Source organism: Arthrobacter sp. M2012083, from assembly GCF_000281065.1.
Lineage (GTDB): Bacteria > Actinomycetota > Actinomycetes > Actinomycetales > Micrococcaceae > Arthrobacter.
On record NZ_AKKK01000038.1, the window covers coordinates 1 to 57,025 of the forward strand.

General features: G+C 61.9%; 55 protein-coding genes and 1 tRNA gene (1 of these 56 cut by a window edge). 31 read left to right on the top strand and 25 right to left on the bottom strand.

Annotated features, from left to right (window positions below; genetic code table 11):
* Window positions 1–296 precede the first annotated feature (296 nt).
* Genes A477_RS23875 through A477_RS0115610 form a run of 3 tightly spaced genes read left to right on the top strand, consistent with a single transcriptional unit; the run spans window position 297 to window position 3,001 of the window.
* Window positions 297–428 (top strand): hypothetical protein, encoded by a 132-nt coding sequence (locus A477_RS23875; protein ID WP_017199879.1) that lies wholly within the window; start codon window positions 297–299, stop codon window positions 426–428.
* Window positions 425–1,450, top strand: a complete 1,026-nt coding sequence (locus A477_RS0115605) for an agmatine deiminase family protein (protein WP_017199880.1) — start codon at window positions 425–427, stop codon at window positions 1,448–1,450. The genes A477_RS23875 and A477_RS0115605 overlap by 4 nt, the downstream gene beginning before the upstream one ends.
* A gap of 12 nt (window positions 1,451–1,462) precedes the next feature.
* Window positions 1,463–3,001 (top strand): APC family permease, encoded by a 1,539-nt coding sequence (locus A477_RS0115610; RefSeq protein ID WP_017199881.1) that lies wholly within the window; start codon window positions 1,463–1,465, stop codon window positions 2,999–3,001.
* A gap of 126 nt (window positions 3,002–3,127) precedes the next feature.
* Here A477_RS0115610 and A477_RS0115615 read toward each other — a convergent pair whose 3' ends face one another.
* From A477_RS0115615 to A477_RS0115665, 11 genes are all read right to left on the bottom strand, one after another.
* Entirely contained in the window at window positions 3,128–3,673 is a 546-nt protein-coding gene (locus A477_RS0115615) for an AMIN-like domain-containing (lipo)protein (RefSeq protein ID WP_026005676.1), read from the bottom strand.
* A gap of 215 nt (window positions 3,674–3,888) precedes the next feature.
* Window positions 3,889–4,191, bottom strand: coding sequence for a DUF4193 domain-containing protein (locus A477_RS0115620; protein WP_017199882.1), 303 nt, complete (start codon window positions 4,189–4,191; stop codon window positions 3,889–3,891).
* A 126-nt stretch (window positions 4,192–4,317) separates the two neighbouring features.
* On the bottom strand, window positions 4,318–4,533 hold the full coding sequence (locus tag A477_RS0115625; protein WP_017199883.1) for a hypothetical protein: 216 nt from the start codon (window positions 4,531–4,533) through the stop codon (window positions 4,318–4,320).
* 77 nt (window positions 4,534–4,610) lie between these two features.
* Entirely contained in the window at window positions 4,611–5,831 is a 1,221-nt protein-coding gene (lhgD, locus tag A477_RS0115630; protein ID WP_017199884.1) for an L-2-hydroxyglutarate dehydrogenase, read from the bottom strand.
* A 127-nt stretch (window positions 5,832–5,958) separates the two neighbouring features.
* On the bottom strand, window positions 5,959–6,456 hold the full coding sequence (locus A477_RS0115635) for a DUF805 domain-containing protein (RefSeq protein WP_017199885.1): 498 nt from the start codon (window positions 6,454–6,456) through the stop codon (window positions 5,959–5,961).
* A gap of 181 nt (window positions 6,457–6,637) precedes the next feature.
* A complete protein-coding gene (menE, locus tag A477_RS0115640) occupies window positions 6,638–8,188 on the bottom strand; it encodes an o-succinylbenzoate--CoA ligase (protein ID WP_017199886.1) in 1,551 nt (516 codons plus the stop codon).
* Window positions 8,189–8,200: 12 nt separating this feature from the next.
* Entirely contained in the window at window positions 8,201–9,526 is a 1,326-nt protein-coding gene (locus tag A477_RS0115645; RefSeq protein WP_017199887.1) for an MFS transporter, read from the bottom strand.
* 55 nt (window positions 9,527–9,581) lie between these two features.
* Window positions 9,582–10,037, bottom strand: a complete 456-nt coding sequence (locus tag A477_RS0115650; protein WP_017199888.1) for a MaoC family dehydratase — start codon at window positions 10,035–10,037, stop codon at window positions 9,582–9,584.
* Between the two features lie 33 nt (window positions 10,038–10,070).
* The gene (locus tag A477_RS0115655; RefSeq protein ID WP_026005677.1) at window positions 10,071–11,288 is read right to left on the bottom strand and encodes an acyl-CoA dehydrogenase family protein; all 1,218 of its coding nucleotides are present in this window, start codon (window positions 11,286–11,288) and stop codon (window positions 10,071–10,073) included.
* A gap of 1 nt (window position 11,289) precedes the next feature.
* Window positions 11,290–12,180 carry a 4-hydroxyphenyl-beta-ketoacyl-CoA hydrolase gene (locus A477_RS0115660; protein WP_017199890.1) on the bottom strand — a complete coding sequence of 297 codons (891 nt, stop codon included), beginning with the start codon at window positions 12,178–12,180 and terminating at the stop codon, window positions 11,290–11,292.
* 2 nt (window positions 12,181–12,182) lie between these two features.
* On the bottom strand, window positions 12,183–13,151 hold the full coding sequence (locus tag A477_RS0115665) for an SDR family NAD(P)-dependent oxidoreductase (RefSeq protein WP_026005678.1): 969 nt from the start codon (window positions 13,149–13,151) through the stop codon (window positions 12,183–12,185).
* Window positions 13,152–13,290: 139 nt separating this feature from the next.
* On the opposite strand from A477_RS0115665, the gene A477_RS0115670 reads away from it, so the two are divergent.
* From A477_RS0115670 to A477_RS0115680, 3 genes are all read left to right on the top strand, one after another.
* Complete coding sequence (locus tag A477_RS0115670) at window positions 13,291–13,749, top strand: MarR family winged helix-turn-helix transcriptional regulator (protein WP_017199892.1); 459 nt, start codon at window positions 13,291–13,293, stop codon at window positions 13,747–13,749.
* Window positions 13,750–13,854: 105 nt separating this feature from the next.
* Complete coding sequence (locus A477_RS0115675) at window positions 13,855–14,073, top strand: hypothetical protein (RefSeq protein ID WP_017199893.1); 219 nt, start codon at window positions 13,855–13,857, stop codon at window positions 14,071–14,073.
* 55 nt (window positions 14,074–14,128) lie between these two features.
* Entirely contained in the window at window positions 14,129–14,860 is a 732-nt protein-coding gene (locus tag A477_RS0115680) for a DUF72 domain-containing protein (protein ID WP_017199894.1), read from the top strand.
* Between the two features lie 5 nt (window positions 14,861–14,865).
* Here the strand turns inward: A477_RS0115680 and A477_RS0115685 are convergent, their stop codons facing one another.
* Window positions 14,866–15,327 carry a GatB/YqeY domain-containing protein gene (locus A477_RS0115685; RefSeq protein WP_017199895.1) on the bottom strand — a complete coding sequence of 154 codons (462 nt, stop codon included), beginning with the start codon at window positions 15,325–15,327 and terminating at the stop codon, window positions 14,866–14,868.
* A gap of 259 nt (window positions 15,328–15,586) precedes the next feature.
* On the opposite strand from A477_RS0115685, the gene A477_RS23025 reads away from it, so the two are divergent.
* Window positions 15,587–15,871 carry a DUF3040 domain-containing protein gene (locus A477_RS23025; RefSeq protein WP_083848054.1) on the top strand — a complete coding sequence of 95 codons (285 nt, stop codon included), beginning with the start codon at window positions 15,587–15,589 and terminating at the stop codon, window positions 15,869–15,871.
* On the opposite strand, the gene A477_RS0115695 is transcribed toward A477_RS23025, so the two are convergent.
* Window positions 15,857–17,152, bottom strand: coding sequence for an NAD(P)/FAD-dependent oxidoreductase (locus tag A477_RS0115695; protein ID WP_017199897.1), 1,296 nt, complete (start codon window positions 17,150–17,152; stop codon window positions 15,857–15,859). The genes A477_RS23025 and A477_RS0115695 overlap by 15 nt on opposite strands.
* A gap of 124 nt (window positions 17,153–17,276) precedes the next feature.
* Here A477_RS0115695 and A477_RS0115700 point away from each other — a divergent pair, with 124 nt between their 5' ends.
* Genes A477_RS0115700 through A477_RS22410 form a run of 3 tightly spaced genes read left to right on the top strand, consistent with a single transcriptional unit; the run spans window position 17,277 to window position 19,488 of the window.
* Complete coding sequence (locus A477_RS0115700) at window positions 17,277–18,062, top strand: histidine phosphatase family protein (protein WP_017199898.1); 786 nt, start codon at window positions 17,277–17,279, stop codon at window positions 18,060–18,062.
* Entirely contained in the window at window positions 18,046–18,963 is a 918-nt protein-coding gene (locus tag A477_RS0115705) for an NAD(P)H-hydrate dehydratase (RefSeq protein WP_017199899.1), read from the top strand. Before A477_RS0115700 ends, A477_RS0115705 begins: the two co-directional genes overlap by 17 nt.
* Window positions 18,964–19,020: 57 nt before the next feature.
* A complete protein-coding gene (locus A477_RS22410) occupies window positions 19,021–19,488 on the top strand; it encodes a hypothetical protein (RefSeq protein ID WP_017199900.1) in 468 nt (155 codons plus the stop codon).
* Here A477_RS22410 and A477_RS0115715 read toward each other — a convergent pair.
* Window positions 19,485–21,149 carry a RecQ family ATP-dependent DNA helicase gene (locus A477_RS0115715; protein WP_026005679.1) on the bottom strand — a complete coding sequence of 555 codons (1,665 nt, stop codon included), beginning with the start codon at window positions 21,147–21,149 and terminating at the stop codon, window positions 19,485–19,487. The genes A477_RS22410 and A477_RS0115715 overlap by 4 nt on opposite strands.
* Window positions 21,150–21,276: 127 nt before the next feature.
* A complete protein-coding gene (locus tag A477_RS0115720) occupies window positions 21,277–21,897 on the bottom strand; it encodes a dihydrofolate reductase family protein (protein ID WP_026005680.1) in 621 nt (206 codons plus the stop codon).
* Between the two features lie 103 nt (window positions 21,898–22,000).
* Here A477_RS0115720 and A477_RS23330 point away from each other — a divergent pair, with 103 nt between their 5' ends.
* Entirely contained in the window at window positions 22,001–22,234 is a 234-nt protein-coding gene (locus tag A477_RS23330; RefSeq protein WP_157367106.1) for a hypothetical protein, read from the top strand.
* A gap of 15 nt (window positions 22,235–22,249) precedes the next feature.
* On the opposite strand, the gene A477_RS0115725 is transcribed toward A477_RS23330, so the two are convergent.
* Window positions 22,250–23,812 (bottom strand): glycoside hydrolase family 32 protein, encoded by a 1,563-nt coding sequence (locus A477_RS0115725; RefSeq protein ID WP_017199903.1) that lies wholly within the window; start codon window positions 23,810–23,812, stop codon window positions 22,250–22,252.
* 329 nt (window positions 23,813–24,141) lie between these two features.
* On the opposite strand from A477_RS0115725, the gene A477_RS0115730 reads away from it, so the two are divergent.
* From A477_RS0115730 to A477_RS0115775, 10 genes are all read left to right on the top strand, one after another.
* Window positions 24,142–25,578: a family 43 glycosylhydrolase gene (locus tag A477_RS0115730; RefSeq protein ID WP_017199904.1), complete on the top strand. Its 1,437-nt coding sequence runs from the start codon at window positions 24,142–24,144 to the stop codon at window positions 25,576–25,578.
* A gap of 47 nt (window positions 25,579–25,625) precedes the next feature.
* Window positions 25,626–26,963 carry an ABC transporter substrate-binding protein gene (locus tag A477_RS0115735; RefSeq protein ID WP_017199905.1) on the top strand — a complete coding sequence of 446 codons (1,338 nt, stop codon included), beginning with the start codon at window positions 25,626–25,628 and terminating at the stop codon, window positions 26,961–26,963.
* Between the two features lie 45 nt (window positions 26,964–27,008).
* Complete coding sequence (locus tag A477_RS0115740; RefSeq protein ID WP_011773682.1) at window positions 27,009–27,890, top strand: carbohydrate ABC transporter permease; 882 nt, start codon at window positions 27,009–27,011, stop codon at window positions 27,888–27,890.
* Complete coding sequence (locus tag A477_RS0115745; RefSeq protein WP_017199906.1) at window positions 27,887–28,789, top strand: carbohydrate ABC transporter permease; 903 nt, start codon at window positions 27,887–27,889, stop codon at window positions 28,787–28,789. The genes A477_RS0115740 and A477_RS0115745 overlap by 4 nt, the downstream gene beginning before the upstream one ends.
* Before the next feature lie 38 nt (window positions 28,790–28,827).
* Window positions 28,828–29,907, top strand: coding sequence for a LacI family DNA-binding transcriptional regulator (locus tag A477_RS0115750; protein WP_020372830.1), 1,080 nt, complete (start codon window positions 28,828–28,830; stop codon window positions 29,905–29,907).
* Between the two features lie 191 nt (window positions 29,908–30,098).
* The gene (locus A477_RS0115755) at window positions 30,099–30,713 is read left to right on the top strand and encodes a DedA family protein (protein WP_237715809.1); all 615 of its coding nucleotides are present in this window, start codon (window positions 30,099–30,101) and stop codon (window positions 30,711–30,713) included.
* 53 nt (window positions 30,714–30,766) lie between these two features.
* A complete protein-coding gene (locus A477_RS0115760) occupies window positions 30,767–31,261 on the top strand; it encodes a DUF2306 domain-containing protein (protein WP_017199908.1) in 495 nt (164 codons plus the stop codon).
* Window positions 31,262–31,526: 265 nt separating this feature from the next.
* Complete coding sequence (locus tag A477_RS0115765) at window positions 31,527–32,573, top strand: homoserine dehydrogenase (protein WP_017199909.1); 1,047 nt, start codon at window positions 31,527–31,529, stop codon at window positions 32,571–32,573.
* Window positions 32,566–33,981 (top strand): aldehyde dehydrogenase family protein, encoded by a 1,416-nt coding sequence (locus A477_RS0115770; protein ID WP_017199910.1) that lies wholly within the window; start codon window positions 32,566–32,568, stop codon window positions 33,979–33,981. The genes A477_RS0115765 and A477_RS0115770 overlap by 8 nt, the downstream gene beginning before the upstream one ends.
* The gene (locus A477_RS0115775) at window positions 33,978–35,354 is read left to right on the top strand and encodes an aspartate ammonia-lyase (RefSeq protein ID WP_017199911.1); all 1,377 of its coding nucleotides are present in this window, start codon (window positions 33,978–33,980) and stop codon (window positions 35,352–35,354) included. Before A477_RS0115770 ends, A477_RS0115775 begins: the two co-directional genes overlap by 4 nt.
* A 91-nt stretch (window positions 35,355–35,445) precedes the next feature.
* On the opposite strand, the gene A477_RS0115780 is transcribed toward A477_RS0115775, so the two are convergent.
* The gene (locus A477_RS0115780; RefSeq protein ID WP_017199912.1) at window positions 35,446–35,901 is read right to left on the bottom strand and encodes an Lrp/AsnC family transcriptional regulator; all 456 of its coding nucleotides are present in this window, start codon (window positions 35,899–35,901) and stop codon (window positions 35,446–35,448) included.
* 519 nt (window positions 35,902–36,420) lie between these two features.
* On the opposite strand from A477_RS0115780, the gene A477_RS0115785 reads away from it, so the two are divergent.
* From A477_RS0115785 to A477_RS0115795, 3 genes are all read left to right on the top strand, one after another.
* Window positions 36,421–36,690 carry an SHOCT domain-containing protein gene (locus tag A477_RS0115785; protein ID WP_026005683.1) on the top strand — a complete coding sequence of 90 codons (270 nt, stop codon included), beginning with the start codon at window positions 36,421–36,423 and terminating at the stop codon, window positions 36,688–36,690.
* A 267-nt stretch (window positions 36,691–36,957) separates the two neighbouring features.
* On the top strand, window positions 36,958–37,881 hold the full coding sequence (locus A477_RS0115790) for an ABC transporter ATP-binding protein (RefSeq protein WP_017199914.1): 924 nt from the start codon (window positions 36,958–36,960) through the stop codon (window positions 37,879–37,881).
* On the top strand, window positions 37,881–39,500 hold the full coding sequence (locus tag A477_RS0115795) for an ABC transporter permease (RefSeq protein WP_017199915.1): 1,620 nt from the start codon (window positions 37,881–37,883) through the stop codon (window positions 39,498–39,500). Before A477_RS0115790 ends, A477_RS0115795 begins: the two co-directional genes overlap by 1 nt.
* A 128-nt stretch (window positions 39,501–39,628) precedes the next feature.
* Here A477_RS0115795 and A477_RS23750 read toward each other — a convergent pair whose 3' ends face one another.
* On the bottom strand, window positions 39,629–40,900 hold the full coding sequence (locus A477_RS23750; protein WP_017199916.1) for an MFS transporter: 1,272 nt from the start codon (window positions 40,898–40,900) through the stop codon (window positions 39,629–39,631).
* Complete coding sequence (locus A477_RS0115805; RefSeq protein ID WP_017199917.1) at window positions 40,901–41,788, bottom strand: dihydrodipicolinate synthase family protein; 888 nt, start codon at window positions 41,786–41,788, stop codon at window positions 40,901–40,903. It lies immediately after the preceding gene.
* 115 nt (window positions 41,789–41,903) lie between these two features.
* Here A477_RS0115805 and pdxR point away from each other — a divergent pair, with 115 nt between their 5' ends.
* Entirely contained in the window at window positions 41,904–43,301 is a 1,398-nt protein-coding gene (pdxR, locus tag A477_RS0115810) for a MocR-like pyridoxine biosynthesis transcription factor PdxR (RefSeq protein ID WP_017199918.1), read from the top strand.
* 94 nt (window positions 43,302–43,395) lie between these two features.
* On the opposite strand, the gene A477_RS0115815 is transcribed toward pdxR, so the two are convergent.
* Window positions 43,396–43,472 (bottom strand) — tRNA-Thr (locus A477_RS0115815).
* Window positions 43,473–43,639: 167 nt separating this feature from the next.
* Window positions 43,640–44,518 (bottom strand): DsbA family protein, encoded by an 879-nt coding sequence (locus A477_RS0115820; protein ID WP_026005684.1) that lies wholly within the window; start codon window positions 44,516–44,518, stop codon window positions 43,640–43,642.
* Between the two features lie 174 nt (window positions 44,519–44,692).
* On the opposite strand from A477_RS0115820, the gene A477_RS0115825 reads away from it, so the two are divergent.
* The 5 genes from A477_RS0115825 (at window position 44,693) to A477_RS0115845 (ending at window position 51,411) form a co-directional block, all read left to right on the top strand.
* Entirely contained in the window at window positions 44,693–46,195 is a 1,503-nt protein-coding gene (locus A477_RS0115825; protein ID WP_017199919.1) for an alpha,alpha-trehalose-phosphate synthase (UDP-forming), read from the top strand.
* A complete protein-coding gene (otsB, locus tag A477_RS0115830) occupies window positions 46,185–46,982 on the top strand; it encodes a trehalose-phosphatase (protein ID WP_017199920.1) in 798 nt (265 codons plus the stop codon). The genes A477_RS0115825 and otsB overlap by 11 nt, the downstream gene beginning before the upstream one ends.
* A 206-nt stretch (window positions 46,983–47,188) precedes the next feature.
* Window positions 47,189–48,271: an ABC transporter ATP-binding protein gene (locus A477_RS0115835; RefSeq protein WP_017199921.1), complete on the top strand. Its 1,083-nt coding sequence runs from the start codon at window positions 47,189–47,191 to the stop codon at window positions 48,269–48,271.
* 111 nt (window positions 48,272–48,382) lie between these two features.
* Complete coding sequence (locus A477_RS0115840) at window positions 48,383–49,999, top strand: beta-N-acetylhexosaminidase (protein ID WP_017199922.1); 1,617 nt, start codon at window positions 48,383–48,385, stop codon at window positions 49,997–49,999.
* Window positions 49,996–51,411: a DUF4032 domain-containing protein gene (locus tag A477_RS0115845; protein WP_017199923.1), complete on the top strand. Its 1,416-nt coding sequence runs from the start codon at window positions 49,996–49,998 to the stop codon at window positions 51,409–51,411. Before A477_RS0115840 ends, A477_RS0115845 begins: the two co-directional genes overlap by 4 nt.
* Here the strand turns inward: A477_RS0115845 and A477_RS0115850 are convergent, their stop codons facing one another.
* On the bottom strand, window positions 51,412–52,113 hold the full coding sequence (locus A477_RS0115850; RefSeq protein WP_237715810.1) for a GntR family transcriptional regulator: 702 nt from the start codon (window positions 52,111–52,113) through the stop codon (window positions 51,412–51,414).
* 199 nt (window positions 52,114–52,312) lie between these two features.
* Here A477_RS0115850 and A477_RS0115855 point away from each other — a divergent pair, with 199 nt between their 5' ends.
* Window positions 52,313–53,542 carry an amidohydrolase family protein gene (locus A477_RS0115855; RefSeq protein WP_017199925.1) on the top strand — a complete coding sequence of 410 codons (1,230 nt, stop codon included), beginning with the start codon at window positions 52,313–52,315 and terminating at the stop codon, window positions 53,540–53,542.
* Window positions 53,543–53,545: 3 nt separating this feature from the next.
* Here A477_RS0115855 and A477_RS0115860 read toward each other — a convergent pair whose 3' ends face one another.
* The 3 genes from A477_RS0115860 to A477_RS0115870 form a co-directional block, all read right to left on the bottom strand.
* Entirely contained in the window at window positions 53,546–54,058 is a 513-nt protein-coding gene (locus A477_RS0115860; RefSeq protein ID WP_017199926.1) for a pyridoxamine 5'-phosphate oxidase family protein, read from the bottom strand.
* 35 nt (window positions 54,059–54,093) lie between these two features.
* Window positions 54,094–55,377: an MFS transporter gene (locus tag A477_RS0115865; RefSeq protein WP_017199927.1), complete on the bottom strand. Its 1,284-nt coding sequence runs from the start codon at window positions 55,375–55,377 to the stop codon at window positions 54,094–54,096.
* A 322-nt stretch (window positions 55,378–55,699) separates the two neighbouring features.
* Window positions 55,700–57,025: the 3' portion of an FAD-binding oxidoreductase gene (locus tag A477_RS0115870; protein ID WP_017199928.1), read on the bottom strand. Its footprint extends 138 nt past the window's final position; 1,326 of the gene's 1,464 nt are visible here — the last part of the coding sequence; its start codon lies beyond the right edge, outside the window; the stop codon is at window positions 55,700–55,702.

The following is a 57,025-nucleotide window of genomic DNA, read 5'->3' on the forward strand; positions in this document are numbered from 1 at the left end:
ATTTGCTCCATACCCCCACTCTTCCAGCGAGCATGAAGCACCATAAGGCGGCAATCCTCCTATGTGGAAAACCAGCCAACCCCGAACCCGACACAGAACCCCACCCCTGGCCGTACTACTCACCACTGCGCGGGTCCCGCAGCCAACATATACGGACCAACCACCCCCACCCCGAGGAGCGCACGCCGGTCACACAAGAGAGGCCATCACTCGCGTCTTGCGCTGAAGGGTGACTCCCGTCATACTAAATGAACGCTATTCATTTAGTGACAGTCGTCTCACGGAGTAAAGCCCCCATGATTGAAATCAGACACCTGGAAGCCCCGACTTCCATCGCCACCCGCCCGGCCCCGCATGTCCGCCCGGCCGGACTGGTCTATCCCAACGCCAAGCCAACCGCAAAACAAACCCAGGCAGCTACCGCGTGAGCGCCTGGCGCATGCCGTCGGAAACGGCTCCGCAGGACCGCGTCTGGATGGCATTCCCCACCGGCGGGTACACCCTGGGTGACACCGAGGAAGAGGCTCACGCGGCACGTACCACTTGGGCGGCGGTGGCTAACGCCATCATTGAATTCGAGCCCGTCACCATGGTGGTATCGCCGAACGACGTCGACACGGCCGCGCGCTATCTGGACCCACGCGTTGAGCTGGTTACCGCTGAACTCAACGATGCCTGGATGCGGGACATCGGACCGTCATTCGTGCTGGATTCCAACAAGCAACTGGGCGCCGTGGACTGGATCTTCAACGGTTGGGGCGGCCAGGACTGGGCGGAGTGGGACAAGGACTCACTCATTGCCGAGGACATCAGCGGCCGCGCCAACGCCCAGCACCTTCCTTCGGGGATCGTCAACGAGGGCGGTGGCATCCAGGTTGATGGCGAAGGCACCGTCCTGGTCACTGAGACTGTGCAGCTCGATCAGGGTCGCAATCCCGGCCTGACCAAAGCAGACATCGAGCAGGAACTTGCCCGCACCGTCGGCGCCACCCACGTGGTGTGGCTTCCTCGCGGCCTCACTCGTGACTCCGAAAAGTTCGGCACCCGCGGCCATGTGGACATCGTGGCCGCGATTCCTGGCCCTGGCACCCTTCTGGTCCATTCCCAGCAGAACCCCGAGCACCCCGATTACATCGTCTCCCGCGAGATCATCGACTTCCTGCGCACCACCCATGACGCAGCAGGCCGGGACTGGAACATCATCGAAGTCCCCGCCCCGGAAACCCTTAGCGACGACGAGGGGTTTGTGGACTACAGCTACATCAACCACCTCGTGGTCAACGGCGGTGTTATCGCCTGCACTTTCAACGACCCCATGGACGAGAAAGCACTCCGCATTCTCGCCGACGCCTACCCCGGACGCCACGTAGTCGGTGTTGACGCGCGCGAACTCTTCGCACGGGGCGGCGGTATTCACTGCATTACCCAGCAGCAGCCTTCGGCCATCTAGAAAGGGCCTCACATGAGCCAGACAATCCGCCGCAGCGGCAATGAAGCTGCAGAGTCGCACGACATTAGCGGCAAGGGACTGAAGACGGGGCAGTTGGGGCTCCTCGCCGTCGTCGTTCTTGGCATTTCAACCATCGCCCCGGCGTACACGCTGACCGGTGCGCTGGGTCCAACCGTCAATGAAGTCGGGCTCCAGTTGCCCGTTATTTTCCTGATCGGGTTCATCCCGATGATCCTTGTATCGCTGGCCTACCGCGAGCTCAACGCAGACTCCCCGGACAGCGGCACCACCTTCACGTGGGTCACCAAGGCCTTCGGTCCGTGGGTGGGGTGGATGGGTGGCTGGGGCTTGCTCGCAGCCAACATCATTGTCCTGTCCAACTTGGCCGGCGTCGCCGTGGACTTCTTCTACCTGTTCCTGGCACAGGCCACGGGCTCACCCGAGCTCGCCGACCTCGCCTCAAACAAGCTGCTCAACGTTGCCACATGCTTCGTTTTCGTGGCGCTTGCCGTGTGGGTCAGCTACCGCGGACTGCACACCACCAAGATCGTCCAGTACGGCCTGGTGGGATTCCAGTTGCTGGTACTCGGAATGTTCGTCGCCATGGCGTTCGCCAACTGGTCCACGTCCGAAACCGCTGTTCCGTTCAGCTGGGACTGGTTCGACGTCACCAAGATCGAAACCTTTGGCCAGATCGCTGCTGGCATCTCGTTGTCGATCTTTGTCTATTGGGGCTGGGACGTCTGCCTCACGGTGAACGAAGAAACCGCCAACGGCAAGAAAACCGCGGGTCTCGCCGGAACCCTGACGGCCGTGATCGTCTTGGGCATCTACCTCCTGATCACTGTCGCCACGTTGATGTTCGCAGGAGTCGGAGACACCGGAATCGGCCTGAACAACGAAGAAAACCACGCCAACGTCTTCACTGCACTCGCGTCACCGGTCATGGGCCCCTTCGCGATCCTCATGTCCCTCGCAGTACTCTCCAGCTCTGCGGCATCACTGCAGTCCACGTTCACCTCGCCTTCGCGTAGCCTGTTGGCAATGGCCCATTACGGCGCCCTGCCGGAGCGCTTCAGCCACATGAGCAAGAAGTTCTCGACGCCGGGCTTCGCCACCATTGCGGCCGGCGTCCTGTCCGCGGGCTTCTACGCGGTGATGCACGTGATCAGTGAGAACGTCCTGAACGACACCATCCTGGCCTTGGGCCTGATGATCTGCTTCTACTACGGACTGACTGCCATCGCCTGCGTCTGGTACTTCCGTAACAGCGTGTTCGCCAGTGCCAGGAACTTCTTCCTGCGGCTCGTATGCCCGCTGATCGGTGGAGTAGGCCTGTTCGTGGTGTTCCTGCAGACAGCCGTGGACAGCTGGGCTCCGGAGTTCGGCAGCGGCTCGGAGATCTTCGGCGTGGGGCTCGTGTTCGTCCTGGGCATCGGGATCCTGGCCCTGGGCGCCGTGGTCATGCTGATCATGTCCCGCGTTCGGCCCGGGTTCTTCCGCGGCGAGACCATTCGGAAGGATACGCCGGCCTTGGTAGTTCCGGAATAGAGCACCGGGTAAACGCCGAAAACGCTTGAAAGCTGCCAGTTCGCCGGAATAGTCCGGGCGAACTGGCAGCTTTCGTGGGTTTTGGCGGATTTCCCGCGATCTGGGCGCTTCCCGCGAACTGGCGCTCTACCAGCGGTGGGCCACATCCACCACCAGGCGCGAACCGCCGTCGGGCCCATCCAAAATGAAGACCCGGAACGGAAGGCGGGCCCGGACGCCCAACCCAATGCTGGTGGTGCCCTCAAAGCTGCCCGCGTAAACCACCTGCCGGAACGTCTGGTAGCCGGAGACGTTGGAGAGTTCCGCTTTGGCTGCCGGCTCGTAGGTCGGCTGGCTGTACTGGTTGTACGACGGCGCCGTCACCATCACCTGAAGATCCGCATCCCCCAGCACAGGGATGGGGTAGCCAGTGGCATCCTGAGTCACCACCGGAACGTACTGAACCACGTAACCGGCAGCCTTTCCGGTCATATCAATCACCAAGCGGTCATAGCAGGGCTGTTGACCCGTGCGAACGTTGGTGACATGTGCGGAGCTCCAGTCGAGATCGGCCTTGGCCATGGAACCCCACGAAATACCGCAGTATGTTGCTGCCGAGGCTGGCCCCGGCGCCACCAGACCGAGCCCGGCAGCTGCCAGGACCGCTGCCAAACCCGCTCCAAATTTCCTCATTTTTGTGCCCCCTTCAGGCGAAGTTGATACTTCAACTGTAGGAGTGCATCGGGGGCTTTGGGTCGGTTGTGGCCGCTTCGGAGCGCAACCGTTAAATGGGCGTCAGTGTGGTCACAAGAGGGTCATACAAGGGCAGTTTTGCGGGTGTTTTGTAGTTGCTCAAGGGCCCTTGGAGCACGTGTTCGTAACCCAAGATAACGAGACCCAGGCGTTACTTAGCCTTCGCAGTCCTTGCAGTACTTAAGACCGTTCTTTTCCAGCGCGATCTGGGACCTGTGCCGGACCAGGAAGCAGGAGCCACACGTGAATTCGTCAGACTGCTCCGGGACCACAATGACGGTCAGTTCTTCACCGGAAAGGTCGGCGCCAGGAAGGTCAATTCCTTCGGCCGTATCGTTTTCCTCGACGTCAATGACCGCAGTCTGTGCAGTGTTCCCACGTGATGCTTGAAGGGCCTCAAGCGATTCAGCGGGAGACTCTTCTTCTGTCTTGCGCGGGGCATCGTAATCAGTAGCCATTGAGGGTTCGCTTTCGTTGCTGCAGAGTGCCTATCCCGGCACCTCAGTGAAGCAGTTTAGGGCATGTTACACGCGATTAACGAATGGTGTGCCCAACGCGACATTCTGCAGCATTCCAAGCGGCTTCTAGGACCCTGTGCCCGTTCTCGCGGCGTGCGCTTGGATGGCCTGCGCACTGGCCACAGTGACTCCACTGAGGGCCGGGAGCCACGCCAAGTCACGCATGTACCCATGCCCAGCAGCGTCCTCTTCCACTGTGCAATCCAGGACGTAGGCTGCCTCGATCCAGGCTGCAATGGTGGTACCGACTGAGATGGCAAGCGAGGCCAGTGATCCGATCATGCGGCAACGCTAGCCACCTTGGGTTTGGAGGCAGTTTCCGGTTGGTCACGAGCTTGTTAACTGTCAGGCAATACGGTTTATCTGTCCTGCAAAGCCTGCTCCACGATGTACTCCGCTATCGCCATGGACGAAGTAGCCCCGGGGGACGGTGCGTTGCGCACCAAAACTGTGTCCCGTCGTCGTGCAATCACAAAGTCGTCCACCAGGGAACCGTCACCATTCATGGCCTGCGCGCGGACGCCGCGGGTGCCGGGAAGAACGGTGGCACCCTCCAGTGAAGGAACAAAGCGCATGGCCTCGCGAATGAACTTTTTCCTGCTCACGACGGTCTGGAATTCACGAACAGCTGAGGGCACATTTTGCCGGGCGAAGTTCCAGAATCCCGGAAAGAGCGTGTAATTGAGGACGTCGCGGACATTCACCTCGTTCCACGCATAGGACTCGCGGCCAAAGGAGATAAACGCATTCGGGCCGAGCATCATTTCGCCGTCGATGCGTTTGGTGAGGTGCACTCCCAGGAACGGATGTTTGGGGTCGGGCACCGGATAAATGAGCCCGCGCACTTGATCCCGCGCTTCCTCACCCAAGAGGAAATACTGGCCGTAGAACGGTACGATCCGTGGCGTTGCCGCCTCGCCGGTCGCCTTGGCCACGCGGTCCGACTGGAGACCCGCACAGGCCACAACAAGGTCGTAGTGTTCGCCGCCCTCTTCGGTGGCGACCACCACTCCACTGCCCTGCTGCTCGAGCCCTGTCACCTCCTGCCCCAGGCGGATAGTCCCGCCCGAGCTACGGACGTCCTCAGCGAGCGCATTGGTGATGGCCGTGTAATCAACGATCGCCGTCTCCGGCGAATGCAATGCAGAAAGCCCGACGGCGTTCGGCTCCACCTCGCGTATCTGATCACCCCGCAGCATCCGTGCACCCGGGACGCCGTTGGCTACGGCTCGGGCGAAGATGTGGTCCAAGCGGGTTGATTCCTCGGGACTTTGGGCGATGACCAACTTGCCGCAAGCCTCATAAGGCAGGTCCTTCATGGCGCAGAATTCCTGCAGCAGTTCCACTCCCCTGCGGCATAGTTTTGCTTTCAGCCCGCCTGGTTCGTAGTAAAGGCCTGCATGGACCACACCCGAGTTATGTCCGGTTTGGTGTGCGGCGAGCCGGTCTTCCTTTTCGTAGACGGTGACCTGGACGTCGTCGAGCTTGTTGGCAAGTTCCCTCGCCACCGCAACACCGATGATGCCGCCACCCACCACGGCGCAACGCTTGGTGGTCCTCATCTGTGGAGGGTTGGACATGGCACTCCTCGTCATTGGGGTCGGTCCGTGTCAGTCACAGCATTTCACAACCCGTGGCGCGGGCATGGTGATGGCACGCAAAAGGGGCAGCACGCGAAGTGCCACCCCTTCTTTGATGCGTGAACGACTAGGCAGCCGTGGGCTTGTCGAAACGCTGACCGGCCGGGTTGGACGGCAGGAGCGCGAGCACGAATACTGCAAGGGCGCCAAGGAACGGCACCAGGACAAGCAGGGCCAGCCACCCGGTGAAGTTGCCATCATGCAGGCGGCGGACCAGCAGCGCGATGGACGGGACGAGCGTTGCCAGGCCCCAGATGCCGAGGATCACATAGAACGCAACGGCTCCGCCACCGAGAGTGACAGTTCCGGAATCGCTAACGGTTGCTCCTGCTGAACCGACGACTGTAGCGAGGGTGTTGAGAATGGTGGTTACGATGACGGACACCAAGGTCCACCACCAGTATTCGCTACGGCTCGCACGGCCGGAGAAGTCGGCGTACTTCTTGAAGAAACGCTTTACCGCGGCGCCAATCGGGGCGCCGTAGTACGGAGCCCACAGCGGCGGTTCGCCGGTCTGTGCACCGTACTGTTCGGTCTGTTGCGGTTGTTGCGGGTAAGTGCTCATTTGTTGTATCCCCCGGGTTAGGTGTGAGTTGTGACGAAGTGTCTTACTCAGAGTGAGTCGTGCTTATCGTAATGCCCTGACGGCGAATTAGGCAGTTCGATGGAGGAAATTAACCCGGATTTAGCTTGGTAACGGAATATTTCGTCCCGGGACCGTCAACGCGGGCGGCTCCGGCATGTCCTCACCGGGCGTATTGCTTTCGAAGGTCCATCTTCCGGATTTTCCCGCTGGCGGTTCGCGGCATCTCCTCAACGAACACCACTGACTTGGGGATCTTGTACCGCGCCAGCCGCCCCTCAAGATGCGAGCGCAGTTGTTCCCCGGTCAGGGATTCGCCTTCACGCAAAGTGACGATCGCCCGCGGCACTTCTCCCCATTTCTCATCATCAACTCCGATCACGGCTACGCTCGCCACAGCGGGCAGCTCCGCAATGGCAGCCTCCACCTCCGCCGGGTAGATGTTCTCCCCACCGGAAATGATCATGTCCTTGATGCGGTCCGAGACGAACAGGTAACCTTCGGCGTCCTGGTAGCCCATGTCGCCGGAGCGGAACCACGACGCATCGGAGTAGCTTTCGGCGGTGGCCTCCGGCCGGTTCCAGTACTCCTTGATCACGTTGGGGCCGGAGATCTGGATCTCTCCCACCTCACCGAGGCCGGCAACGCCGCCCAGGGGATCGGCAATCCGGACGTCCGTAAAGAAGTGCGGCAGCCCGGCAGAGCCAGCCTTCTCCTTGGACGCCGAGACCGGCAACATGGTGGCCCCGGGCGCGGTTTCAGTCATGCCGTAGCAGCTGGTAAACCGGATGCCGCGCTGCTCGTACGCGTCCAACACCCTCTGCGGAACCGCGGAACCGCCGCAGGTGAGCTTGTCCAAGGACGTGAGGTCCGCCGTCGACCATCCGGGATGGTCGCAAAGCATCTGGAACGTGGTTGGGACGCCGTTGAGCGTGGTGACCTTGTGCTGCCCTACCAGTTCCAGTACGCGGCCGGCGTCGAATTTGGATTCAAGCACCACCGTTGCGCCCTTGAGCAGCACCGGAAGCAGGCCCATATCCAGCGACGCTACGTGGAACAGCGGCGAAATCATGAGCGCCACATCGTTGCGGTTCAGGTCCATGTCCACCACCGTGTTGATGCAGTTCCAGGTGATGTTTCCGTGCGTGAGGAGCGCCCCCTTGGGCTTGCCGGTGGTACCTGAGGTGTAGAGGATCATGGCGGCGTCCTCCAGCGTTACGGCTTCATCCAGCGGTGTCACAGACTCAGCCTCAAGCACCTCGCCATAGTGCTCGACGCCGGATGGCAGCTTGAGGGCGGACGCCTCAGTGACGTCGTCGGGCGCCACCACGAGACGATGGGTTACCTCTGTGTCGAGGCAGGATGCGGCGGCTACGACCTCCAACGCAGCTGAACTGACCACGAGCCGAGCGCCTGAGTCCTGCAGTTGAAACTGCAGCTCAGGGGCCGCCAAACGAGTGTTGAGCGGAACGAAGATGGCGCCGAGCAGCCCGCAGGCGAAGAACGCCTCCACAAAGGACGGGTGATTCTCGCCGAGGTAGGCCACCCTGTCCCCCTTGGCCACTCCCCTGTCCTTAAGGGCGTTGGCCAAGCGGTCGGTCCTGTCTGCGAGGTCCGCGTAGCTCAAAGTCTGTTCACCGGAAATGACTGCCGTTTTGGTCCCGGACTTGATCCGGCGCCGGTGCAGCCAGGATCCAACTCCGTTGTTGTTCATGGTGCGGTACTCCTAACTGACCGTAGAGAGGTCGTTGTTCTTAGACTCCCGCGTCAGCAGGATGAAGACAATCGATACCAGCGACATGACGGACAGGAACACCACCACAGGGACGATGCTCTGGCCGGCGTCCTTGTAGAGTCCGGCAACGATTCCCGGGGTGAAACCAGCACCGATCAGGGTTGCCAACTGGTAACCAACGGCAGCACCGGTATAGCGGTTAGTGGTGCCGAACTGCTCGGACACGAACGCTGCGAGCGGTCCGTAAAGGGAAGAATGCAGGATCAGCGCCACCGTGAAGGCCAGGAAGACCAAGGCGACGCTCCCGGAGCTCAGCATCCCGAACATAGGGAACAGGTAAAGGATGAACAATGCCAGGCCTGTGACCATGACGGGACGGCGTCCGAAGCGATCAGAGAGCCTGCCACCCAGGAGGACGAACAGGATGGAGATGGCCGAGGCGCCTGCAAATGCATAGAGCACGCCCTGCTGAGGTGCGCCCTTTGATACTGCATAGGTCACTGAGAACGTAGGCAGCACTACCTGCAGGCCGAATCCGGCGGCACCGGCAAACATGATCATGATGAGCGCCTTGGGACGCTTCAGCACTTCCAGCAGCGGGATCTTGCGCTTGGTGCCTTGGGCGCTTTCCTTGGCGACAGCTTCGGCGAAGATCGGGCTCTCGGAAACCCGCAGCCTCACGAACATCCCCACGATCAAAAGCACGAAGGACAACAGGAACGGCACACGCCAACCCCAAGCCAGGAACGCGTCCTGAGGAAGGGCCGAGAAGATTCCCATCACTACGGTGCCGAGGACTGCGCCCGTCGGGGCACCGGCGTTCACGAAGGACGCAGCGAACCCACGCCGTTTGGGATCCGAATGCTCCAAAGCCATGAGCGCGGCTCCACCCCACTCACCGCCGACGGCGATTCCCTGGCAGACGCGCAGGACCACCAGGATCACGGCACCCCAAGGACCGATGACATTGGCTCCAGGAATCAGGCCAATCAACGTGGAGGCAATACCCATCATCGCCATGGAGATGATCAGCATGCCCTTGCGGCCGATTCTGTCGCCGAAGTGCCCGAAGATGATGCCACCCAAAGGGCGGGCAACATAACCGGCAGCGAACGTGGCATATGCGGCCACGACCCCCACCCACTCATCAGTACCGGCGAAAAACACCTTGGGGAAGGCAACCGCTGCTGCCGTCGCATATAGCAGGAAGTCGTAGAACTCGATGGTGCTGCCCAGATAGCTGGACATGATGACCGTGCGCGCCTCTTTGCGCTTTGCGGCCGTGCTCGACGGTGCGAGCGCAGTGTGTCCTGTCATGGCTGTTCCTTGGGAGAAGAGGGAGGGGATTGATTTTTACTTGTAGAAACGGTTCCTACTTGTAGAAACGGGCGAGGAACTCGGCGACGACGGCTGGCCGTTCCTGGCCTTCAATTTCGATGGTGGCGTTGACCTTGATCTGGGCGCCGCCTTTGACTTCGGTAACCTCGGCGATGGCGCCCTGCATACGGACTTTGGAGCCGACCTTGACAGGGGATGTGAAGCGGACTTTGTCCAGGCCGTAGTTGACCTTGGTAGTCACGCCGTCCACGTCGAAGAGCTCTCCCCAGAACGGGATGATGAGGGACAGGGTGAGGAAGCCATGTGCGATCGGAGCGCCGAACGGACCGTCCTTGGCGCGTTCAGGATCGGTGTGGATCCACTGCTGGTCGTCCGTCGCATCGGCGAACAGGTTAATCTGCTGCTGGGTGATTTCGCGGTAGTCGGTGGTGCCAAGGTCCTTGCCGGACATGGTGAGCAGGGTGTCGAAATCGACGACGAGATTGGGCATCGTTGCCTCCTGTTTGTTGTTGTTTGAAGAGATTTAGTTGGTGAACGCGCTCTCGCCTGTTAGGGCGCGGCCGATGATGAGGGCGTTGACCTCGTGGGTGCCTTCATAGGAATAGACGGCTTCCGCATCGGCATGGAAACGCGCGACGTCGGCGGCGAGAGTGATGCCGTTACCGCCTACCACTTCGCGGGCCAGCGCGACCGTTTCGCGCATCATCAGACTGGTCTGCATTTTGGCCAGGGCCGAATCTTGGTCCCTATAGATCCCCTGGCCCTGCTGTTCGGTGAGCCGAACCACCAGGGAGAGTGACGCGGTAATGTTTCCAAGCATCCGTGCCAGCTTTTCCTGGACGAGTTGGAAGGAACCCAGCGAGCGGCCGAACTGCTGGCGTTCTTTGACGTACGCCAATGCAGCCTCGAACGCGCCGGCCTGGATGCCGGTGGCGATCCACGCAACGTCCGAGCGCATCGCGCGCAGCATCACGGCGACGTCCTTGAACGAATTCACGTTATGCAGGCGCCTGGCCTCGGGAACCCGGACTGTGTTGAGGGTGATGTGGGCATTCTGCATCATCCGCAGCGAGGTCTTCCCCTCGATTTTCTCCAGGCTGACACCGGCAGCAGTTCGGTCCACGAGGAACGCCTTGACCTGTCCGTCGGCGACGTCGCGGGCGAACACACACAACACGTCCGCTGTGGAAGCACCTCCAATCCACCGCTTCGCACCATCCAAAACCCAAGTTCCGCCGTCGGATTCTTTGTCAAAGCGAGCGGTGGTAGACAGTCCGCCGGCGATGTCCGAACCGTGCTCCGGTTCAGTCAACGAGAAGACTCCCTTGAGCGAGAAGTCGACGACTTTGGGCATCCACTCCCTCTGCTGTTCCTCGGAGGCCCCCACCCCGATCGCTGTCCGGAACAGCCCTGCCTGCGCTGTGTACCACGTGGCCAACGACGCGTCCGTACGGGCAAGTTCAAAGACCCGGAAGCCGTGGTAAATCCCCCTTGCGGGTGCCTCGACGGTAAGGTCGGCCGGTTCCATCAGTTCAAGGTCGATCAAAGGTTGCGCAAGTTGTTCCGGGAACTCGCCAAGCTCCCAGTACTCGGCCAGCAAGGGCTTCGCCTGGGTGTCAAGGAAGGTCCGGAGCTGGCCCAATACTTGACGTTCGCCGGCGGTCAGGAGCGCTTCGGCGTCGTACCAGTCGGCTACGGAGTACAGCCGCTGATCCGTAACTGGTGCTGTCGTCGTCCCCATTTCAACCACCCAGCCCGAGCAGCCGGACAGCGTTGTCCTTGAGAATCTTGGGCCGCACTTCATCCTTCAGTGGCAGGTCAGCGAACGCGCCGAGCCACTTCTGCGGCGTGATCAGCGGGAAGTCCGTGCCGAACAGCACCTTGTCCTGCAGCACCGAATTGGATAGACGAACCAGCGATTCCGGGAAGTACTTCGGTGACCATCCGGACAGGTCAATGAACACGTTGGACTTGTGTGTCGCGATGGAGTTCGCCTCGTCCTGCCACGGCACTGAAGGGTGGGCCATGATGATCTGCAACTCCGGGAAGTCAGCGGCCACGGCATCCAACAACAGGGGGTTCGAGTACGCAAGTTTGATCCCGTACCCGCCCGGAAGGCCCGCACCCATACCGTTCTGGCCCGTATGGAAAATACACGGCAACCCCAGCTCTTGGAGGGTTTCCCAGAGCGGATAGAACGTCTCGTTGGAGGGGTCGAAGCCCTGCAGCGACGGGTGGAACTTGAACCCACGGGCCCCCAGTTCGACAGCCTGGTGCTTGGCGCCGGCGATCGCGTCCTCCCCCGTCCGCGGGTCCACGCTCCCGAAGGGAATCAGTACATCGTTATTCCGCGCCGCCCCGGCAATCAGTTCCGGGATGCTGTTCGGTTCATGCTTGAGCTGCGTACGTGCATCGACAGTGAACACGACGGCGGCCATGTTCAGTTCGCGATACACCTCGGCGATCCTGTCCAACGACGGCGTCCGGTCCTCGGCTTTGAAGTACTTCGCCGAGGCCTCCGTCAGGGCATCAGGGAGCGAGCCGTGGCCGCAGCTGTCCACCTCGAGGTGGACGTGCATGTCGATCGCATCCACCGCGGAAGCACTGATGCCCAGTTCGTAGCGCCCGGCCATGACTATCGTGCCTGTACCGGTTCAGGCCTAGCCGCTTCAGATGTAGCGGGCTCGGGCTGCAATTCGGCGGGCAATGGCAGGAATTCCTCACCGAAGCTCTGCAATGCCTGCGGGCCAAACAGCGAGTCGGCGTTTTCCTCCAGTGCCTCGTAGCTCCAGCCGCCTTCACGGTATTCGGTGCTCGCCGCCGTCGGGTGCGTCCAAACCTGCAGCCGGTCACCCCCGGCACCGATGGCCTGGCCGGTGATCCCGGCAGCCGCATCCGAGGCAAGGAACGCAATCAGCCCGGCGACGTCGTCGGCCGTGCCAAAACCGAGGTCATGACGGAAGAAGGACGGCATTGCCTCACCCCGTTCCTCCGCCTCAACAGCTTTCTGGAAGTACGGAACGGTCTTGGTCATGGCCGTAGCGGCCACCGGGATCACGGAGTTGACTGTCACGCCAGCCTTTTTCATCTCAAGGGCCCAGGTCCGAACCATGCCCACAATCCCGGCTTTTGCTGCGGCGTAGTTTGTCTGCCCGAAATTGCCGCGCTGGCCGGTCGGCGAGCCGATGGTGATGATCCGGCCGGCGACGTTGTTTTCCTTGAAGTAGGCGAATGCCTCACGCACGCACGTGAATGTGCCCTTCAAGTGCACATTGATGACCAGGTCAAAATCCTCATCGGTCATCTTCAGCAGGCTCTTGTCCCGCAGGATCCCGGCGTTGGTCACCAGAATGTCCAAGCGGCCAAACGCGGCAACAGCGCCGGCCACCAAAGCCTTAGCAGCATCAGTCGAACCCACCGGAACCACCACGGCGGCGGCCCGGCCGCCGTCGGCCTCGATCTGCGCAACAGCCTCTTCAGCGGTCTCAGCGTTCACGTCGTTGATCACGACGGCGGCACCCTGGCGGGCGAGCTCCCTCGCGTAAGCGAGTCCAAGACCCTGTCCACTTCCAGTAACGATTGCAACTTTGCCGGTCAAGCTCATGGCGTGCTCCTTCGCATGCAGTAACCGGCTGGAGCCGGTGAGGCCGATCCCCCTACGGCGTGAGATCCTTGTCATGATCAATGAGAATACGGATCATTGAAAAAGTCAACGATTGTTTTTCATTACTATTGGAGTTGTCATGGGCCCGCAAAGCATCGAAGTGGAAACCCCGCGCCTGGCCGCAGCAAAAATCGGCAGCGATGTGGGCCTGTTGCTGGCCAAACTGCATGCCACAGGTTCACTCCTGAACAACAAAGCACTGGCCGATTACGGACTCAGGGAGCGTTCTTTTTCAGTGCTGACACTCGCTTGCAGCGGCTTGGAACCCACGCAGCGTGAGCTCGCCGATTTCCTCAGCCTGGATCCCAGCCAGGTGGTCAGCCTCGTAGATGACCTCGAACACCGCGGGCTGGTTAAACGAGCCCAAGGCAAGCAGGACCGACGAGCCAAGATCATCGTCTCCACAGCCGAGGGTCGGCGGATCCACAACAAGGCACGGGCGGCATTGGAAGTATGCGAGCAAACCCAACTCGCAGCGCTCAGTGAGGATGAGAACGCGCAGCTAAGGGCACTCCTAAAAAAGGCGCTGTGGGGCTAGGACCCACAGGGGTTGCCGTTCGATGGACATCTGCACAGCAGCCCCCGGCTACCGTATGCACCTGTCCATATCGGCAACGAGGCTCTTCTGTCAGGATCGGAGACTATGAACTTCCCTCTCTTCCACGATCCCCTGCAGGGCACCGTCACCGTTGACGCACCTGTTCGCGATCCTCAAATCCACCGCCAAACCCGTGCCACCAACCGGCCACCTCGACAGGCAACACATGGATCCAAGCCTGCGCGAAGCTCACGGCAGCGTGAGGTAGCCAAAGTCGCCGAAGACCTCCAGGCCTTGATGGCGAGGACCACTGGGCGGCACTAGTCTTGTGAGCCCCGGCCAGCCACCTTTCCTGTGATAACCCGCTACCATCCACTCCATGGGCATCCACATCGGCACCTCGGGCTGGAGCTACGACCATTGGGAGAACGTGCTGTATCCCCCGGGCCTTCCCGCAGCCAAGCGCCTGGGCCTTTACACTGCGCGATTCACCACAGTGGAGCTAAATGCGAGTTTCTACCGATGGCCTCGCGATACGTCCTTCGCGAGTTGGAGGGAGCGGCTCCCCGCCGGCTTTGCCATGTCGGTGAAAGCGCCACGGGGCCTCACGCACGGCAAGAGGCTCTACAGTCCAGAAGTTTGGGTGGAAAGGATCGTCCGCTGCTGGCACGAACTCGGCGATAAAAGGGCTGTGCTCCTGGCGCAGCTCCCACCTGATTTTGAACGCGACGACGCCCGACTCGACTACTTCCTGGGCAGGGTTCCGCAGTGGATTCGCGTCGCCGTCGAGTTCCGCCATGACAGCTGGGACCACCCGGACGTGTACTCGCTGCTGGAACGCCGAGGTGCCGCCTACTGCATCATGAGTGGCGCCCACCTGCCGTGCATCCTCCGCGCCACTGCACCATTCGTGTACGTTCGACTGCACGGCCCGGACCATGAGCACCTCTACGGCGGCTCCTACTCCGATGACGATCTCCGATGGTGGGCGGACCGGATTCGGGAGTGGGACTTGTCCGGCAAGGATGTCTATGTCTACTTCAACAACGACGGCGGTGGTAACGCCGTGCGGAATGCTGACACTCTGCGGTGGCTGCTTGGGGTTGGTTGAGCTCGCTACGCCAGCCGTCCGCGCACGATTTCGCTGACGGTCTTGCCGTCAAAACGCCCTGCAACCTTGGCGGTGACGGGCTTCATGACGGCCCCAATGGAACGCATGGAAAGCTCCTGGCCCTCGGCCTTCAGCGCCTGGACGGCTTCGTCGACGATTGCTTCCACTTCTTCCCGGGTCAGGGGCTTTGGCAGGTACGCCTCGATGATTTCAGCCTCGGCGATTTCGGCGGCTGCTCGGTCGGTTTCGCCGGCCTCCGTGTAGATGCGGGCTGTGTCCCGACGCTTGGCGGCTTCCTTCTGGAGCAGTGATGTCACCTGGGCGTCGTCCAACTCGACCGGCGTCTTCCCGGACTTCTCGCGGGTAGTAATCTCGCCCAGCACGTTGCGGACAGTGGTAAGGGCGGTCTTGTTGCCTGCCTTCATGTGGTCAACGACGTCGGCTTTCAAGCGCTCTTTGAGTGTCATGATATTGCTCCTTGTTCGGGGTTCCTCCTGCCATCTTCCCAGCTTGGGCGCTCAAACAGGTCTCGCGCCGCACGAACCGCCAGTCCCGACGGTATCCAAGCAGGCGGTAGTGCCGAGCTCATGGCTGCAGCCAAATTCATGCTTGCGATCTGAATAATAAGCATGCTTAGCTTATCGAGTCGCTGGAATCAGGTTTACCCGCGAAACCAGCTGACCCGTCAACCGCACAAAGGAGCCGGAGCGCTTAGGAGGAACTCCCATGCCACTTTCAGAAAGGGAGCGCAAGGTACTGCAGCAGCTTGAGCGCGAGCTCTTTATCCAAGACCCGCATTTGGCCCGGCAATTGGAATCCGGAGTTCCCGTACGCGGTCCTGTTCAACCCCGCATCCGCGACGTCATGGCCGCCGCCGCCGGAGTGCTGTTGATCCTGCTGTCCATCCCTCTGCACGTATTTCCGCTTGCCTTGGCCGGCATACTTCTTATCGCCCATGCGTGCTTGGCCCACCGCAACTACAAAAGCGAATCCTCGTCAAGACTCTTGTGAAGGCAATGCACCCGGTGGATCCTGTTCCGTTGATTCTTTCTCCATCGGTCCGCTGACCACTACCTGCGCAGGGCTGTGAAGGAGGTAGCCATTGAGCCAGGAGAACAAGGCCCGGATCTTTTGCTGAAGACCGGACAACAGCGCGAGGTGCACCAAAAGCCACGACAGGAAGGCAAGGATGCCTTGCAACTGGAGGCGCTTTCGGCCCAGCTCAGCCACTGCGGCACCGCGCCCCACCATCGCCATATAGCCTTTGTCCACATAGCGGAAGGGCGTCCGGCTGCCGCCACTGAGCTCCGCGAGGATGTTCTTTGCCGCCCACTTTCCGGCCTGTTGGGCGACCGAACCCAGTTGCGGCAATTTTGCGCCCGTGGAATCCGTGATGTTGGCTGCATCTCCAATGACGTAGACTCCTTCCGCATCGGGGGCAGTCAAGTCGGGTCGGACATCGATACGCCCGCCCCTCCCTTGGGCAAGACCCGATCCGGCTATGAGGTCGCCGGCCTTTAGGCCCCCGGCCCACACCACGATTTGTCCGGGTACGGAACTCCCGTCCGCCAAAGTCACCCCGTCCTGCCGGACTTCAGTCACGCCCACACCCATGTGCAGTTGGACTCCCACCTTCTTCAAGTGGTCCGTGGCATAGCTCTGGGACTTCTTGGAGAACATATTCAGGACACTGGGAACCATGTCCACCAGGTGCACCCGGCAGCGCGCTGCCAGCGCCGGCGAGAAGTACTTGCTCACAACGTATTTGACGTTTTCGGCCATTGCTCCAGCCGTTTCAACACCAGTGGGCCCGCCTCCCACCACAACCACGTCCACAGACCCGTCGGAGTTCCTGTCAGCCTGGTCCAGCAACCGCGTGAGGCCCGTCCCAAGCCTCGTTGCATCGGTGACCGAATACAGCGGGAAGGCATGCTCTTCCGCGCCGGGCGTATTGAAGAAATTCGGGACCGCCCCGACCGCGATCACCAGGATTTCGGCACGCACGGAACGGCCATCCGCAGTCCTGACCACTCGCTCAGCGGCGCTGACGGATTCCACCTTCGACGTCACAACCTTGACTGTCTTGTAGCGGCGGAAGACCGAACGAAGCGGCCGGGCGATGGCTGACACTCCGATTTGCGAGGTCGCCACCTGATAAAGGAGCGGCTGGAACTGGTGGTAGTTGTTCGCGTCGATCAGCAAGACACGAACACCCTTGCGTCCGAGCTCCTTGGCTGCTGCTACGCCCGCGAATCCGGCACCGACAATGATGACTGGGTATGAGTCCTCCATGCGAGCAACTTACTTCACTCCCTCTCCGGACAACAGGGGTTCGCGATCGCCGTCGAGGGTTTATCTTCTGGTCCTATGGGTACGCAGTGGGTAGTGTTCTGCATTCGGCGACGCACGCGAAAGGGTGATCTTTGTGAATGAGGACGGGCTGACGGACGCAGTGCAGGAGGCCGGCGCTGTGGAGTTGCTCCTGATCCGGCATGGCGAGAGCGAAGGCAATGTGGCCGCGACGGAGGCTCGTTTGGCTGGAGCCGAAGTGATTGATGTTCCGGCCAGGGATGCTGATGTGAACCTATCGGGCACCGGACGGGACCAGGCCAAAGCACTGGGAACGGCGCTGGCCAGGATTGCCGATGAACTCCGCCCGGACGCAGTTGTCTCTTCCCCCTATGCACGGGCCAGGCAGACCGCGGAAATTGCTGTTGAGGCCGCCGGCTGGCCTGTGAAGGTGCTCACCGATGAACGCCTCCGCGACCGCGAACTGGGCATCTTGGACCGGCTTACACGTTTGGGCGTGGAGACCCGATATCCGGACGAAGCCGAGCGGCGGCTGTGGCTGGGCAAGCTCTACTACAGGCCGCCGGGCGGGGAATCGTGGGCCGACGTCGCACTCCGCCTTCGTTCAATCCTGGATGAGCTCAACACCCTGGGAACAGGGCACCGGGTGATGCTGGTCTGCCACGACGCCGTCATCCTGCTGGTCCGTTATGTTCTGGAGGGCATGTCCGAGCAGGAAATCCTTGACCTTGCAGCGACCACGTCAGTGCTGAATGCATCCATCACCCGGTACGTGCGGCCTTCGGGCGCGGGGCCCTGGGAACTGGAGAGCTTCAATGTCGCTGACCACCTCACCGAACAGGGTGTCACGGTCACAGAACACGCGGGAGACGCCAGTGTCCACCCACAGTGATTCCAGCACACCCACACTGGTGACACCCTCGCTTCTGCGTGAGTGGCCGTTGCCGGCGCCCGGAGAAGACAAGTACTCACGCGGTGCCGTGTTGGTCATTGGTGGAGCCCGGGCGACCCCTGGCGCCGCTTTGCTCGCCGGGACCGCAGCCCTTCGTGCAGGGGCGGGAAAGATTACCTTGGCCGTGGCCGAATCCGTAGCAGTGCAAGTGGGGGTTGCGCTGCCGGAGTGCGGCTCGATCGCCCTGCCCGAGACCGCCGACGGGTCCGTGAGAGGTGAAGGATTGGACCGGATCTCGTCCTACCTGGAACGGGCCGACGCCGTGCTGATCGGCCCAGGTTTGGACGATCTCGAATTGGCGGAATCGCTTTTGCGAGCGCTGCTGGAGCGGGAGGAGTCGCACGGTGCCACGGACGACGGCGGAGCTCCAGCCGTCGTTCTTGATGCCTACGCCTTGGGCGGATTGGTGAAGATCGAGGACGAGTTGGGGCCGTGGCGGGGGCGGCTGATCCTGACCCCGAACCCTACCGAGGCCGGACTTCTCCTGGGCAGGGACGTGGATGATCTGGGGGCTGATGTTGCTGAGGTGGCCCGGCGATTTGATGCGGTGGTGAGTTGCCAAGGATACATCGCCGCTCCGGAGCCTACGGAGGACTCGGTGCTGTGGAAGATCACCACGGGCTACGGCGGTCTGGGAACATCGGGAAGCGGCGATGTTTTGGCAGGAGCCATCGCCGGACTCCGGGCTCGCGGTACCAGCGATGCCCAGGCCGCGTGCTGGGGCACCCATCTTCACGCGGCCGCCGCCGACCGCCTGGCTAGCAAGCTCGGGCCCCTGGGTTTCCTTGCCCGGGAGCTCGCTGACGAACTGCCCGCCCTCATGCTGGAGCTCAATACCTGATTCCCCTAGGCTGCCTTCATGGGGACCTGGCGAAGTAGTACTCAATCATCGCGTGTGATGGTAAGCATCCTTGGGCTGCTTGCAATAACGGCTTACGCTCTCTGCGCGGCGTTGCAGATCCTGGTGTGGAATCCTCTCTCCGCTGTTCCGGGCGCCACCCTGAACGAGATTCATGAGGGCCTGGCCCGACGCAACGAATCAATATCGTTGGCCGCGGTAGTCACGTGGTCAAGCATTGGATCGGTTCTTGGTGCCCTCGTGGTTCTGCTGACTGCAAGACGCGTTATCTCACGGATGAGAACCGTTGCGATTCTCCAACTCTTGATCTTGGTGCTCGGCGCTCCTATGTATTTCTTCGCATCCTTCTCCCCCGGCATGGCCTTGGCGGACGCGTTTTTCATATCCGGCGGCGATTACTCTCCTTGGGGCAGGCTGCTGTATCTCGTGAGCGGGACGGCATTGACCGGCATGCTGATAGTGATGATCTTTCGTGGTAAGTCCGGCGTGCATTCGGCCCGCGCCTAGGCAGGCTTCAGCAATTCATGCTCGACGACGGCGGTGCGCGACAGGGTCTTGTAGCCCTCCTGTTCGAAGAGAACAGTCATGACATCGTCCTCGTGCCGCATCACCAGGCCCGGACCCCATTCTTTGTGGATCACAGTGGACTGCAACGGAAACAGGTTCTCTTCGTCTGAGGTGGGGTGTTTGGCGGAACCCGGCCCGGCGTCGTCGTGAATGTCAGCGCATACATCACAGTTGCCGCAGGGCTCCGGCAGGTCCTCCCCAAAGTAGCCCAGCAGGAACTGACGACGGCAGGCATCCGTCTCGGCATAGCCTCGCATCATGGTGAGCCGCGACTGGTCCACGCGCTGCCGCGCCTCAGCCAGTTCGACGGCGCGGTCCACCAATGTGGTCAGCTTGGCCTTGGAGCTGAGTCGGGTTCCCCGCTTGCCTGTTGTCACCGCGCCGGCTTCCTCCAGTTGGTTAACCAGCGCCGTGACTCGGCGGGCAGGGAAACCGCTGAGCTCCACCAAGGCGGTCTTTGGAGCAGGCGCACCGGCATTCTTGATGACTTTCAGCACCGCCATGAGCGACTCCGCGTCCGGAGCGTGGGTGGCGAAGAATTTACGCAGCCCCAAGTCCTCGGCACGGTAGTGCAGTATCGCGAAGGCCTGTTCACCATCGCGGCCGGCGCGGCCGATTTCCTGGTAGTAAGAGTCCAAGGACTCCGGAATATCCGCGTGCACCACAAACCGGACATTGGGTTTGTCGATCCCCATGCCAAAGGCAGTGGTAGCAACCACAACGTCCAGTTGGTCATCCAGGAATTGCTCGTGGATTCTCTCCCGGTCGGAGTCCGTGCGGCCTGCGTGGTAGGCCTCGGCACGGAGACCGTGCTCTGCCAGCTTGGCCGCGTATTTCCCGGTGTCCTTGCGGGTAGCGGCATACAGCAGCCCCAGCCCCTCCGCCCTGGCAAGCCCTACGACTTGTTCCACTACGGCTTGTCGCTTGCCTCTGTCCTCTTGGTGCCGGACAACGTCGAGGCTGATGTTGGGGCGGTCGAAGCCTCGAACCAGGACCAGCGGCTCTGTCATGCCGAGCCGCCTCACGATTTCGTCACGCACAGGTGGGGACGCCGTTGCGGTGAGGGCCATGACCGGCGGCTTACCCAGACGTTCGCGGACGTTGCCCAGTTCGAGGTAGTCCGGCCGGAAGTCGTGGCCCCAGGATGAGACGCAATGTGCCTCGTCCACCACGAACATGGTGATGTCCAGCTTGGCGATCCGCTCCACAGTCTCCTGCTTGGCCAATTGCTCGGGGGCAAGGAACAGGAAGGTTGCTTTGCCGGTCTCGGCTGCCTGCCAGGCTTCCTCCACCTCGGAATCGCTGCGGGATGAATTGATGGCGACGGCAGCGCCCTCACCCAAATCGTCCGTCAACCCGTCCAGCTGGTCTTCCTGTAAGGCAATGAGGGGAGAAACGACGACGGCGGGCCGGCCCGTTTGGTTGTAAAGGTGCAGCGCCGCGACTTGATACGTAGCAGACTTTCCGTACCCGGTAGGCATGACGGCCAGGACATCACGCCCCTCCACGAGGGCGGCCATGCCGGCGAGTTGGCCGTCGCGCAGCTCAGGCAAGGAAAAGGAAGAGGCCGCCAGGGCGGTCAGGGCAAGGTCATCGGACATTAAAAAGTGGCTCCGCGTTGTGGTTCCTGCGGCCACTTGCATCAGCCGAGATGACCAGCCTAGCGCGGTCGGGCACCCGCCGTCGTATGCTGTTTCTCCGTTTGTGGATAACCTCGCATTCGTGACGTTAGCGCGGACCCTGCGAGCGTACTTGATAGACAAGATGGGTGACGCGGGTTCCAGGAACGATCACGGGATCATCGAGCGGGATGTCCGTTGCCAGATCTCCGAACCAACGGATTCCGCTTCCGAGCAGTACCGGCACCAGGTCAACACGGATTTCGTCCATGACCCCGCGGCGCAAGCACTGCTGCACCACATCCGCGCCGGCAACGCCAATCTCCCTGCCATCGGCCAGGTGGGCGGCACGCTCCAGTGCCGTTTCCAGGTCCCCTGCGAATTCAAACGGCGCGGGCTTGCCATCCCGCCGGACCGGTGGCCAGTCCGCCGGGGGTTCGCGGTGCGTCAGGACAACCGTTGGTGATTCATTAGGCGGGTGACCGCCCCACCCCTTGGCCACGTCGAAGATACGTCGGCCTGAGATGAACGCGCCCTCCCGCGGAAGTGACTTCCAGTAGTCGGCGTCGGCTTCGCTGAGATGAAACGGCACAGGGTGGCCGGGCATCCAGGTTTCAACGGGTCCGGCCTCGTACCAATCGAACAAGGGCCCGATTCCGCCATCCTCGCGGGCGATGAATCCGTCAAGGGACATGGAAAACTGGGCTGATACGCGACTGTTCCTGTACATGGAATCAGTGTCGTGGCACCGCTGGAGTTGTCAAGGATGATGCCCAACCGCAATGGTCATCAGGGTACTTATAAACGGTGGCAGTTGTGCCTATGCTTAGTCCATGGAGCCCACTTCAGCCATCCTTCTAGTGTTTATCGGAGTGGTTGTCTGGCTCGGAGCCACCATCCTCCCCTTGGCCCTGCTTCCCTCCTCGCGCGCCGAGGAGGAGCACAAGCCCAGAGCACGCCATCCCCGCCAGCCTCGACGTGAGCCGCGCGCCGTCCACCGGTTTCGACCATCCTCACTGAAGGTCCGCTCGGGACACCACGCCCATGCGCGGCCCCACGGCGCTTAGCCCAAGGGCCGCCGGCTACAGCGGATTACCAAACTCACGGATGGTGATTCCGGTGAAGTTCGCGGGGCCACCGTCCGCATACAGTGAAAGCCCTGTGTCGCCGTCCGCGAAGTGAACCTGCTGTGAAATCACGGTGTGCCCCGAGTTCACAAACACCTCAACGCTCTGCGTGTCCACAAAGATGCGTAGGTGCACTGACCGCGCATTGACATCGATAGGCGCTGCGGCCCGAGTGTAGGGCACGAGCGTGTACCCGCCCTGGTCTGAAGGCCCCCGATCAACGTATATCTCGTCGCCGAACTTGCCGATATTGGTATGACGGGAACCGTCCGGGGAACGGCCAACGGATACCCCCACATTGGTGGCCAGGTTCCATGAAATGTCGAGCTCCAGCTCGTAAGCACGCCCACTCCAGGGCAGTACCACGCTGCCGTTGACTGTGCGGTCGGGCAGGATCGTGGTGGCGGTGACATAACCCTGCAAAGCGGCAACCGGGGAGCTGAGCAAGCTGTACCAGCCTCCCGATTGCCGCTCCAGCCGCAGTTCACGCGTGATGGAGTTCTGCCCGTTGTAACCATCGGAGGCATCCGTGGGTACGTCGCGGGCGGCGTACTTCCAGTTGTTCATCCAAGCGATGGCCAGGCGCTTCGTTTCGGGGGCCTCGACGGAGGGCCACGTCACGGCGGCATACCAGTCCCATCCCCAGTCGAGCCATTGCGGTGTGAGGTCATCAGCAACGAATGCCGTCCCGTTCCAGGCGCCCGTCCAATAGGCGAAGGTCATGGGCAGATCGACGCTGTATGCATCCATGCTCGCACCAAACACCCAATGCCGCGTGCCGTCGTCGGCGGTGATCTCGAACAGATCCGGACACTCAATACCTCCCAGGGCGTGGTTCGGGTAGTCGAAGTTGGATTTCCAGTTCCAGTCCCGCAGGTTTGGTGAGGTGTAGAACGCTGCGTATCGAGCCCGCCCGATCACACACACCCACTCATCGCGTACTGCGTCCCAGTGGATCTTCGGGTCACGGAACCACTCAGCGTTCTCAATCTCAGCTTGGGTGGTAGCTGTTCGTCCGTCAGTGTTCACGATCACCGGGCCGGGGAGGGCGGCGAACGTGTAGCCGCCGTCCGTTGACCAGTACAGGTATTGCTCTTGGTACTTTCGAATGCCGTCCGTTGGCTGGGTAGCCAGCGCGACTACCGCTCCGGCACCAAAACCAGCAGTGTTCGCGGTGTCCACCACCGCCGACCCCGACCACACCGGGAAATCCGGCTGCAAGGGCATCACCACACCGTGGTGGGTGAAGGCCACGCCGTCACCGGTAGTTGCGTGATCCCACCCGCCCGGGCCGTTGTTCTGACCTGAGTGGAGATAGTAGAGCTGGTATGCGCCGTTGGTGTAGACCGGGCGTTGCGGGTCACACAGCCAGCCCGAAGGCGGCGTCATATGGTAAGCGGCCCGAAGGGAGGTCTGGGCGTGCGCCACCGCCAGGGGCTGGAGTCCACTGAAGGAAAGGGCGAGTGCCCCAGCGCCTGCACCTTGCAGGACGGAGCGTCGTGAAATGTGGTGCGTCATGAATGGGTTTCCTCTCGAGTCCCGCGGGCGCAGTTGACCGCTGGACGTCATGTGGTGGGCACAGCGGCAGCGCAGGGACGTCCATGTTCCCGGCAGCCAGCTGGCCGATGTGTGAGGTAGAGAAACCGGTGATGGACTGCCATGCCCGCGTTCAGGGGCTGTTGGCTCATCGGCTACGCAGGACGTTAGCGGGATGCACGTCAGCTGGTCAAGCGTTTTAGCGACAAAATATTTCCGGAAGTGACTTTTGCTAAAACGCTTGAACAACGCCTCATTCCGCGCTAACTTACGAGTGATCAAACGCTTTAGCAGAATGGACATCAGCGCAGATGAAACGCTCAGTCTTCTTCCAACCCGCCAACGGCTGGGTTGGGGACCTTATCCCTTTCGAGAAGGACGGGGAGTTTTGGCTCTTTTACCTTCATGAAGACCGCTCAACTCCTAAACCGGGCACCTCATGGAATCTGGTCACCACAAAAGACCTCACCCAGTTTGAGGACCATGGCGTTTCGTTGCAGCACGGCAGCGAAACCGACTTGGACTTCAACGCCTACACAGGCAGCATCATCACGGACCGGACCGGTGTGCACCACCTGTTCTACACCGGCCACAACCCCCGTAACCTCGGCCCGGACGGCGCACCCCTTCAATTGGTGATGCACGCCACGAGCACTGACGGTATGAGAACCTGGCAAAAACACCCCGAGCTCACCTTCGGAGCTCCGGACGGCTACGAGTCCGGTGACTGGCGGGACCCCTTTGTATTTTGGGATGACAGCAAGAACCAGTGGAGGATGCTCCTCGCAGCAAGGCACTCAACCGGTCCGGAACGTCGCCGCGGCGTCATCGCGCAGTGTGTGTCCACCGACCTGATGACCTGGCAGCACACCGAACCGTTCTGGGATCCGCGTCGGTACATTACCCACGAATGCCCGGACGTCTTCTCCTGGGGAGACTGGTGGTACATGGTGTACTCCGAATTCTCGGAATCGTTCACCACCCGGTACCGCATGTCCAAGAGCCCCGACGGGCCCTGGACCGTGCCCGCCTTGGACAGCATCGACGGCCGCGCCTTCTACGCGTCAAAAACCGCTGAGCGGGAAGGGCGGCGCTTCTTCTTCGGATGGATTGCCAGTAAAGAAGGCAACGCAGATCAGGGTCCATGGCAGTGGGCCGGAACAATGTCCGTGCTGGAAGCCCTCCAGAACCCCGACGGGACACTGGGTTTTTCGTTCGCAGATGAACTCGTGGAGAGCTTCTGGGACGACGTCCCCCTGTCCTTGGACAGTTCCTTACCGGCTCGGCTCCACGTGCCGGACGGTTACACAGCGATAGTCTCCGACGAGGAACTGCCCCAGCAGTTTTACGCCAAAGCCGTCATTGACATCGCCGCCAACACCACCGAGTGCGGGCTTCTGCTGCGATCTAGCGACGACGGCGACCGGTCCTACGTTCTGCGATTGGAACCCAAACGCGGGCGGCTTGTCTTCGACCGCTGGCCGCGCACCATCACCGGGGACGCACAGTGGCACGTCTCGGGCGACGTCCCCTTCGATATCGAGCTCGAACGGCCCTGCGACCTCACCCCTGGCGAGCACACCCTTGAGGTCATCGTCGACGGCGACATTTGCGTCGCCGTCGTCGACCGTCAGGTTGCGCTCAGCACCAGGATCTACGACCTGACGGCAGGGAGGATCGGCGTCTTCGCCGGCGAAGGAACCGCCACCGTCACCAAACTTGAGATACGTCAGCGCACCGACAACTGAATACCGCCCCATCCCCAACCTCTGTTCAATCAAGGGAGATTGCCGCTATGAAGAAACTATTCCGTGCCGCTGCCGTCGCAGCCGCCGCTGCCCTGGCTTTGACAGCCTGCGGCGGCGGCGGAGCCGCCAGTGACCCGTCCAACGTCAGCCCCACCGGAGAGATCAAGCCCCGCGAAATATCCTGGTTGCTCTCAAGGCCCGCCGACGGAGCTGTCATCAACATCATGAAGAAGCTCGCGGACGACTACGCCAAAGAACACCCGGGCTTCGCACTGAACCTCATCACCACCCCGGACCGGCCCTCCTACATTCAAAAGCTTGAAACTCTGGCCGCGGCCAACAAGCTACCGGAATTGTTCGATACCGATGCAACCCCCTTCGCGCGGGAACTGGCCAAGCAAGGCAAAATGGTGGACGCCGACAAGCTCCTGAAATCACTGGACGTGTACGACGATTACCGGCCCGGCGCACTGGACTACCAGCGTTTCGACGACGGCTCCCTGTACATGATTCCGTTCCAATTCGAACTCGAATTCATCTGGTACAACAAGGCACTGATGGAGAAGGCCGGCGTTTCCGTGCCAAAGTCCCTCGATGACATCCCCGCCATGTGCACGGCCTTGCGGAATGCCGGGATCACCCCGATCGCAATCGACGGACAGGACCAGTGGCCGCTGGAACGCTACGTCGCGTACCAGCCGTTCCGTGAAGCGGGGCCCGACTTCGTCCAGAAGCTAAAGAAGGGCGAGGCATCCTTCTCGGATGAAGCCGGCCAGAAGACTGTGAAGTGGATGGCTGACCTCGGCAAGGCGAAGTGCTTCCAGGAGGGCTTCTCCGCCCAGGGATATTCAGACGCGCAGAACCAGTTCACCTCGGGACAGGCCGCCATGTACAACATCGGTACCTGGGAACTTCCCAGCCTCGCCACGGACAAGCTCAACTCCGAGGTGCGCGACGACATCGATTTCTTTACCTTGCCCACCACTGAAGGTTCGGTGACCGCTGCGAACGAGTTCGTATCACCCTCCGGCATTGGGATGGCAGTGAACTCGAAGACCTACGATCCGTTGGTGAGCGACTTCCTGAAGTTCGCCTTGGAGAAGTACCCGGCTGAATACGCTGCTACCGGGGCCCTTTCTCCCACCACCAACGTACAAACGGCCATCCCGGCGAACGCGACTCCGCTGTACAAGAAGGCGCTCGAAACGGCCGACACCCTTGGGGACAAGCAAGCAATGCCGTGGGATACCCAGCTCGACCCCACCACCAACGGCCGGCTGCAACAGGAACTCGTCCTACTGGTCCAGGGCAACATTACGCCCGAACAGTTCACCAAGACCATGGACGACGCCATCAAGCAGAACGCCCCCAAGTTCTTCAAGTAAACCGAAGCGGCGGGGGCTCCCAACGCCCCGCCCGAAAGGCCCACCATGCTACCCAACAGGTCAAGAACCTCGGTCCTGGTTTTCCTGCTTCCACCCCTGCTGCTCTACTGCGCAGCCGTACTCTTCCCGATTCTTCAGTCGTTGTTCCTGAGCTTCTTCTCCTGGAACGGCATCAGCGAGATGGAGTTCGTAGGGCTCGCCAACTATGTCCGGATGCTCACCGCGGACGACATTTTCTGGAGGTCCTTCTTCAACGCGCTCCTCTACCTGGCCATATGCCTGGTGCTGCAGCTCGGCGGAGCACTGGTTGTAGCCAGTCTCCTCACGTCACTTCGCCGGGGCCGGGAACTCATCAAAACCCTCTACTTGCTGCCAGCTGTGATCTCCACCGTGGCAATTGCCTTCCTCTTTGTCCGTATTTACTCCATTGACCCGGTGGGCCTGTTGAACCAGCTGTTGCATTGGATAGGTTTGGGTTCCTTCGAACGGGCCTGGCTCTCCGATGTGAACACGGTGCTGGCCGCCGTATCCGCCCCCGAAGGCTGGCGGTTTACAGGGCTGTACATGCTCATCATTTACGCCGCCCTGATCGCCGTTCCCAAGGAACTCGAAGAAGCAGCTGTCCTGGACGGCGCCTCGAAGTGGACCCTCTTCACCAAGATCCGGTTCCCTTATATACGTCCCGTGTGGATTACTACCACCATCATGGCCACCACCTACGGCTTGCGCGGTTTCGATATCCCGTACCTCATGACCAACGGTGGCCCTGGGCAGTCCTCCGAGCTGCTCACCACCTACATGTACAAGACAGCCTTCACCAGCACGGACTTCGGCTACGCAAGTACCATCTCCGTCTTCATCGTGATCGAGTGCCTCGTCGCCGTCGGCCTCATCTTGTTCATGCTCAAGCGGAAGGCAGATTCATGATCACCCAGACAGCCCCGTCCACCCCGCGCGCTTCGACTCCGCCCTCGCCGGTTCGTCAGCGACGGCGGCGCAAGCCGAGCCTGTACCGGACACTCTCGCGGGTACTGATTATGCTCATCGTCATCGTGCAGGTCTACCCGCTCGCCTGGCTGTTCCTTACCAGCTTGCGGACGGAACACGACTTCGCAACCGGCGATCCCTTCGCGCTCCCCAGCTCGTGGACGTGGGAAAACTACGCGAGGGCCTTTGAAACCGGCGATCTGGGCCGGAACATCCTGAACAGCTTCATTGTCACCATGGGGGCCAACATCCTCATAGTGTTGTTCGGCATGATGGCTGCGTACGCCATTCAGGTTCTCGGCTTCCGCCTGAGCCGGTTCGTCCGCGGTTTGTTCCTGGTGGGGATTATTGTTCCCGTTCAGATCGCTTTGGTCCCACTGTTCATCGACTACTCCGCAGTGAACCTGTTGGACACTTACCAGTCGATGATCATCCCCTTGGCTGGCTTTGCCTTGCCCATGTCCATTTATCTGTTCTCGTCCTTCTTCGAGTACATTCCGCGGGAAACCTACGAGGCCGCATCCTTGGATGGTGCCGGCCCGTACAGGATTTTCGGTTTGATAACCCTGCCACTATCTCTGAACACCGTGGTCACCGTTGTCCTGGTGAACAGCATCTTCATTTGGAACGACTTCATCTTCGCCAACACTTTTGTTCTCTCCGAGGACTTGAAGACGATTCCCTTGGGCCTGCAGAACTACATCGGGGCCATGGGCAAAGTGGATTGGACAGCCACCTTTGCGGCCGTGTGCGTGACCATCACTCCGCTGCTCCTGGTCTTCCTGGTTCTCAACAAGGCCATGATCCAGGGCTTGGAAAGCGGGGCGACGAAGGGATGACCGCCATGGCAGGCGGATATACTCCAGAAGGAGGACAGATGATTTCGCAGGAGAAAAATTCGGGCAACGCGGCCGCCCCCATCGTTCATGCCGCAGTGGGCCGCGCCCATCCGGTGACCCTCCGTGAAGTCGCTGAACTAGCGGGGGTTTCCACTGCCACGGTCTCCCTGGTCATCAACAAAAAGAAGAACGCGCGCATTGCAGACGAGACACGTCAGCGGGTCACTGAGGCAATTGCTCAACTGGGCTACCGTCCAAATGCCATGGCCAAAACACTGGTCAGTGGAACCTCGAAGTTCATCGGGTTGGTGGCCGACGGCGTCGCCACCACGCCCTTCGCCGGCCAGATCATCCACGGTGCACAGGATGAAGCCTGGAAGCATGGTTACGCCCTGCTGATCGCCAATACCGAAGGCAATCAAGACCTCGAAAAAGATGCCATCGCCATGATGCTGGAATACAAGGTCCGCGGCATCCTGTACTCGACGTGGTTCCACCGCCCCACCGATATCCCGGATACCCTTCGCGAGGCAGATTTTGTCCTGGTCAACTGTTTTTCCCCCGACGCCGGGGCCGCGCGCGCCGTAGTACCGGATGAAGCGCAAGGTGGGCAGTCTGCCACTGAGATCCTGCTCCGCGGCGGTCACCGGCGCATCGCGTTCATCAACACCACCACCCCCGCACCTGCCAAGGACGGTCGACTCCAGGGCTATAAGGACGCACTCGAAGCCGCTGGAATACCTTTTGATCCCGATTTGGTGCTCGAAGCGTACCCGGATCAGGAAGGCGGCTACGGCGCCACGCAGGATTTGCTCGAGCTTGGGGTTGGCGCCGTGTACTGCTACAACGACCGTATGGCCATGGGGCTTTACGACGGCCTGCGGGAAAACGGCCTCTCCATCCCGGAGGACATTGCCGTGGTGGGCTTCGACAACCAGGAAGTCATCGCCGCCCACCTCCGGCCGCCGCTTTCAACAGTGTCACTGCCCCACTACGAACTAGGCGCTGCGGGCGTTCGGATGCTGTTGGGCCTTGATGCCGCGCCTCTCGAGTCCGCTGTGAAGATCGCTTGCCCGGCGGTTGAGCGCGACTCCGTTGCCGTTCATTCGCCCGCCTAGAGACCTGTTGTCATTGCTTGTTGCCCGAGGGCTTGGATAGGAATAGCGTTGAGGTGGAAGCCCAGTGGTCCCCCATCACTGGGCTTCCCTTTGGAACCGGCAGCTTGCGCTTCAGACCTCTGTGGGGGGGTCGCTTAAGAAAGGAGATCGACCTGATCAGTTTTCTTAAGGCGACTGCTGCAGCCGATGAATTGACCGGGATTGTAGGTGTCGCCGCGCAGGTAATCGAAGCCCTCGGTGAATGGGGCGTGGGCTTGCTGACGCTTCTGGAGACTGTATTCCCACCCATACCCAGCGAGGTGATCCTCCCACTGGCTGGATTCCTTACCCAGCAGGGAAGCATGAACCTGATCCTGGTGTTCGTCACCAGCACCCTCGGCGCATATGCCGGCGCAATGCTCCTCTATTGGCTGGGGTACAAGGTGGGGTTGGAACGGTCCATCAAGCTACTTTCGAAACTGCCGTTGGTTGACCGGGAAGACTTCGAGAAGGCCGCTGATTGGTTCGAACGCCACGGTAGATCAGCAATTTTCTTTGGCAGGCTGCTACCCGGCATTCGCAGCCTTATCTCCCTCCCGGCGGGTGCCGAACGCATGAACCTGCTGACGTTCAGCCTTTTTACCGTGGCCGGAACCGGCGTATGGAACGCCCTGCTCATTGGAGCGGGGTCACTGCTCGGCACGCAATATCACCTTGTGGACCAATACTCACGATTCCTCAATTACGCCGTGTACGCAGGACTTGCCGCCTTCATAGGGTGGCTCATCATTCGAAGGGTCAAAAAGCGCAAGGAAAGCACTAAGTAGTTGGGGAAAGTATCAGTTACGGAGCCACAGTTGACGGCCACTAGGCTGGCCCTATGCCCTCGCCGTGGACCTTCCTCATCTCCCTGCACGCCATCGCAGCCGGCTACGCCTTAATCTTCGGCGCCGTGAACCTGCTCCGCCGCAACAAAGGCAGCGCAGCGCACAAGATCCTGGGCCGCATCTGGGCAGTGGCCATGTACGTCGTAGTCCTCACCTCCTTCGGGATCAGAACCATCGATGGCGGCTTCAACTGGCTCCACGCCCTCTCTGTGCTGACGTTCTGTACGCTGACCATGGGCCTATGGTCCGTCCGCCGCGGCAATATCCGTGCACACCAGCGGTTTATGACAGGCAGCTACTTCGGACTCATCGGTGCGTTCATCGGCGTCGTAGCCGTACCGGACAGAAGGCTCCCACAGATGGCCATCCATGACCTCGCCGGCCTCACCCTATGGGTGGCGGCCCTCGCACTTACCGCCGGGCTGACCGTCGCGGGGCTGATGCAACTGCGCCGAAAGGCCGCACCTGGGATCAGCACCCGAAGGTAGAGCCTATCCAAACCCTTTTTTCGTCTTTACTTTTTGAGGATCCTCCTCATAAACAGACGCATACAAAGCGGCCTTTCACTCGTCCGTGGAAGGTCGCTTTTGTCTTTCCGTGAGATGCCGAAGCATCGGACCAACGGCCGAAGCGGCCAAACTACCCGCATATATGGGCATTTCGGCATTCCCACAGGCGATTCGTACCTAGGTAACTGACACTCCCGGGACCGAGGCTTAAAGGACAGCATCACCGCCCTACCAAGGAGATCCCGTGACTACTTACAACCTGGCCCTGATTGGTTTCGGAGGCGTTAACCGTGCCCTGGCCGAACTGATCCGCGACGAACCCCGGCGCTTCGCTTCCCTCGGATTCGAGCTCCGCGTCGTAGCCATCACCGACCTTGCTTTCGGTTCGCTCGTCCAGGGCGACGGCATTGACCTTGCAGCCATCCTGGCCATGCCCCGCGGATCCTCCTTCGACGGTCTCCCCGGCGGCAGCTCCGACCCCCGGAACGAAGACGTCATCAAGAACAGCCCCGCCGACATCGTGGTCGAAGCGACCTTCACCAGCCCAATCGACGGCGAACCGGCCGTCTCGCACGTGAAGTGGGCCATCGAGTCGGGCAAGCACGTGGTGACCACCAACAAGGGTCCTGTCGCTCTCCGAGGCCCTGAACTGAGCAAACTCGCCGCAAACAACGGCGTCCGCTTCGAATATGAGGGCGCCGTCATGAGCGGCACACCTGTTATCCGTCTTGCACACAAGATGCTCGGAGGTCTCGGGTTGACCGCAGTCCAGGGGATCCTGAATGGAACCAGCAACTATGTGCTGGGCCGCATGGAAGCCGGATTGCGCTTGGAAGAGGCAATCGCCGAAGCCCAGGAGCTCGGCTACGCGGAGGCTGACCCGACCGCGGACATCGGCGGCTCGGATGTCCGGCTCAAGGTCGCCATTCTGGCCAACGAACTGCTCGGCGCCAACATACACCCCGGCGATGTAGAAACCACCGGCATCCAGGACATCAACAGCGATGACGTGTCCAAGGCGTTGGCAAGCGGACTTCGCTGGAAGTTGATCGGCGAAGCCCGCCGCGAAGCGGACGGCCGGGTCGTCGCCACCGTCAAGCCGATCGCCTTGCCGGCCGATCACCCACTCGCAGGCATTTCCGGTGCCACCAACGCCGTGTCGTTCACCACCGACCTGCTCGGGGCAGTCACCGTATCCGGCCCGGGTGCTGGTCGTGTGGAGACCGCCTATGCGCTCATCTCCGACATCATGGCCGTCAACGAGTTCGTAACAGGAGCCGTCCGTGCCTGAAACAGCGATTGCCGAAGCCAACTCCCCAGTGACAACCCAAGATCTGCTGGTGCACAACAAGTTTGACGGTTCCGTTGTGGCAACCTTGCCCCAGTGCAGCGACGCGGAAGTACAGGTGGAGCTGATCCGTGCCGCTTCCGCCACCCCGGCAGCGGCCGCCATGCCCCGCCACGAGCGCGGCCGGATCTTGGACACTGCCGCGGACCTTCTTCAGGAGCGCTCCCAAAAGGTCGCGGAACTGATCGTTGCCGAGGCAGGCAAAACCATCAAACAGGCACGCAAGGAAGTCGCACGGGCCGTCAACACCCTCAAGCTCTCGGCAGCGGAGACGCGCCGGAATATCGGCGAAGTAGTTCCCTTCGACTCCTTCGCAGGCTCCGAAAACCGGCAGGGTTGGTTCACCCGTGAACCGCTGGGACTCATTGCGGCCATTACCCCGTACAACGACGCTTTGAACTTGGTGGCCCACAAGCTCGGCCCCGCGATTGCCGGCGGCAATACCGTGATCCTGAAGCCGTCGCAGCTGACTCCGTTGACAGCCATCCTTCTCGTGGACCTGCTGCGTGAAGCCGGCCTGCCGACGGAGTTCGTCACCGTTGTCCTGGGTGACCGCACGATCGCGCAGACCATCATCTCCTCCAAGCTGGTCCGCATGGTTTCCTTCACCGGAGGTTTTGCCACCGGGCGTGCGATCGCCGCGAGCGCCGGTATCAAACGCCTATCCATGGAACTCGGCGGCAACGCACCCGTCATCGTGTTCGACGACGCCGACCTTCCCACCGCCGTCGAAGCCTGTGTCTCCGGCTCCTTCTGGGCTGCCGGACAGAACTGCATCGGCGCCCAGCGAGTCCTTGTCCAAAGGACTGTCTTCGATGCCTTTCTGAAGGACTTCGTCGCCCAAACGGCGGCATTGAAAACCGGCGACCCTCGCAACGATCAGACCGACGTCGGACCCATGATCAGCAACGGTTCCGCTGTCGAAGCGAAACGCAAGATCGATGACGCCGTCGCCGCCGGGGCACAGCTACTCACTGGCGGCACCCTCAACGGACCGGTGCTGACGCCCGCTGTGCTCACGGGCGTCCCCCGCAATTGTGAAGCCTGGAGCGAGGAACTGTTTGCCCCCGTAGTCCTGGTGGAACCGTTCGACTCCCCCGAGGAAGCCATCGAGCTGGCCAATGACAGCGAATATGCCCTGCAGGCCGGGGTGTTCACCAAGGACCTGGGCCGGGCACTGGCAACCGCCAAGGCGATTGACGCAGGCGGCGTGATGATCAACGACTCCTCGGACTACCGACATGATGCAATGCCGTTCGGCGGTTCAAAGTACGGCAGCATGGGCCGCGAAGGCGTCCACTTCGCTTACGAAGAAATGACCCAGCCCAAAGTCATCGCGATCGCCTCATGAACACAGTCGTGCGAATTGAACAGGACAGCCTAGGGACCTTGGCGGTCCCCGGATCCGCGTTGTGGGGAATCCATACCGAACGCGCCATCCTCAACTTCCCCATCAGCGGCATCCAGCTGGGAACCCACCGGCACCTCATCCGTGCCCTGGCCTTAGTAAAAAAGGCTGCGGCGCTGACCAACACCGAGCTGGGCCTGATCCCGGCAGACATTGGCCACGCCATCGTTGCAGCCTGCGACACTGTGGCCTCAGGCGACGTCGATCAGGCTTTTCCGGTAGATGTCATCCAAGGTGGCGCTGGGACTTCCACCAACATGAACGCCAACGAGGTCATAGCCAACCTCGCTTTGGAAGGCTTAGGCCATCCCCGAGGCTCCTATCATGTGGTCGACCCCATCGGGCACGTCAACAAGTGCCAGTCCACCAATGACGTCTACCCGACGGCGGTGCGCCTGGCTCTCGTGTTCGCGCTGGAGGATCTCTTGGAGCGCCTGGCCCTGCTTTCGGGTGCGTTCGCCGAACGGGGTCAAGCGTTCGCATCCATCCCGAAGGTTGGTCGTACGCAGTTGCAGGATGCGGTGCCCATGACCCTCGGCCAGGAGTTCACCGCGTTCTCCGTGACCTTGGAGGAAGACCAGCGCCGGCTGGGCGACGCAGCTGCGCTGCTGCTTGAGTGCAGTCTAGGTGCCACCGCCATAGGCACGGGCATCACCGCCGATCCGATGTATGTTGAGCGTGTCATCGACATGCTTTCAGCCGTCAGCGGCGTGACGCTGGTCCGTGCCCACGACTTCGTCGAAGCAACGTGGGACACCGGCGCCTTCATGACGTTCTCCGGAGCGCTCAAACGCACCGCCATCAAGCTCTCCAAAATCTCCAGCGACTTGCGGCTGCTCTCCAGCGGACCGCAGACAGGACTGACCGAGATCCGGTTGCCCCCGCGCCAAGCGGGCTCCTCGATTATGCCGGGCAAGGTCAACCCCGTGGTGCCCGAGGTCGTCAACCAGATCGCCTTCTTCGTCGCCGGAGCTGACGTCACAGTAACCATGGCGGCAGAAAACGGACAGCTTCAGCTGAACGCGTTCGAACCAGCCATAGCTCATGCCCTGCTTCAGTCAGTGAGCTGGCTGACCAACGGTGCCGATGTGCTGCGGGACCTTTGCGTGGAGGGCATTGAAGCGAACGAGGCTTTGCTGCGCTCCCGGGCGAGGGCCTCCACAGCGCAGGCCACTGCGCTGCTCCCGTTACTGGGCTATGCAGTGGCTGCAGAGCTCGCACACCGCGCCCTTGCTTCAGGGCACAGTGTGATGGATCTCGCCGTTACCGAAGGCCTGCTCCTGCCCGAGCAGGTGGAGGCGCTAATGGGCGTCTGACTCGGGTCAAGCGTGCAGCAAATCCGGCGTTGCGGACTCACTCTGGTCCGCAGCGCCGGATTCCTTTAAGTACCAGGGGTCAGCGCCCCACTTAGCGTGGAGTCTGCCTGTCTATCACAGTCGAAAGGGACAAGGCAGTTGTTGTGTCGCGGACTCCGGGAAACTCTGAAACCTGCCGCCAGATTTCCTGGATCCTGGCTGCGTCAGGTGCCTCCACCCTGGCAATCAAATCAAGCTCCCCACTCACCACGTCGCAGGTGGTAATTTCCGGAATCGCCCGTAACCCGGCAATGACGTCACCACCCCTCATCCTGTCCTGACGCTGAATCAGGAGCACGGCGTTGACCGTGGGCGTTCCGTTCCCCGCGGATTCCTTGATGGTGTAACCGTTGATGAAGCCGTCCCGTTCCAGCCGTTCAATTCGCTGCCGCACAGCGTTACGGGAAAGCAGCACCTTCCCGCCAAGTTGCGCCAAGCTGATCCGGGCATTTCGACGAAGCTCGGCAAGAATCTGCGCGTCTATCTCATCGCGTGGATTCTTGGGCATGGGCGCTCCTGACTGAGGGGGTTGAACATGTGGTCGGGCGATCCCGCACAAAGCATCTATAACGACAGCCACTGCCCGGTACACAACCCGTTCGACGCGGACAGCATGTCCACGTGGCGAATTGTTTGCACATCTTCCAGCGGACGCAGGACGACATCCCGGGACGTCGTAGCTGGCCGTCAGAGCCTGGAACGCACACGGTCGACGTCCTCATCGACGCGTTCAACCACTGGGACGGATCCATAAGCTTAACCTTAATCGTCGATAACAACATATCCCATCGCGAAAGCTGTCCAGGGTGTCACGGCGCCATCTCGTGCGAGCATGATCGTGCGGCCGCCATTGCGGAAGCGTCTTCTTGCAGAGCCCTCTTTCCAGCTTGCAGGTGCCGCTTCCCCTGGAAGACCGCCCTCAACTCTGTGCGTACCACTCCGGCGCATGGCCGGGACCTAGGACTCTATTTTGATGCTCAGGTCCGGGCTAGACCTGGGAGTAACAGAAGGTGAAGGGTGGCCGATCGTGATGTGGGGTTATGGACAAGGCATGGTGTGGATGTGGCTCTGGGTTCCTCTGCTGCTTGTCGGGATCGCGCTGCTTGTACTGCTGGCAGTTAGGGTCTTTGGAAACGGCCATGGCGGATACGTGCCAACCGGCCCACAGGGGCCCGGCGAACCGCCGGCGGTGAAAGGGAGCAGGGCCCGTCAGATCCTCGATGAGCGCTTTGCGAAAGGGGAGCTCACAGCAGATCAGTATCGCGAATACCTCAAGGTGCTCGGTGAAGGCCCGTAGAGGATCTCACCGTCGTCGGGGTAGTGCCTCAGCGGACGATGCCCCCCAGAAGGACCCCGCGATAGACGCTGCCCGACAGGAGACCGACGGCACGTACCTGCGCCACCTGCGCTGCCGCCGGTAAAGCTCTTCCACAAGTCACGTCGATGCTTGTAGGCTGTTGATCGGAGAGCCGGGAAGCCTGGTCGGCCCGCGTACGAAAGCGCGCGGCACGCCCCAGGCAGCCGCCTTGGGTGTGATTGTTGCGACCAAGGAAACGGGACGGCCATGCAAGCAGAATCATCTCCAGTCATCCACACCACGCAGCTGGTGAAAAACTTCGGGAGAACCGCTGCCCTGACCGGGCTGGACCTTTCGGTAACGCCGGGCGAGGTGCACGGCTTCCTCGGTCCCAACGGCGCGGGAAAGTCCACCACATTACGGATCCTCCTGGGCCTGATCCGCCCCACCTCGGGAACTGCCCGCGTTTTTGGCATCGATCCGTGGGTTGAACCGGTGCGGGCCCACAAGGACGTCGCCTACGTCCCGGGCGACGTGACGTTCTGGCCGAACCTTTCCGGCGGTGAGGTCATAGATCTGCTCTCCGGGCTCCGCGGAGGAGCCGACCAGCGGCTCCGGGCCCAGCTCATTGATGAGTTCGACTTCGACCCCCGCAAAAAAGCCCGGACCTACTCGAAAGGCAACCGGCAAAAAGCTGCCCTGATCGCCGCTTTTTGCCGACCTGCCAGGCTGTACTTGCTCGATGAACCAAGCTCGGGCCTTGACCCGGTGATGGACGCGGTGTTCCGCCAGCACGTGCGCCGGGTCAGCGCCGAGGGGGCCACGGTGCTGCTCTCCAGCCACATCCTGGCCGAGGTGGAACAGCTGTGCGACAAGGTCACCATTATCCGCTCGGGGACTGCTGTGGAATCCGGGACGTTGGCTGAACTGCGGCACCTGACCCGGACGCGCTTCCGGATCACAACCGAGGCGAACCCCGAAGCCCTTGCGGCCTGGCCGGGAATCCACGAGCTGCGCGTCGACGGAAACACCATCGAGTTCGATGCCGACGGCGCTGACCTGGGTTCGGTATTGGATGCCTTGGCATCGGCACATATCTCGGGCATTACCGCGACCCCTCCTTCCCTGGAGGAGTTGTTCATGCGCCACTACAACCAACAGCCTGCCGGACAGAACCACCAGGTGCTGTGATGAACACCGTGGTTCGCCTGACACTGCTCCAAACGCGCCGCGACCGTGCCGAACTCACGGCCTGGATCCTGGGGATTGCCGGGCTTGGATATGCGGCCGCGGCCGCCGTCACCACGCAATTCGGCGGAGCCACGGACCGCGCCGCCCTGATGACAGTGGCAGCGGCCAGCCCGGCTTTCCTCTTCCTCCGGGGTCTACCGGACGGCATCGACATCGGGGCCGTCACCTTCTTCCAAGGCTATTCATTCACTGCCGTGCTGGCAGGACTGATGAGCACGTTCCTCGTGACCCGGCATACCCGCGACGATGAAGACCAAGGCCGCGCCGAACTGGTCGGTTCCACCCCCGTGAACCGGGCCGCACCCCTGCAGGCAACCCTGGCGCTGGGCGCCGGCGCCAACATGGTCCTTGCCGCGGTTGTCGCTGCCGGTTTCATGAGTGCAGGGCTCCCGACCTCCGGGTCAGTGCTGGCCGGAGCGGCGGTGGGGGCCGTGGGCCTGTTCTTCATGTCCGTCGCCGCGCTGATCGCACAGATCATGCCCACGGCCCGGAGCGCGAACGGTGTCGCAGCTGCCGCGGTAGGCGCAGCCTATCTCGCCCGGGGCGTCGGCGATGCCCTCGGCACCGCCGACGCATCACTGCTTCGAGTCATGGCGGCCTGGCCCTCCCTGCTTTCACCCATCGGTTGGGGCCAGCGTGTCCGGCCCTTCACCGAAGCTGACCCTTTGCCCCTGGTGGCTCTGACCGCCGTCGGCGTTGTCCTTGCAGTCTTGGCTGTAGCGCTCCGCAAGGGCAGGGATCTCGGGGACAGTTATGTGGCGGCGAAAGATTCAGGGCCCGCGCAGGCAGGTTCCGGACTGCGGTCCATGCTCGGGCTCTCCTGGCGTCTGCATCGCGGAACCCTTGCCGGGTGGTGCGTCGCCGCAGCAGCGCTCGGAGCGGTCGCCGGAACCCTGGGTCCGCTCGTCAGGGACGCACTGTCAGGCAACCCATCCCTGATGGAACTGATGGCCAGGATCGTGCCCGGAGACGCGGGAATGGTAGATCTGTTCACCACAGCTCTGCTGGGCATCGCCGGGATCCTGGCAGCCGCAGCTGGAATCCAGGCAGCGCTCAAGCTGAGGGCCGAAGAGGTCGAAGGACGTGCCGAACAGCTGCTGGCCGTACCGGCGTCCCGATCCCGCTGGGTCACCGGAAACCTTGTTGTGGCCGCACTTTCAACCACAGCCGTTGCAACTGTGGCCGGCACCGCCGCCGCCGTCGCACTGTCCCTGACCCAGGCCGGCGGAAGCGGCCCGGGAGCGGTCTTTGCCGCCGCACTCGCCCACATCCCGGCGGCAATCGTCTTCCCGGCAATCACCGTGCTCGCGTTCGCCCTGATTCCCCGCTGGAGCAGCTCAATTGGTTGGGGTGCACTGGGCGCTGCACTGGTCCTTGGACAGTTCGGAGAGCTGCTCGGACTCCCTGCTTGGCTACAGGACCTAAGCCCGTTCCGGCATTCCTCTGCCATGCCCGTTGAAGCCTTCAACCCAGGCGGCGCGCTGCTGATGGCCGCCATTGCCATCACCGGATCAGCGGCAGCAGCATACCTGATACGGCAAAGAGACCTCACTGCCTGAACGACGAAACGCATCAGGACTTGCAGGGACCACGTCCCGGCTCCAAGTTGCTTCACTGGATACCCCTCCACGCTGGGTTGGTGAACAAACCATATGGAACCTCTGGCATGGAAACCGACCCTCAACACTCAGCTTCGGGACCGCTCGAGATGGCGGTCAACCAAGGAGACCACCGCAGCCGATACGACGAGCCCTGCTGCCAGGTATAAGGGAAGCTGGGCCGCGGGCGCGATGAGTGCCCCCGCCAGTGCTGTCCCCGCCGAACCGGCAGTAATTTTCAGGGCGCCGATCCAAACGAATACCTGACCTCGCGCAGCGGCTGGCGCGTATTCGCTGCGGGCCGCCAAGGTGGAGGCGAAGAAGTAGGAGTTCAGCACGCCGGCACAAGCAAAGGCCGCAACCGCCGTCGGGAATATCCCCGCTACGGCTGCACCGCCCAAGGCAATCCCTACCGCAGCCGCCAGCCAGGTCATTAATGGGTCTGCGTCTGTTCGCAACGGCCTGATCATGAAGCCCGCTGAGCCCACGAGACCGCCCAGTCCATATGCTGCTGTCAAAATGCCGGCTGCTGCCGGCACTACCCCCAGTTCGTCTGTGGAAGCCACAGCTGTGATCGGTAGTGCGGCCACTGACAGTGCCACAACAACGGTCATGTAGAGGGTTCGCCGCAGCGGGCCGTTGGAGATCATCATCAGAAGCGTCCGGCCAGGCCGGGGAACTTCCGCGGCAACTGAAGCCGGAGGCGTGTAGGGCAATAGCCTGATGACGGCAGCGGCCACGAACGTTGATGCTGCAAGGATCAGTGCTGCAGCGGCAGGATCTGCCCAGGCGGACACCGCCGCAACCAAGGACGGCCCGATCGTCCCGCCGATGCCGTAAGTGGCCACATCCCAGCCCTGAGCGCGCCGTTGGCTGGTTCGCTCAGGGCCGGCGATTGCTGCCAGCCTGCTGCTGATACCGCCCGTGAGGAGAGGGCCGACCAAGCCGGAGGCGATGAGCAGGAGGCCTGGGACGATGGGTGGGGTTACCGGGAAAAGAAGAACCGCTGCCGCGAGGGTTGCCCCATGAATCACACACGCCCACGCAATTGCCGTCCTGCCATCCCGGGCCGTATCCAAGCTGCGCGCTATGAGGGGCCCAAAGAGATGCGGCGCCGTGATGCAAGCACCCAAAATTCCAGCCAACCAGCCGGGTGCTCCGCTCGTGGTTGCGAGCAGAACTATCGCGACAACTGCGCCGCCATCGGCACTCCGTGCCAGCGTGGCAGCCAGGACATAGCGTGCAAGGCCACCGGAAGAGCCCGGCTGGTTCGTCCCACCGTCCTGGTTCTTCCCAGCCAGGCCAACTGCCCCGCTCCGGGCTCTGCCTTCGGTTGTTGGGGAAGATCCATCCTGAGACATCTAAGCTTCCAACCCACAGAGCCGAATGGCCTCTGCCACCCTTTCCCGCCCCTCGGAATCCAAGCCGCGGAGGGGCAGCGGCAAAGCCGAGGACGGCACGACGCCCAGATCCTCAGCCAGCGCCGCAGTGACGCGAAGGCTTCCGTAGGTGCGGAACAGGGACCAGAGGGGCTCCAGATCCGAGGAGGCGGCCAATGCCAGATCGCTTCGGCCCGCGACAGCATGATCAACCAGAGCCCTTGCCTGTTCGGGCAACACGCCGGCAATCACTGAATACCAGACGTTGCAGCCGGCCAGTAGTGCCTCCGCTGCCGCCCAGTCTCCACTGATGCCCAGTGATGTTTCCTCCGGCAAACCGGCCTTGAGCTTGGCAACCCGGGCGGCTACTTGACCGGAGGCGGGCGGCGGAATCTTGAGGGAGGCAATTCCCGGAATCCTGGCAATCCTGGCGTGCAGGTCATCGCTGAAGGTGAAGCCGGTGGTGCTTGGGTTGTCATAGACAACCATTGGAAGATCGGACTCAGCCGCCACGGTATCGAAGAGCCCGAAGACCTCGGCCTCCGATAGCTTCTGGTAGGACACCGGGGCCAGGAGCAGAGCTGAAGCACCGGCGTTTTGGGCATCAGCGGCAGACAGCAGCACGTCCCGGGTGCGAACTGCACCAACGCCAGCGAGGACAGGCACCCCATTGGCAGCTTCTACGGCAGCTTCAAGGACTGCCCTCCGTTCCTCGCGGGAGAGATAGGCGTAGTTTCCGGTCGAGCCGAGAACACCCAGCGAATCTGCTCCGGCCTTCGCAGCACGGTTCACCACCCGGCCAAGTGCTTCCAGGTCGACGCTTTCACCGGCCATGGGGGTGAGGGGGAATGCACTAAGGCCGTTGAACACTGGCTCCTACTTTCGTCTTGCCGCAAAATCGCAGCGCTTCGTGGTGACGTGGTCCATGCTTCCAAAGGCCTTGGTCCTACACTAGGTCCAAGAACGCATAAGCCCGGAGGTCCAAGTGAGCGAAGCGGAAATACCGATTGAACTGGACAGGAACAGCCCAACGTCGCTCGCGGCGCAAGTGGCCGGCAAGCTACGCACCGCAATCCTCAATGGCATTCTCCAGCCAGAGCACACGCTGCCTGCGACCCGAAGACTCGCAACAGAACTGGGCATTTCACGGGGTGTGGTGGTGCGCGCATTCGAACAACTGGCAGGCGAGGGGTTCCTTGAGAGCAACGGCGCGGGCGGGACCAAGGTGGCAGTCCGTCCCGACATGCACTCCCGCACCTTCAACGGGAAACAACCTAATAGGAACCCGCCCGCGGCTGACGTGATAGACCTGACGCCAGGCCGTCCATCCGGATCACCGTTTCAGGACAGGCAATGGCGTAGCGCCTGGAAGTCGGCCATAGCGGAACCGGGGAACATCCAACTCCCACCAGCCCTGGGGACCATGGCACTCCGGGAAGCGGTGGCTGATCACCTTGCCGTATCCCGAGGGCTAGCCGTCGATGCAGAAGACGTCATCATCACCGGTGGCACCAGTGACGCACTGCATCTCGTAGTAGCCATGCTCCGCAAACGCTCGGCACAGCCGCGCATCCTGGTAGAGGATCCCGGCTACCCCACCGCCCGCCGGGTCATGACGGCGGCCGGCGCTCAGCTGGCGACAGCGCCGGTGGATCAAAACGGCCTGAACAGCTCTCAGCTGGCCGTGCTGGAGGAAATACCGGATGCAGTTCTGGTGACCCCGAGCCACCAATACCCCTTGGGCGGCAGGATGGCCGTCCAGGAAAGGCTGGGGCTGCTCAAGTGGGCAGACCAACATGGTGTTCTGGTGCTGGAGGATGACTATGACAGCGAATTCCGGCACAGCAGAATGCCTCTTCCGGCCATGGCATCCCTCCCAAGCGCGGCCGACGTCGTCCTGCTGGGAACGTTCTCCAAGAACCTCAGCCCGTGGCTGCGATGCGGGTACTTGGTGGTTCGGGGCGACGCCGGCGAAATACTAAAGGCCACGAGGGAGGCCTTGGACACGCCCGTGGCCGGGGTGCTGCAGTCAGCTATCGCCCACTACATAAAAGGCGGCGGGCTTTCCCGGCATATCACTCGTGCCAGGCGCGAATATGCTCACCGCCGATCCCTCCTCATCGACCGCCTGGGCCCCCGGGATGACTTGGAACTCACCGCACTCGACGGCGGGCTGCATGCCGTCATTCGCTTCAAAAGCCCCAACGCTACAAGCGTGGCCACAAAGGCCTTGGAGTTAGGAGTTCGGGTGGTTCCCTTGGCCGGATACTACGCCGATCGCCCCGCCGAAAACGGTTTGGTCGTTGGCTATGGGGCCGTCTCCGACCTGCAACTTACCAAGGCCCTGGCTGTTCTCTCGGGCCTGATAGGAGGCGGCGCTTAGGGGGTTATGAGTGGGCATCGGCGCCGTACTCACTCCCGCGCTTGCCGCCAGAAAAACCCCTCCACCCCGGAAAAATCCGGAATGGAGGGGTTCGTGGAGCCCCCTGTCGGATTCGAACCGACGACCCCCGCTTTACAAGAGCGGTGCTCTGGCCAACTGAGCTAAGGAGGCACGCTCCGGTTACCCGAAGCAACGCGCGAAAGAGCGCTAGATAAGGTTAGCCCAGACCATCCCCGTCAACGAAATTCGCTACCAACAGCGCACAAGCAATGGCCCCCACGCAACAGCGGCCGGCCTCCCGCAAAGGGTGACCGGCCGCCGTCGTGATTTCCCAGGGGTTAGCCCTTGGCGGTAATTGCCGTCTGGATCTCGGCGTTGAGGTCGGACCTGCCGTCCCACTGCTTGCCATCGATGAACACGGTGGGCGTACCGGTGACGCCGATCGCTGCAGCTTCCTGCGTGGCAACCTTCACCCACGGACGGAACTGCTTGCTGTCGATGCAGGAGTCGATGTTGGCCGCACCGATTTCGGTAGCCATTTTCTTGAGGTCGTTGTCGGAGATGCCTGCTCCGCCTTCAGCCGGCTGGCGTTCGAAGAGCAGGTTGAAGAATTCCGCGTACTTCTCCGGGGAAGAGTTGACTACGCAGGCAGCAGCGTTGGCCGCGCGGGATGAGTAGTTGGTGGTGGACTGGCGGTCCAGGAAGCCGAGGGCGCGGTACTCGACGGAAATCTTGCCTTCGTTGCGGAGGTTGGTGAGTGACTCGCCGTAAGCGGTCTCGAACTGCTTGCAGACAGGGCAGATGAAGTCAATGTAGGCAATAACCTTGACGGGCTTGCCGGCCTCGGCTTCGCCACCGGGCACGGCCACCGTAGCCGGCTTGGTGGCAAGAGGAGCCGGCACATCTGCCACATTGACGGTGGCAGGTTCGGACTTCACAACTTCAGTGTTGGCAAGCAGCGTGATGCCGCCATGAACGTTGCCGTTGGCCGGTGTCGGTCCCTGGTCGGCCACGGGCGCGTTGTTCTGAGCGTTACCGATAACCACAAACGCAACCAAAGCGATGATGACCACCACGGCCACAACGATGCCCCAGCCAACAAGAAGCTTGTTGCGCTTCTCCTTCTTCAGCTGTTCTTCGCGGATTGCACGCGCTTTCTCCCGCGCCTGGGCGGTCTTTTCGGCCTTGGACAGGCGTGGTTCGTTTGCGGGGCTCATCAGTTCCTCGGGTATTCGACGTCAATGTGCATAGCTAGGGCAACGGGGTCAGTTTACGGGAGCAAACTTGAGCTTTGCCCCACACCTCGTGGCCCGGTTGTTGAACGATCAACTGCCGGGGAAGATTCCGCTAGTAGGCTGGGAGTTGAGTCACAGCAACCCCAGGGAGCGTTAATGCAGGATTTGGCAAGCGAAAAGCTCACCACCGAACCAAGCGCCAAGGCCTCTCCTACAAAGAAGCCTACGGCGAGCACGTTCGATTTCATGGTGGTTTCCAACCGGCTGCCCGTGGACCGGTGCAGCAGCGACGGAAACGACGACGGCGGAGATGGCTGGCGTCGTTCGCCCGGCGGCCTGGTCACTGCTCTCGCCCCGATGATGACGAAGTCCGACGGCGCGTGGGTGGGTTGGCATGGCGCCCCGGACGAGACTGTGCGCCCGTTCAGCCATGAAGGCATGGACCTGGTGCCGGTTCAGCTCAGCAGCCACGAAGTGGAGCTGTACTACGAAGGTTTCTCGAATGCGACCATCTGGCCGCTCTACCACGATGTCATTGCACCGCCCGAGTTCCACCGCACGTGGTGGGATTCGTACCGCCAGGTCAATAAGAAATTCGCCGACGCCGTCATTCGCCACGCAGCCGACCGCGCCACAGTGTGGGTCCAGGACTATCAGCTCCAGCTGGTTCCCCGAATGCTCCGCGAGGCCCGACCGGACCTGAAGATTGGCTTCTTCAACCACATCCCCTTCCCTCCCCCGGAGATCTTCGCTCAGCTCCCGTGGCGCCGGGAGATCATTGACGGCTTGCTGGGTGCGGATCTTCTGGGGTTCCAGCGCCCCAGTGACGCAGGCAATTTCATGCGTTCTGCACGCCGATTCCTGGGTGCCAGCGTCAAGCAGCAGCAGGTTCACGTGAAGGGTCCGGACGGCGAAGTCACGCACATCGCCAGGGCGCAGGCCTTCCCCATCTCCATCGACGTTGACCAGATCCGCGAGCTCGCCGCCAGGCCTGACATCATCGAGCGGGCCAAGCAGATCCGCAAGGACCTGGGCGATCCCAAGACCATTTTGTTGGGTGTTGACCGACTGGATTACACCAAGGGAATCGGTCATCGCCTGAAGGCCTTCGAGGAACTCCTCCGCGAAGGCAGCATCAAGGTGGAGGATGCCACCCTTATCCAGGTGGCGAGCCCCAGCCGTGAACGCGTGGAACAGTACAGGCTGCTGCGCGAGGAGATCGAAGGCACGGTTGGCCACATCAACGGCACCTACGACACCATCCAGAACACTGCCGTGCGCTACCTGCACCACAGCTATCCGGTGGAGGAAATGGTGGCGCTGTACCTCGCCGCGGATGTCATGCTCGTCACCGCACTGCGCGATGGCATGAACCTGGTGGCAAAGGAATACGTCACGGCCCGCTCCGAAGACGACGGCGCCTTGGTACTCAGCGAGTTCGCCGGTGCCGCAGACCAACTCAAGCAAGCGCTCCTGATCAACCCGCACGATATCGACGGCCTCAAGTCGGCCATCCTGCGTGCGGTGAACCTCCCGCCCAAGGAAGCCCGCCGCCGCATGAAGCTGATGCGCAAGCAGATCCTGGATCACGATGTGGATCATTGGTCAGCAGAGTTCCTGGCTGCGCTGGAAGAAAAGGTGGTGCGTGATGACAGCTGAGAACCTTTCCCTGTCACCGGAACTCCTGGACGCCATCCGGCGCATTTCCGGCACGGAGCACCTCCTGGTTGCCCTCGACTTCGACGGCACGCTGTCCCCTCTGGTCGACCACGCGGAGGACGCGCGTCCCTTGCCCCGTTCCGCTTCTGCACTGGAGGCCCTCGCCCAACTTCCACGCACGACGACGGCACTCATCTCGGGCCGCGCACTGGACAGTTTGCGGCTGGTTGCCTCACCTCCGGCGGACACGCTGCTGATCGGCAGCCACGGCGCCGAGGTCTGGCTGGGCGAAGGATCCCTGGGCCTGGAACTGGACGAAGACCAGCGGCTCAAGCTGGCCGCGGTCCGTGAGGTCCTTGCGGAAATCGTGAACATCGCTCCGGGAACCTTGCTGGAGGACAAACCTGCCGGCGTCGTCCTCCACACGAGGATGGCCGACGACGACGTTGCGGAAGACGCCGTCGAGGCCGCGATGAGGGTGCTCCGCGAGCACCCAGGCGTCTACCTGAAGACGGGCAAGCGCGTGCTGGAGACGTCCGTCGTCCATGCATCCAAAGGTGAGGCCGTGGAGTTCCTCCGTCACGCAACCGGAGCTACGGCCATCCTGTTCGCAGGCGACGACGTGACCGATGAGGATGCCTTGGGACGATTGATGGGCGACGACGTTGGCATCAAGGTGGGCTTGGACTTCACTCAAGCGCAGTACCGGGTGGAAGCGCCGGTGCACGTGGCGGAGCTGTTGGAGGCTTTGCTGCGGGAGCGTCGGCGGGTCACCGCTGAGGCCTGAAGCGTGATGGACTCAACATGTGACGTTCGTAACATTTAGGTAGTTAGTCAAAAAGTCTGACATACTCTTGGTTGTGATGTGACGCACAGTACCGTGCGGCGTCACACGATCCTCCCCGGCCATTGGCCGGGGAGTTCAACTGAAGAAAATGAACCATTCACAACGGATCGTCCGGCACGTACCTGCCGGTGAAGGGATTGATAACTGTGGCTACAGTTACTTTTGATAACGCTACGCGTCTGTACCCGGGCACAGATAAGCCCGCCGTCGATAAGCTCAACATCGACATCGCCGATGGCGAATTCCTGGTCCTCGTTGGGCCCTCCGGTTGCGGTAAGTCCACCTCGCTGCGCATGCTCGCAGGCCTTGAGGACGTCAACGCAGGCCGCATCCTGATTGGCGACCGCGACGTCACGGACGTCCCGCCGAAGGACCGCGACATCGCGATGGTCTTCCAGAACTACGCCCTGTACCCGCACATGACCGTTGCGGACAACATGGGCTTCGCACTCAAGATCGCCGGCGTCTCCAAGGAAGAGCGTGCCGAGCGTGTCCGCGAAGCCGCCAAGCTTCTTGACCTTGAGCAGTACCTGGACCGTAAGCCGAAGGCACTCTCCGGTGGTCAGCGCCAGCGTGTTGCCATGGGCCGCGCAATCGTCCGTAACCCGCAGGTCTTCCTCATGGATGAGCCGCTTTCCAACCTTGACGCCAAGCTTCGCGTCCAGACCCGTACGCAGATCGCATCCCTGACCCGTCGCCTCGGCGTCACCACGGTTTACGTGACGCACGACCAGGTCGAAGCAATGACCATGGGTGACCGTGTTGCAGTCCTTAAGGACGGCCTGCTGCAGCAGGTCGACACCCCGCGCAACCTCTACGACCGCCCGCAGAACGTCTTCGTTGCAGGCTTCATCGGCTCCCCGGCCATGAACCTGCTCGAACTTCCTGTGGTGGACGGCGGCGTCCAGTTCGGCGGAACGGTTTACCCCGTGCCGCGCGACGTCCTCGAAGAAGCCCACGGCCAGACCGTCACCGTCGGTTCCCGCCCGGAAGACCTCGAGACTGTCGGCAACGGCGAAGGCCTCCAGGTTGAAGTTGACGTCGTCGAAGAACTCGGCGCCGATGCCTACGTCTACGGCCACACCATCCTGGATGGCAAGAGCCACGACATCGTTGCCCGCGTCGACGGTCGTCGCCCCCCGATGAAGGGCGAGTCCATCTTCGTTCGTCCGCAGTCCGGCCACGTGCACCTGTTCGACACGAAGACGGGCCTCCGCCTGGGTGACTAGTTCCTACCGGTACCCCGGCGCTAACGCGTCTGTACGTTCCGCAGTGTGATAGCGGCCCGACCCCTCCCGGTCGGGCCGCTCTCGCTTTAACTTTCTCCCGGAAAGAACGGCATGAACACCACAGATAACCTGATCCCACGGCCTTCGCACGTGGCACTCCTGGATGACCAGGCTTTCACGCTCGCATCCACAGCACGGATCGCCACTCCCCACCAAGCACTGCCGGTGGCTGAGCAGCTCGCCTCGGTGCTGCGCCGCGGCACCGGTTTTGATTTGCCCATAGCTGAGGAAACCCGCCCGGGTGACATCACACTGGAGTTGGTGGAAGCGTTCGACGGCGGCGCGGAAGCTTACGCGATCAGCGTCACCGAGGGCGGGGTCAGGCTTATGGCCTCCACTGCCGCGGGACTTTTCAACGGAATCCAGACGCTTCGCCAGCTCTTTCCGGCGGCCATTGATGGCGCAAGGAACGAGCGGGCCGTTGACGGCGCCGACTCAGGCGAACACACCTGGGTGATTCCCGCCGTCGAGATTGCGGACGCCCCGCGATTCGCGTACCGCGGGCTAATGCTGGACGTTGCCCGCAGCTTCTTCACCGTGGAGGAGGTGAAGGAGCAGATCGACGTTATGACGCAGTTCAAGCTGAACGCCCTGCACTTGCACCTTACTGACGATCAAGCGTGGCGGATCGAGATCCACGATCCCGGGTCTGCGGCCAACCCCTCCGCAATGCCCTACGCAAATCTCACCGAGGTGGGCGGCAGAGGCGCTGTTGAGGTCCCCACGGCCACGCCTGTGCGGGGCCGCGAGGGGTTTTATACGCAGCAGGACTTCAAAGACATCCAGGCCTATGCCGCTGGCAAGAACGTCCTGGTGGTGCCTGAGATCGACCTCCCGGGACACGTCAATGCTGCCCTCGCCGCCATTCCGCAGCTCAGTCCCGACGGCCAAGCCAAGCCCATGAGCACCACGTCGGACGTGGGCTGGTCAACTCTCACAGCAGACTTGCCAGCGACGTATGAGTTCGTACGCGAGGTCCTCGGCCAGCTCGCTTCCATCACGATCGGCCCATATCTCCACATTGGTGGCGACGAAGCCCTGGTGACCGGTCATGAGAACTACGTGACCATGGTTCAGGAGTTTGCCAACATTGCCGCCCAGACGGGTAAAACAGTAGTGGGCTGGAACGAGTACGCCGCGGGTGAGCTGCCCGAGGGTGCCGTGGTCCAGTACTGGCACGGCGACCTTGCTCCGGTGGTCCATCAGGCAGAGGCCGGTGGTTCACCCGTGATCATGTCGCCGGCCGCCAACACATACCTGGACCAAAAGTACGCTCCGGACTCGCCAATCGGCCTCGAATGGGTGGAAGGCGGACCGTTCACCTGGGCGGAGTACTACAACTGGGATCCTGCCCAAGGCGGGCTAAAAGACCACCACATCCTTGGCGTCGAAGGTCCCCTGTGGACTGAAACAGTCCGTGACAACCTGCAAGCCCAATGGCTCCTTTATCCGAGGGCGGTTTCCCTGGCCGAGGTTGCCTGGTCCAGTCAGGAGGTTCGGAACGCCGGAGACTTCCGACGACGACTCGGCGCCTTGGCAGAGCGACTCACCAGGCAGGGCGTCGTCTTCCAGGAAGCGCCCGACGTCGAGTGGTCAGCAAGGTCCCCATGGACGATCCCCGAAGCGGCGACGTCCTTTCCTCCCAAGTACGGAACAATTGAGGCATGAGCGAGCAAAACGAAGCCCAGTGGCACGACGAACCCACCGACTACGGGCAGATCGGAAAGCTCCCCAGGACTGAAGCGGCAAGTGCGCAGGACACCGCACCACCGGCGAGTGTCATAGGATCCCTGAACATCACCGCAGCCGCTGCGGATCCGGAGCTGCTGGACCTCCCGTGGCACATCGCCTTGGAAGACTGGCCTGCCGAGAACCTCGCCGCCCTCCCGCGCGGCATCTCCCGGCACATCGTCCGCTTCGCGCACTTGGGTGGCTCGGTCATCGCCATCAAGGAAACCTCGGAGCACGTTGCCCGCCACGAATACCACATGCTGCGTAAACTGGCCCGGCTGGACGTCCCCTGTGTTGAGCCGGTAGCTGTCATTACGGGCAGGACCACCGCCGAGGGCAGGCCGCTGAATCCGGTACTGGTTACGCGGCACCTGAAGTTCTCAATGCCGTACCGTGCGCTGTTCTCGCAGATGCTCCGCAAGGACACCCTCACCCGACTCATTGATGCGCAGGCGTTGCTGCTGGTGCGGTTGCACCTCATCGGCTTCTACTGGGGTGACGTTTCGCTCTCCAACACGTTGTTCCGCCGTGATGCCGGCGCCTTTGCGGCTTACCTGGTGGACGCCGAAACGGGCGAGCTCTACCCGGACCTGTCCATGGGCCAGCGGGAATACGACCTCGAAATCGCCCGCGTCAACATCGCCGGTGAACTGATGGACCTGCTGGATGGCGGGCTCATCGAGGAAAAGGTGGACCCGGTGGCCACCAGTGAGCTGATCATGGACAGCTATCGTCGACTCTGGACCGAGCTGACGGAGAAGGAGTCCTTCGAGCTCGGCGAACGGTGGCGGGTGGGTGCCCGCATCCGGCGACTCAACGAGCTCGGCTTCGACGTGGAGGAATATGCCATCAAGACCACGGCGGACGGCTCCACCATCCAACTTCAGCCCAAAGTCGTCGACGCCGGTCACCACCAGCGCCGCTTGCTACGCCTTACCGGACTGGACGCCCAGGAGAACCAAGCACGCAGGCTCCTCAATGACATGGACCAGTTCCGTGCGGACAACAACCCGGACCTGGACGAGGAAATCAGCGCCCACATCTGGGTCAGCCAGATCTTCGAGCCCATTGTGCGTTCCATTCCCCGGCACTTGGCCGGGAAGCTGGAGCCCGCGGAAGTAGTGCACGAAGTTCTGGAGCACCGCTGGTACATGAGCCAGAAGCAGGACAGGTATGTCCCCTTGGCCGAGACCGTTCAGTCCTACCTGGACACGGTGCTGCAGCACCGCCGTGATGAGGCTGCCATCATGCTGAACCCGGACACGGAGCTGCTCAAGATCCTTGAGGTAGAGGTGGAGGAATCGGGTCGGTACGACGAAGTGGATGAGTACCCGGACGCCGACGACTAGCTACGGCTCCAGGGTCTCGGCGAGGCCGGCCAGGACTGGTTCGCGGCCCAGTTCGATGTGCGAGTACGCCAGCGAATAGGCCAGGTCCGGCTTGCCCTTCAGGATCGCGTTGCAAAGTTCCGTGTGTTCATCGCGCTGGAGCTCGTTGCTGCGATTGTGCGCCAGCCCGAAGATCCAACGCATCCGTCCGAACAGCGGTTTCACGGATTCAATCAGCAGCCTGTTCCCCGAGAGGCGCACGATCTCGGCGTGGAGCTCGGCGCTGATCACGGCGACGTCGTCGGTGCGTTCGTCGTCGATGGCTGCATTGGAGGCCTCCATAAGTTCTTCCAGCCGGCCGCCGTCGCTGCCCTCGGCGACACGTGCGGCAGCCATCCGCGCGGCGAACGTCTCCAGGCAGAGGCGAACGTCGAAGAGTTCGTTGACGTCGGTCAAGGTCAGTTGGCGCACCACGGCACCGCGGCGCGGGAAGGTCGCGACGAATCCGTCCTGCTCCAGCCGCTGGATGGCTTCGCGCACGGGAATGCGGGAGACGTTGTAGAGCTCGGAGAGTTCGCGTTCCCGCAAACGCATACCTTGCGCGTATGTGCCCGTGACGATGCCCTCCAACACCAGCTGGTAGACGTTTTCCGCCCGGGCCTCTTCATCGCGGCCATTTCCGGTTTCCGGCATCGCCTCAGCCACTGTCAAACTTCCCTTCATGCCAGCGTCCGCTCCCTGTGCCGGACGGCGCCGGTCAGCGTTCCAACCGAGCATACACGGGAGGAAACAGCTCATCCGCCCCACGGTTCCGGGCGTCCCGGACGGTGTAGGCGTTGCGCATCTTATCGAAGAGCCGCGACGGTGCTGGCGGGCGTGCAATAGAAGCAGGCTATAGATTCACTATCGAAGGAGTAACCCATTGAATACCCTGATCCGCGCCGTCCGCCCCTGGGGGCAAGCGCTCAGCGACGTCACCCTGGTGGCGGGCGAAGCAGGCGGCAAGATCGTCGCCGTCGAACCGCATGATCCGGCCCGTGTGCTTCCAGATGGCGTTACGGTGGTGGATGGCCGCGGACGTTTGCTGCTCCCGTCCTTCTCGGACGTCCACGTTCACCTTGATTCCACCCGCATCGGCCTTCCGTTCCGGGAGCACACCGGAGGTCCGGGCGTGTGGACCATGATGATGAACGATCGTCAAAACTGGCGCAACGCGGAAGTCCCCCTGCAGAATCGCGTGAACGACACCCTGGGCCGGATGATCGCCCGGGGTACCACCCGGGTCCGCTCCTACGCGCAGGTTGACGTGGACTGCAGGCTTGAGCGTTTCGACGCCGTTGCTGCCGCCAAGGAGAAATTCGCGGGCCAGGCTTCCGTGGACATCATCGCTTTCCCCCAGGCTGGATTGTTGCTGGAGGAGGGGACGGTGGAGCTCATGGAGGAGGCGCTGAGAGCCGGTGCCAACGTCATGGGTGGCATCGATCCCTGCACTCTTGACCGCGATCCGGCCAAGCACCTGGACATCGTGTTTGGCCTGGCAGAGAAGTACCAGGTTCCCATCGACATCCACCTCCACGAGCCCGGCGAATTGGGCGTTTTCAGCACCGACTTGGTGCTCGAGCGCACCCGGGCGCTGGGGATGCAGGGAAAGGTAACCATGTCCCACGCCTACCAATTGGGCAGCGTTAATGAGGCCACAACGCGCAGGCTCATTAATGCCTTCGCGGAACTGGACGTGTCCTTGGCCTCGGTTGCTCCGTCTGCTGCAGGCCAACTTCCCATCCCCCTGCTCGCCGAAGCCGGCGTTCGTTTGGGCTTGGGCGAGGACGGCCAACGTGACTACTGGTCCCCATACGGCAACACGGACATGCTGGACCGCACCTGGCAGCTTGCCTTCACCCACGGTTTCCGCAAGGACGAGCTGATCGAGCACTGCTTGGCCATCGCCACGATCGGTGGTGCGAGCATCCTTGACCCCAGCGCTACCAGGCTGAGGGACACGGCCCATCGTCCCGGCGTCGAGGTTGGCGATCCTGCGGAACTGTTGCTGGTGGATGGCGAAACTGTGGCTTCCACAGTGATGGACCGTGGTAAAGACCGGACCGTCATCCACGCCGGCAAGGTGGTGGCTGACCAGTTGGAGCTGGTCTGAGGGCTACTCGCCTCGCGCCGTGGGCGCGTCATCCAGAGGCGACCACCACGTCACAGGAGGCGTTACCTTGAAGCGACGGCCCGTCACCTCGCTGGGCGTGATACGGATGAACTGGTCCTTCTGGCCGGCTTCCCACGGGAACAGCAGGAGTCCGATGGTATCCAGCACGTCCTGCGTCAGGTTCACGGCCGACGCTTGGCCCTTGACCACCACGCTCCAAGCCACCCCTGTTTCGGCGTTGACGCCGTCGGCTTCGATGGCCACGGGCGCGTCGCCCAGGGCTGCGTGAAGTTTGGTGCCTTCGCCCGTCCGGAACACCATGGTCCCGTGATCCACTTTGTAATTCACCGGAAAGATGTCCGGGTGATTGTCCACCCACACGGCAAGCCGGCCCACCGAGACGCCACGGAGGAGCTCCCAGCATTCGTTGGTTTCCAGGATTTCCGTGGCGGGTGTTTCCGGCTGTTGAGTCCCTGATGGTGAGTTCGTCATATCGCCGAGGATACGCCGGAGCATAGCTCGCCGACAGTGGCCGAACACCGTCTAACGGACTATTCACCCCCGCGTGCGAGAGTGAATAGTCCGTTGGGGGATGAATTTCGGCTCACGGGCTCAACGTTGACTACGGGGCCACGGATCGCCAGGAAGCCTGCAGCAGCCAGAATCACCGCTTCGGCCGCGAGCGCCCAGAACGTAACTTCCCAACCTCCTGTCCAGGTATGGAGGAGTCCGGCCACGAGTGGGCCGAGCGAGGCAAGGGCGAACCCCAGCCCTTGGCTCATGGCCGAGAGCTTTCCCGCTGTCTGCGGACCGAACGAACGGATCACCACCAACGCCATGGCAAGGCCAAAGCCTGCACTCTGGACGACTCCCAGGATCCCCACCATGACGAACTGCAGACCCGCTGGCGCCGTGAGGACTCCCAAAAGCGCGAGGGCCACGGCCAGTCCGAGGCCGGGTGCCATGATCCGCAGAATGGCAGGACGACCGGCCAGCACAGGAGCCAGCAGGCTTGCGGGGAGCCCGGCAAGGCTGAACCAGGCCAGCAACGCAGCAGCGTCGGCCGATGACAGCCCTTTGGAGACGAGGTAAACAGCCAGCCATGACGTGATCGCAAAGTAGAGCATGGCCTGCAATCCAAAGAACGCCGTCACAGCCCAGGCTGTGCGCTGCTTGCGCAGCGGCGTGACTTCCGCCGGGTTGACGGGCGCCGGTAAGACAGAGGACGACGGCGGGTCCTGCGTCAGCGGCGAAACCGCCGCGGCCCCGGCTTCACGCGCTGAACTCTCTGCCGCCGTCGACCGTCCTCCGGAACGGTGGATCAGGAAGGCTCCCAACAGCGCTGGGACAGCCCACACAGCCAGTGCCGATGGCAGGTTGCCGCCGAAGGCGTGCTCCAGTGGTTGGACCAGTCCCGCCCCAAGTGCCGCTCCGAGCCCGAATCCCATGGTGCACAGTCCTGTCCACCAGCCGGTGCCGCGGTTTGCTTTGACGATCTGGGGCACCAGGACACTCGCGCTCATGATCGCCATGCCGGCCAGGAATGTGCCCGGCAGCAGGAGTGCCGGCACGGTCGCCCGAACCACCAGCGCCGCAGCGAGAACCAGCAAGGCAAGAGCCACAGCCCGCCCGGTGCCGAATCGCCTAGCCAGCCAAGGCCCGATGGGGCCGGAAATACCAAACGCCAGCACGGGCAAAGTCCCCAACAACGGCAGCAGCGTGGGGTCCAGGTTGAAAACTATCGGGATCTGGTTCATGACCCCGGCGACGGTCGTAATGGCCGGTCGAAGGTTAACTGACACCACAACAAGTGCGAGCAGCACCAGGCCAGTCATCAACCTAGGGTTTAATCCCGCCCCAGCCACCCGCTTCACACGCACGTCATTCCCCTCATAGCCACTTTGGTATACCAAGTAAGACTAAGAGCTGATACGTGGAAAGTAAATCCTACAAATTCTGCCAACTAAGATGACGTAAAGCGCATACCTCATCATTTTTGGAATACCAAGGAGCGCCAAGGGTGAACCGCAAGGGCTGACGGAGGTGATAGAGCGTCACGCTCAAACACGCGGGAGGTGATAGAGCGTCACAGGTCGCCCACCTATGGCGAGCGCGCAGGGCGTTGCGGCCCTGCGCGCCGGCTCAAAGGCAAAGACCCTAGATAGCCTTCCCTGGGTTCAGAATCCCCTGCGGGTCGAACAGTTCTTTGATCCGCCGTTGCAGCTCCCGCACGGGCTCGGGCTGCTCCAGGCCGAGCCATCGCAGCTTGTATTGGCCAACACCGTGCTCACCGGTGATGGTGCCGCCCATGTCGAGTCCCACGCGGATTGATTCGTCCAAGGCCGCATTCAACCTCTTCAAAGCCTCCGCGTCTGTGGCCGGGTCCACCCTGTCCATCCAGAAGGTGGGGTGCAGGTTGCCGTCGCCGGCGTGGGCCACTACTTTAAGGCGGACCTGGAACCGGGCTGCCATTGCTTCGAGTTCGGCGACGAAATCTACTAGTCGCGAACGCGGGACGGCGATGTCTTCTCCAACCCTGAATTCGTCGTCCACTTCGACACCGCGGCTGTTGCGTCGCATTTCCACCAACATTTCGGCTTCGGCGCTGACTTCCGTGGTCACTATGGCGCCGCCGTCAGCAAGGACCTGCCGGACGACGTCGGCCTCCGCTGCGGCACCAAAGCCGTCGGTCTGGATCAGAAGCAAGGATTTGCCGCGTTTTTGGAGGTCGCCGCCGTGGAGTTCGTCAAGCTGCACCAAGGTGCCGTTGTCCAGGAGCTCCATGATGGCGGGCTGTACCCTGGCCCTGCCCACGGCGAGGACTCCGGCGGCGGCGCTTCGGAAGTCCTGGTAGAAGGCCGCGATGGTGTGCACCTCGCGAGGCAGGTACTTCAAGCGGACGGTCACGCCCACCACGATTCCCAGCGTCCCTTCAGACCCAACGAGCAGCGCGGTGAGGTCATAGCCTGCCACGCCTTTGAAAGTCTGATGGCCGGTGTGCATCAGTGAGCCGTCGGCCATGACAACGTCCAAGGCCAGCACGGAATCGCGTGTTACGCCGTATTTGGCGCAGCGCAGTCCTCCGGCGTTGGTGGCCACGTTGCCCCCGATGGTGGACATCTTGTAACTCGCCGGGTCGGGCGCGTACATCAGACCGTGATTGGCCGCGGCAGCGTTCAGTTCCGCGTTGATGACGCCGGGTTCGACGACGGCGGTCTCGTCGTCGGGGTTGAGGTCCAGGATGCGGTTCATCCGTTCCAGGCTCAGGATGATGCAGCCTTGTGTGGCGTGTGCCCCTCCGGAGACGCCGGTTCCGGCTCCCCGGGGAACGATCGGCACTTGATGGGCGGCGCAGCGGCGAACAATGTGTTGTACGTCTTCCACTGACTCAGCCCACACCACAGCGCGGGGCAGGTGCCTTTCCAGCAGTGGTCCTTGGTCCACCGAGTACGCGGTAAGGGTTTCTTCATCGTCCGCCACTTG

Bases quoted from the DNA above. Each gene is read 5' to 3' on its own strand.
- A477_RS0115620 (WP_017199882.1), bottom strand. From the start codon at position 4,191: ATGGCTACTGATTACGATGCCCCGCGCAAGACAGAAGAAGAGTCTCCC.
- otsB (WP_017199920.1), top strand. From the start codon at position 46,185: ATGACAGCTGAGAACCTTTCCCTGTCACCGGAACTCCTGGACGCCATC.
- A477_RS0115820 (WP_026005684.1), bottom strand. From the start codon at position 44,518: ATGAGCCCCGCAAACGAACCACGCCTGTCCAAGGCCGAAAAGACCGCC.
- A477_RS23750 (WP_017199916.1), bottom strand. From the start codon at position 40,900: ATGTCTCAGGATGGATCTTCCCCAACAACCGAAGGCAGAGCCCGGAGC.
- A477_RS0115625 (WP_017199883.1), bottom strand. From the start codon at position 4,533: ATGATCGGATCACTGGCCTCGCTTGCCATCTCAGTCGGTACCACCATT.
- A477_RS0115825 (WP_017199919.1), top strand. From the start codon at position 44,693: ATGCAGGATTTGGCAAGCGAAAAGCTCACCACCGAACCAAGCGCCAAG.
- A477_RS0115750 (WP_020372830.1), top strand. From the start codon at position 28,828: ATGATTTCGCAGGAGAAAAATTCGGGCAACGCGGCCGCCCCCATCGTT.
- A477_RS0115675 (WP_017199893.1), top strand. From the start codon at position 13,855: ATGAACTTCCCTCTCTTCCACGATCCCCTGCAGGGCACCGTCACCGTT.
- A477_RS0115645 (WP_017199887.1), bottom strand. From the start codon at position 9,526: ATGACAGGACACACTGCGCTCGCACCGTCGAGCACGGCCGCAAAGCGC.
- A477_RS0115780 (WP_017199912.1), bottom strand. From the start codon at position 35,901: ATGCCCAAGAATCCACGCGATGAGATAGACGCGCAGATTCTTGCCGAG.
- A477_RS0115745 (WP_017199906.1), top strand. From the start codon at position 27,887: ATGATCACCCAGACAGCCCCGTCCACCCCGCGCGCTTCGACTCCGCCC.
- A477_RS0115760 (WP_017199908.1), top strand. From the start codon at position 30,767: ATGCCCTCGCCGTGGACCTTCCTCATCTCCCTGCACGCCATCGCAGCC.
- lhgD (WP_017199884.1), bottom strand. From the start codon at position 5,831: ATGTCCAACCCTCCACAGATGAGGACCACCAAGCGTTGCGCCGTGGTG.
- A477_RS0115635 (WP_017199885.1), bottom strand. From the start codon at position 6,456: ATGAGCACTTACCCGCAACAACCGCAACAGACCGAACAGTACGGTGCA.
- A477_RS0115720 (WP_026005680.1), bottom strand. From the start codon at position 21,897: ATGTACAGGAACAGTCGCGTATCAGCCCAGTTTTCCATGTCCCTTGAC.
- A477_RS0115660 (WP_017199890.1), bottom strand. From the start codon at position 12,180: ATGGCCGGGCGCTACGAACTGGGCATCAGTGCTTCCGCGGTGGATGCG.
- A477_RS0115845 (WP_017199923.1), top strand. From the start codon at position 49,996: ATGAGCGAGCAAAACGAAGCCCAGTGGCACGACGAACCCACCGACTAC.
- A477_RS0115685 (WP_017199895.1), bottom strand. From the start codon at position 15,327: ATGACACTCAAAGAGCGCTTGAAAGCCGACGTCGTTGACCACATGAAG.
- A477_RS0115865 (WP_017199927.1), bottom strand. From the start codon at position 55,377: ATGACTGGCCTGGTGCTGCTCGCACTTGTTGTGGTGTCAGTTAACCTT.
- A477_RS0115615 (WP_026005676.1), bottom strand. From the start codon at position 3,673: ATGAGGAAATTTGGAGCGGGTTTGGCAGCGGTCCTGGCAGCTGCCGGG.
- A477_RS0115650 (WP_017199888.1), bottom strand. From the start codon at position 10,037: ATGCCCAATCTCGTCGTCGATTTCGACACCCTGCTCACCATGTCCGGC.
- A477_RS23330 (WP_157367106.1), top strand. From the start codon at position 22,001: ATGGAGCCCACTTCAGCCATCCTTCTAGTGTTTATCGGAGTGGTTGTC.
- menE (WP_017199886.1), bottom strand. From the start codon at position 8,188: ATGAACAACAACGGAGTTGGATCCTGGCTGCACCGGCGCCGGATCAAG.
- A477_RS0115840 (WP_017199922.1), top strand. From the start codon at position 48,383: ATGAACACCACAGATAACCTGATCCCACGGCCTTCGCACGTGGCACTC.
- A477_RS0115665 (WP_026005678.1), bottom strand. From the start codon at position 13,151: ATGAGCTTGACCGGCAAAGTTGCAATCGTTACTGGAAGTGGACAGGGT.
- A477_RS22410 (WP_017199900.1), top strand. From the start codon at position 19,021: ATGGTAAGCATCCTTGGGCTGCTTGCAATAACGGCTTACGCTCTCTGC.
- A477_RS0115655 (WP_026005677.1), bottom strand. From the start codon at position 11,288: ATGGGGACGACGACAGCACCAGTTACGGATCAGCGGCTGTACTCCGTA.
- A477_RS23875 (WP_017199879.1), top strand. From the start codon at position 297: ATGATTGAAATCAGACACCTGGAAGCCCCGACTTCCATCGCCACCCGC.
- A477_RS0115695 (WP_017199897.1), bottom strand. From the start codon at position 17,152: ATGGAGGACTCATACCCAGTCATCATTGTCGGTGCCGGATTCGCGGGC.
- A477_RS0115725 (WP_017199903.1), bottom strand. From the start codon at position 23,812: ATGACGCACCACATTTCACGACGCTCCGTCCTGCAAGGTGCAGGCGCT.
- A477_RS0115740 (WP_011773682.1), top strand. From the start codon at position 27,009: ATGCTACCCAACAGGTCAAGAACCTCGGTCCTGGTTTTCCTGCTTCCA.
- A477_RS0115670 (WP_017199892.1), top strand. From the start codon at position 13,291: ATGGGCCCGCAAAGCATCGAAGTGGAAACCCCGCGCCTGGCCGCAGCA.
- A477_RS0115795 (WP_017199915.1), top strand. From the start codon at position 37,881: ATGAACACCGTGGTTCGCCTGACACTGCTCCAAACGCGCCGCGACCGT.
- A477_RS0115860 (WP_017199926.1), bottom strand. From the start codon at position 54,058: ATGCTCCGGCGTATCCTCGGCGATATGACGAACTCACCATCAGGGACT.
- A477_RS0115715 (WP_026005679.1), bottom strand. From the start codon at position 21,149: ATGTCCGATGACCTTGCCCTGACCGCCCTGGCGGCCTCTTCCTTTTCC.
- A477_RS0115790 (WP_017199914.1), top strand. From the start codon at position 36,958: ATGCAAGCAGAATCATCTCCAGTCATCCACACCACGCAGCTGGTGAAA.
- A477_RS0115850 (WP_237715810.1), bottom strand. From the start codon at position 52,113: ATGAAGGGAAGTTTGACAGTGGCTGAGGCGATGCCGGAAACCGGAAAT.
- A477_RS0115680 (WP_017199894.1), top strand. From the start codon at position 14,129: ATGGGCATCCACATCGGCACCTCGGGCTGGAGCTACGACCATTGGGAG.
- A477_RS0115610 (WP_017199881.1), top strand. From the start codon at position 1,463: ATGAGCCAGACAATCCGCCGCAGCGGCAATGAAGCTGCAGAGTCGCAC.
- A477_RS0115735 (WP_017199905.1), top strand. From the start codon at position 25,626: ATGAAGAAACTATTCCGTGCCGCTGCCGTCGCAGCCGCCGCTGCCCTG.
- A477_RS0115730 (WP_017199904.1), top strand. From the start codon at position 24,142: ATGAAACGCTCAGTCTTCTTCCAACCCGCCAACGGCTGGGTTGGGGAC.
- A477_RS23025 (WP_083848054.1), top strand. From the start codon at position 15,587: ATGCCACTTTCAGAAAGGGAGCGCAAGGTACTGCAGCAGCTTGAGCGC.
- A477_RS0115775 (WP_017199911.1), top strand. From the start codon at position 33,978: ATGAACACAGTCGTGCGAATTGAACAGGACAGCCTAGGGACCTTGGCG.